At 46.9% G+C, this 57052-nt stretch carries 54 protein-coding genes, 12 tRNA genes and 6 rRNA genes (2 of these 72 running past the window's edge); 11 read left to right on the top strand and 61 right to left on the bottom strand.

The features are described from left to right. Positions 1-506, top strand: partial view of an HlyC/CorC family transporter gene (locus tag J4N45_RS02125; protein WP_042475840.1) — the 3' portion only. Its footprint begins 763 nt before the window's first position; only the last 506 of its 1269 coding nucleotides appear in the window; its start codon lies off the left edge, out of view; the stop codon is at positions 504-506. 63 nt (positions 507-569) lie between these two features. Here J4N45_RS02125 and metH read toward each other — a convergent pair whose 3' ends face one another. Continuing rightward, a complete protein-coding gene (gene metH, locus J4N45_RS02120; RefSeq protein WP_252013337.1) occupies positions 570-4277 on the bottom strand; it encodes a methionine synthase in 3708 nt (1235 codons plus the stop codon). 289 nt (positions 4278-4566) lie between these two features. On the opposite strand from metH, the gene J4N45_RS02115 reads away from it, so the two are divergent. Then, the gene (locus tag J4N45_RS02115; RefSeq protein ID WP_252013334.1) at positions 4567-5889 is read left to right on the top strand and encodes a cation:proton antiporter; all 1323 of its coding nucleotides are present in this window, start codon (positions 4567-4569) and stop codon (positions 5887-5889) included. Between the two features lie 243 nt (positions 5890-6132). On the opposite strand, the gene J4N45_RS02110 is transcribed toward J4N45_RS02115, so the two are convergent. The 7 genes from J4N45_RS02110 to mutY form a co-directional block, all read right to left on the bottom strand. Further along, positions 6133-6208, bottom strand: a tRNA-Asn gene (locus tag J4N45_RS02110). A gap of 52 nt (positions 6209-6260) precedes the next feature. After that, positions 6261-6336, bottom strand: a tRNA-Phe gene (locus J4N45_RS02105). 7 nt (positions 6337-6343) lie between these two features. After that, positions 6344-6419 (bottom strand) — tRNA-Thr (locus J4N45_RS02100). Between the two features lie 56 nt (positions 6420-6475). Continuing rightward, a tRNA-Phe gene (locus J4N45_RS02095) sits at positions 6476-6551 on the bottom strand. A 125-nt stretch (positions 6552-6676) separates the two neighbouring features. Further along, positions 6677-7813 (bottom strand): membrane-bound lytic murein transglycosylase MltC, encoded by a 1137-nt coding sequence (gene mltC / locus J4N45_RS02090; RefSeq protein WP_252013332.1) that lies wholly within the window; start codon positions 7811-7813, stop codon positions 6677-6679. A 56-nt stretch (positions 7814-7869) separates the two neighbouring features. Further along, positions 7870-8142: an oxidative damage protection protein gene (locus J4N45_RS02085; RefSeq protein ID WP_042475836.1), complete on the bottom strand. Its 273-nt coding sequence runs from the start codon at positions 8140-8142 to the stop codon at positions 7870-7872. Positions 8143-8156: 14 nt separating this feature from the next. Continuing rightward, a complete protein-coding gene (gene mutY, locus J4N45_RS02080) occupies positions 8157-9203 on the bottom strand; it encodes an A/G-specific adenine glycosylase (protein WP_234494585.1) in 1047 nt (348 codons plus the stop codon). A 153-nt stretch (positions 9204-9356) separates the two neighbouring features. Here mutY and trmB point away from each other — a divergent pair, with 153 nt between their 5' ends. Both trmB and glsB read left to right on the top strand, forming a co-directional pair. Next, positions 9357-10076: a tRNA (guanosine(46)-N7)-methyltransferase TrmB gene (trmB, locus tag J4N45_RS02075; RefSeq protein WP_042475833.1), complete on the top strand. Its 720-nt coding sequence runs from the start codon at positions 9357-9359 to the stop codon at positions 10074-10076. Positions 10077-10155: 79 nt separating this feature from the next. Beyond that, the gene (glsB, locus tag J4N45_RS02070) at positions 10156-11076 is read left to right on the top strand and encodes a glutaminase B (RefSeq protein WP_042475829.1); all 921 of its coding nucleotides are present in this window, start codon (positions 10156-10158) and stop codon (positions 11074-11076) included. A 68-nt stretch (positions 11077-11144) separates the two neighbouring features. On the opposite strand, the gene hemW is transcribed toward glsB, so the two are convergent. Genes hemW through J4N45_RS02035 form a run of 7 tightly spaced genes read right to left on the bottom strand, consistent with a single transcriptional unit; the run spans position 11145 to position 15835 of the window. Continuing rightward, entirely contained in the window at positions 11145-12314 is a 1170-nt protein-coding gene (gene hemW / locus J4N45_RS02065) for a radical SAM family heme chaperone HemW (RefSeq protein ID WP_252013323.1), read from the bottom strand. Positions 12315-12317: 3 nt separating this feature from the next. Continuing rightward, positions 12318-12920 carry an XTP/dITP diphosphatase gene (locus J4N45_RS02060; protein ID WP_252013321.1) on the bottom strand — a complete coding sequence of 201 codons (603 nt, stop codon included), beginning with the start codon at positions 12918-12920 and terminating at the stop codon, positions 12318-12320. A gap of 15 nt (positions 12921-12935) precedes the next feature. Beyond that, positions 12936-13367, bottom strand: coding sequence for a DUF4426 domain-containing protein (locus tag J4N45_RS02055; protein ID WP_252013319.1), 432 nt, complete (start codon positions 13365-13367; stop codon positions 12936-12938). 24 nt (positions 13368-13391) lie between these two features. Continuing rightward, entirely contained in the window at positions 13392-13679 is a 288-nt protein-coding gene (gene yggU, locus J4N45_RS02050; RefSeq protein WP_042475818.1) for a DUF167 family protein YggU, read from the bottom strand. After that, positions 13679-14236, bottom strand: a complete 558-nt coding sequence (locus J4N45_RS02045; protein WP_128650533.1) for a YggT family protein — start codon at positions 14234-14236, stop codon at positions 13679-13681. Before J4N45_RS02045 ends, yggU begins: the two co-directional genes overlap by 1 nt. 31 nt (positions 14237-14267) lie before the next feature. Continuing rightward, the gene (proC, locus tag J4N45_RS02040) at positions 14268-15086 is read right to left on the bottom strand and encodes a pyrroline-5-carboxylate reductase (protein ID WP_252013317.1); all 819 of its coding nucleotides are present in this window, start codon (positions 15084-15086) and stop codon (positions 14268-14270) included. A 38-nt stretch (positions 15087-15124) separates the two neighbouring features. Continuing rightward, positions 15125-15835 (bottom strand): YggS family pyridoxal phosphate-dependent enzyme, encoded by a 711-nt coding sequence (locus tag J4N45_RS02035; RefSeq protein ID WP_252013315.1) that lies wholly within the window; start codon positions 15833-15835, stop codon positions 15125-15127. Between the two features lie 25 nt (positions 15836-15860). Here J4N45_RS02035 and J4N45_RS02030 point away from each other — a divergent pair, with 25 nt between their 5' ends. Both J4N45_RS02030 and J4N45_RS02025 read left to right on the top strand, forming a co-directional pair. Then, positions 15861-16901, top strand: a complete 1041-nt coding sequence (locus J4N45_RS02030) for a type IV pilus twitching motility protein PilT (RefSeq protein ID WP_252013313.1) — start codon at positions 15861-15863, stop codon at positions 16899-16901. Positions 16902-16910: 9 nt separating this feature from the next. Further along, entirely contained in the window at positions 16911-18020 is a 1110-nt protein-coding gene (locus tag J4N45_RS02025) for a PilT/PilU family type 4a pilus ATPase (protein WP_252013311.1), read from the top strand. Positions 18021-18080: 60 nt separating this feature from the next. On the opposite strand, the gene J4N45_RS02020 is transcribed toward J4N45_RS02025, so the two are convergent. From J4N45_RS02020 to dusA, 21 genes are all read right to left on the bottom strand, one after another. Then, positions 18081-18156: transfer RNA gene (locus tag J4N45_RS02020), tRNA-Asn, on the bottom strand. 19 nt (positions 18157-18175) lie between these two features. Continuing rightward, positions 18176-18251, bottom strand: a tRNA-Thr gene (locus J4N45_RS02015). Positions 18252-18283: 32 nt separating this feature from the next. Continuing rightward, positions 18284-18359 (bottom strand) — tRNA-Asn (locus tag J4N45_RS02010). Positions 18360-18377: 18 nt separating this feature from the next. Further along, positions 18378-18453, bottom strand: a tRNA-Thr gene (locus J4N45_RS02005). A 56-nt stretch (positions 18454-18509) separates the two neighbouring features. Further along, a tRNA-Phe gene (locus J4N45_RS02000) sits at positions 18510-18585 on the bottom strand. A 231-nt stretch (positions 18586-18816) separates the two neighbouring features. Continuing rightward, entirely contained in the window at positions 18817-20439 is a 1623-nt protein-coding gene (locus J4N45_RS01995) for a methyl-accepting chemotaxis protein (protein ID WP_252013309.1), read from the bottom strand. Between the two features lie 504 nt (positions 20440-20943). Further along, positions 20944-21020, bottom strand: a tRNA-Asp gene (locus tag J4N45_RS01990). 42 nt (positions 21021-21062) lie between these two features. Then, positions 21063-21178, bottom strand: a 5S ribosomal RNA gene (rrf, locus tag J4N45_RS01985). A gap of 127 nt (positions 21179-21305) precedes the next feature. Next, positions 21306-24193 (bottom strand): 23S ribosomal RNA (locus J4N45_RS01980). Positions 24194-24520: 327 nt separating this feature from the next. Then, a tRNA-Ala gene (locus J4N45_RS01975) sits at positions 24521-24596 on the bottom strand. Between the two features lie 42 nt (positions 24597-24638). Next, positions 24639-24715, bottom strand: a tRNA-Ile gene (locus J4N45_RS01970). 66 nt (positions 24716-24781) lie between these two features. After that, a 16S ribosomal RNA gene (locus J4N45_RS01965) occupies positions 24782-26333 on the bottom strand. Between the two features lie 401 nt (positions 26334-26734). Further along, a 5S ribosomal RNA gene (rrf, locus tag J4N45_RS01960) occupies positions 26735-26850 on the bottom strand. A 127-nt stretch (positions 26851-26977) separates the two neighbouring features. After that, a 23S ribosomal RNA gene (locus tag J4N45_RS01955) occupies positions 26978-29865 on the bottom strand. Between the two features lie 371 nt (positions 29866-30236). Further along, positions 30237-31788, bottom strand: a 16S ribosomal RNA gene (locus tag J4N45_RS01950). Together the 16S, 23S and 5S rRNA genes with 3 tRNA genes alongside form the textbook arrangement of a ribosomal RNA operon. 597 nt (positions 31789-32385) lie before the next feature. Then, positions 32386-33219, bottom strand: a complete 834-nt coding sequence (locus tag J4N45_RS01945; protein ID WP_252013307.1) for a phosphoadenylyl-sulfate reductase — start codon at positions 33217-33219, stop codon at positions 32386-32388. Next, positions 33212-34960, bottom strand: coding sequence for an assimilatory sulfite reductase (NADPH) hemoprotein subunit (cysI, locus tag J4N45_RS01940; RefSeq protein WP_252013305.1), 1749 nt, complete (start codon positions 34958-34960; stop codon positions 33212-33214). The genes J4N45_RS01945 and cysI overlap by 8 nt, the downstream gene beginning before the upstream one ends. Further along, on the bottom strand, positions 34960-36834 hold the full coding sequence (locus J4N45_RS01935; protein WP_503055668.1) for an assimilatory sulfite reductase (NADPH) flavoprotein subunit: 1875 nt from the start codon (positions 36832-36834) through the stop codon (positions 34960-34962). The genes cysI and J4N45_RS01935 overlap by 1 nt, the downstream gene beginning before the upstream one ends. Positions 36835-36932: 98 nt before the next feature. Next, positions 36933-37163 (bottom strand): hypothetical protein, encoded by a 231-nt coding sequence (locus J4N45_RS01930; RefSeq protein WP_042478735.1) that lies wholly within the window; start codon positions 37161-37163, stop codon positions 36933-36935. 98 nt (positions 37164-37261) lie between these two features. Then, a complete protein-coding gene (locus J4N45_RS01925; protein ID WP_252013281.1) occupies positions 37262-37471 on the bottom strand; it encodes an envelope stress response protein PspG in 210 nt (69 codons plus the stop codon). A 169-nt stretch (positions 37472-37640) separates the two neighbouring features. Further along, entirely contained in the window at positions 37641-38645 is a 1005-nt protein-coding gene (gene dusA / locus J4N45_RS01920; RefSeq protein ID WP_252013278.1) for a tRNA dihydrouridine(20/20a) synthase DusA, read from the bottom strand. Between the two features lie 111 nt (positions 38646-38756). On the opposite strand from dusA, the gene J4N45_RS01915 reads away from it, so the two are divergent. Beyond that, positions 38757-39833 carry a tyrosine-type recombinase/integrase gene (locus J4N45_RS01915; RefSeq protein ID WP_252013276.1) on the top strand — a complete coding sequence of 359 codons (1077 nt, stop codon included), beginning with the start codon at positions 38757-38759 and terminating at the stop codon, positions 39831-39833. A gap of 406 nt (positions 39834-40239) precedes the next feature. Here J4N45_RS01915 and J4N45_RS01910 read toward each other — a convergent pair whose 3' ends face one another. From J4N45_RS01910 to J4N45_RS01820, 21 genes are all read right to left on the bottom strand, one after another. Then, positions 40240-40389, bottom strand: coding sequence for a hypothetical protein (locus J4N45_RS01910; protein ID WP_252013274.1), 150 nt, complete (start codon positions 40387-40389; stop codon positions 40240-40242). Continuing rightward, on the bottom strand, positions 40382-40582 hold the full coding sequence (locus J4N45_RS01905; protein WP_252013273.1) for a hypothetical protein: 201 nt from the start codon (positions 40580-40582) through the stop codon (positions 40382-40384). Before J4N45_RS01905 ends, J4N45_RS01910 begins: the two co-directional genes overlap by 8 nt. Before the next feature lie 97 nt (positions 40583-40679). Beyond that, the gene (locus J4N45_RS01900) at positions 40680-41120 is read right to left on the bottom strand and encodes a structural protein (RefSeq protein WP_252014636.1); all 441 of its coding nucleotides are present in this window, start codon (positions 41118-41120) and stop codon (positions 40680-40682) included. 44 nt (positions 41121-41164) lie between these two features. Beyond that, positions 41165-41896, bottom strand: coding sequence for a hypothetical protein (locus J4N45_RS01895; RefSeq protein WP_252013272.1), 732 nt, complete (start codon positions 41894-41896; stop codon positions 41165-41167). A 2-nt stretch (positions 41897-41898) separates the two neighbouring features. Further along, the gene (locus tag J4N45_RS01890; RefSeq protein WP_252013271.1) at positions 41899-42618 is read right to left on the bottom strand and encodes a hypothetical protein; all 720 of its coding nucleotides are present in this window, start codon (positions 42616-42618) and stop codon (positions 41899-41901) included. After that, positions 42615-43175 carry a chemotaxis protein gene (locus J4N45_RS01885; protein ID WP_252013270.1) on the bottom strand — a complete coding sequence of 187 codons (561 nt, stop codon included), beginning with the start codon at positions 43173-43175 and terminating at the stop codon, positions 42615-42617. The genes J4N45_RS01890 and J4N45_RS01885 overlap by 4 nt, the downstream gene beginning before the upstream one ends. Before the next feature lies 1 nt (position 43176). After that, positions 43177-43551, bottom strand: a complete 375-nt coding sequence (locus J4N45_RS01880; protein ID WP_252013269.1) for a DNAase — start codon at positions 43549-43551, stop codon at positions 43177-43179. Next, a complete protein-coding gene (locus J4N45_RS01875; protein ID WP_252013268.1) occupies positions 43548-43748 on the bottom strand; it encodes a hypothetical protein in 201 nt (66 codons plus the stop codon). The genes J4N45_RS01880 and J4N45_RS01875 overlap by 4 nt, the downstream gene beginning before the upstream one ends. Further along, positions 43749-43877, bottom strand: a complete 129-nt coding sequence (locus J4N45_RS27180; protein WP_286036895.1) for a hypothetical protein — start codon at positions 43875-43877, stop codon at positions 43749-43751. Continuing rightward, on the bottom strand, positions 43877-44209 hold the full coding sequence (locus J4N45_RS01870; RefSeq protein ID WP_252013266.1) for a hypothetical protein: 333 nt from the start codon (positions 44207-44209) through the stop codon (positions 43877-43879). Before J4N45_RS01870 ends, J4N45_RS27180 begins: the two co-directional genes overlap by 1 nt. Before the next feature lie 12 nt (positions 44210-44221). Then, positions 44222-45052 (bottom strand): major capsid protein P2, encoded by an 831-nt coding sequence (locus J4N45_RS01865; protein ID WP_252013263.1) that lies wholly within the window; start codon positions 45050-45052, stop codon positions 44222-44224. 3 nt (positions 45053-45055) lie between these two features. Next, a complete protein-coding gene (locus tag J4N45_RS27175) occupies positions 45056-45184 on the bottom strand; it encodes a hypothetical protein (protein WP_286036894.1) in 129 nt (42 codons plus the stop codon). Positions 45185-45310: 126 nt separating this feature from the next. Next, the gene (locus J4N45_RS01860) at positions 45311-46060 is read right to left on the bottom strand and encodes a hypothetical protein (RefSeq protein WP_252013261.1); all 750 of its coding nucleotides are present in this window, start codon (positions 46058-46060) and stop codon (positions 45311-45313) included. Further along, entirely contained in the window at positions 46035-46472 is a 438-nt protein-coding gene (locus J4N45_RS01855) for a hypothetical protein (protein WP_252013259.1), read from the bottom strand. The genes J4N45_RS01860 and J4N45_RS01855 overlap by 26 nt, the downstream gene beginning before the upstream one ends. After that, positions 46465-46983 (bottom strand): hypothetical protein, encoded by a 519-nt coding sequence (locus tag J4N45_RS01850; RefSeq protein ID WP_252013257.1) that lies wholly within the window; start codon positions 46981-46983, stop codon positions 46465-46467. The genes J4N45_RS01855 and J4N45_RS01850 overlap by 8 nt, the downstream gene beginning before the upstream one ends. Next, complete coding sequence (locus J4N45_RS01845) at positions 46976-47284, bottom strand: hypothetical protein (RefSeq protein ID WP_252013255.1); 309 nt, start codon at positions 47282-47284, stop codon at positions 46976-46978. Before J4N45_RS01845 ends, J4N45_RS01850 begins: the two co-directional genes overlap by 8 nt. A gap of 66 nt (positions 47285-47350) precedes the next feature. Then, positions 47351-49144: a replication endonuclease gene (locus tag J4N45_RS01840; protein ID WP_252013253.1), complete on the bottom strand. Its 1794-nt coding sequence runs from the start codon at positions 49142-49144 to the stop codon at positions 47351-47353. Next, positions 49141-49932, bottom strand: coding sequence for a hypothetical protein (locus J4N45_RS01835; RefSeq protein WP_252013251.1), 792 nt, complete (start codon positions 49930-49932; stop codon positions 49141-49143). Before J4N45_RS01835 ends, J4N45_RS01840 begins: the two co-directional genes overlap by 4 nt. A 2-nt stretch (positions 49933-49934) precedes the next feature. Further along, positions 49935-50126, bottom strand: coding sequence for a hypothetical protein (locus J4N45_RS01830; RefSeq protein WP_252013248.1), 192 nt, complete (start codon positions 50124-50126; stop codon positions 49935-49937). A gap of 2 nt (positions 50127-50128) precedes the next feature. After that, positions 50129-50311 (bottom strand): hypothetical protein, encoded by a 183-nt coding sequence (locus J4N45_RS01825; protein WP_252013246.1) that lies wholly within the window; start codon positions 50309-50311, stop codon positions 50129-50131. After that, positions 50308-50571, bottom strand: a complete 264-nt coding sequence (locus J4N45_RS01820; RefSeq protein ID WP_252013244.1) for a pyocin activator PrtN family protein — start codon at positions 50569-50571, stop codon at positions 50308-50310. The genes J4N45_RS01825 and J4N45_RS01820 overlap by 4 nt, the downstream gene beginning before the upstream one ends. A gap of 133 nt (positions 50572-50704) precedes the next feature. On the opposite strand from J4N45_RS01820, the gene J4N45_RS01815 reads away from it, so the two are divergent. Continuing rightward, positions 50705-51310: a S24 family peptidase gene (locus J4N45_RS01815; RefSeq protein ID WP_252013242.1), complete on the top strand. Its 606-nt coding sequence runs from the start codon at positions 50705-50707 to the stop codon at positions 51308-51310. Between the two features lie 395 nt (positions 51311-51705). Here J4N45_RS01815 and J4N45_RS01810 read toward each other — a convergent pair whose 3' ends face one another. Continuing rightward, positions 51706-52635, bottom strand: coding sequence for a hypothetical protein (locus tag J4N45_RS01810; protein WP_252013240.1), 930 nt, complete (start codon positions 52633-52635; stop codon positions 51706-51708). A gap of 574 nt (positions 52636-53209) precedes the next feature. Next, a complete protein-coding gene (locus J4N45_RS01805) occupies positions 53210-53785 on the bottom strand; it encodes an outer membrane beta-barrel protein (RefSeq protein WP_252013238.1) in 576 nt (191 codons plus the stop codon). A 216-nt stretch (positions 53786-54001) separates the two neighbouring features. Between J4N45_RS01805 and zur the strand changes: the two genes are divergently transcribed. Together zur and J4N45_RS01795 are read left to right on the top strand one after the other, a co-directional pair. Beyond that, positions 54002-54454 (top strand): zinc uptake transcriptional repressor Zur, encoded by a 453-nt coding sequence (gene zur, locus J4N45_RS01800; RefSeq protein ID WP_503055667.1) that lies wholly within the window; start codon positions 54002-54004, stop codon positions 54452-54454. 8 nt (positions 54455-54462) lie between these two features. Further along, complete coding sequence (locus tag J4N45_RS01795) at positions 54463-54924, top strand: chemotaxis protein CheX (protein ID WP_234494614.1); 462 nt, start codon at positions 54463-54465, stop codon at positions 54922-54924. 72 nt (positions 54925-54996) lie between these two features. Here the strand turns inward: J4N45_RS01795 and pmbA are convergent, their stop codons facing one another. Next, positions 54997-56340 carry a metalloprotease PmbA gene (pmbA, locus tag J4N45_RS01790; protein ID WP_252013236.1) on the bottom strand — a complete coding sequence of 448 codons (1344 nt, stop codon included), beginning with the start codon at positions 56338-56340 and terminating at the stop codon, positions 54997-54999. A 117-nt stretch (positions 56341-56457) separates the two neighbouring features. Between pmbA and yjgA the strand changes: the two genes are divergently transcribed. Continuing rightward, positions 56458-56985, top strand: coding sequence for a ribosome biogenesis factor YjgA (gene yjgA, locus J4N45_RS01785; RefSeq protein ID WP_042478731.1), 528 nt, complete (start codon positions 56458-56460; stop codon positions 56983-56985). Between the two features lie 60 nt (positions 56986-57045). On the opposite strand, the gene thiQ is transcribed toward yjgA, so the two are convergent. Next, positions 57046-57052, bottom strand: partial view of a thiamine ABC transporter ATP-binding protein gene (thiQ, locus tag J4N45_RS01780; protein WP_252013234.1) — the 3' portion only. 698 nt of this gene lie beyond the right edge of the window; 7 of the gene's 705 nt are visible here — the last part of the coding sequence; its start codon lies beyond the right edge, outside the window; it ends in the stop codon at positions 57046-57048.

Genomic DNA, 57052 nt, shown 5'->3' with positions numbered 1-57052 from the left:
GTGAATCATATCGTCTGATGCTTGAGAAAAACGAGTTCACAAAAGAGACCCTGCTGCGAAGTGCAGACGAAGTTTACTTCATCCCTGAAGGGACACCTCTCAACGTGCAGATGCTTAAGTTCCAACGCAATAAAGAGCGTATCGGTCTTATCGTTGATGAGTATGGTGATATCAATGGGCTCGTGACTCTCGAAGATATTCTGGAAGAGATCGTGGGCGAGTTTACCACCTCAATGGCGCCTACTCTGTCTGACGAAATTACGCCTCAAGGCGATGGCAGTTTCCTTATTGAGGGCAGTGCTAACATTCGAGACATCAATAAAGGGCTTAAGTGGACACTCCCAACTGACGGCCCGCGCACCTTAAACGGTTTGATTCTAGAGTACTTAGAAGACATCCCTGAAAGCCACCTAAGCGTGCAGGTCGCTGACCATCCGATGGAAATAGTAGAGCTTGAGGAAAACCGCATTAAGATGGTGAAGGTTTTCCCAAAGACAAAACGCTAATCAGAATTGAATACCCAAGAAAAAACGGCACCTTTCGGTGCCGTTTTGCGTTTTAATCTATGACTAGTTGATGTTAGGACCAAGCCACTTTTCTGCTTCTTCCATACTCCAACCTTTTCGGTCTGCGTAGCTATCAACTTGGTCTTGCTGAATCTGAGCGATAGCAAAGTAGCGAGAGTCTGGGTGCGAGAAGTACCAACCCGATACCGACGCGCCCGGCCACATCGCATAGCTAGTGGTCAGAGACATACCTATAGTCTCTTCGACATTAAGCATCTCCCATAGCGAGCCTTTCTCTGTGTGCTCTGGACACGCTGGATAGCCAGGTGCAGGGCGAATACCTTGGTATTTCTCACGGATAAGGTCGTCATTCGACAGCGCTTCATCCGCAGAGTAGCCCCAGATTTCTTTACGCACTTTCTCGTGCAGGTACTCAGCAAAAGCTTCAGCTAATCGGTCAGCTACCGCTTGGATCATGATGGCATTGTAATCATCACCTTGCGCCTTGTATTCATCGGCAAGTTCTCGTTCGCCAATGCCACCGGTTACCGCGAAGGCACCAATCCAATCTTGCTTGCCACTCTCCTTCGGTGCAATGTAGTCCGATAGACAGTAGTTAAAGCCTTTTGGTTTTTCAGTTTGCTGGCGAAGGTTATGAAGGACAGTGCGAACTTCACTGCGTGTTTCATCGGTATAAACTTCGATGTCGTCACCCACAGACGCTGCTGGGAACAATGCACACATGCCCGCGGCTTTTAGCAACCCTTTTCGTTCAACGCGATCGAGTAGGTCGTTAGCGTCTTTGTACAAACGCTTCGCCTCTTCACCTACTTCTTCGTGCTCTAGAATGGCTGGGTACTTGCCCACCAGCGACCACGTCATAAAGAATGGTGTCCAGTCGATGTAATTACGCAGTGTCGCAACATCGAAATCTTCAAACACGTGCACGCCTGGCTTAGCCGGTTTTGGCGGCGTGTAATTCTGCCAGTCGATATCGACCTTGTTTTCACGCGCTTTTTCCAATGTGACTGGCTTAGTGCGTGGTTTCTTGCGATTGTGCTGGTCACGAACGCGCTCGTAATCGATATCTAGCTTCTCAACAAACGCAGGTTTTAGTTCGTTGGAAAGTAGCGAAGTACACACACCCACTGCTCGTGATGCGTTGTTGACATAAACCACAGGCTCGCTGTAGTTCTGCTCAATCTTAACCGCAGTGTGTGCTTTTGATGTCGTCGCGCCACCAATTAGTAGCGGTAGGTCGAAGCCTTGACGCTCCATCTCTTTGGCGACGTGAACCATTTCATCGAGCGATGGAGTAATGAGACCAGACAAGCCAATGATGTCGACGTTTTCTTCTTTGGCAACTTTAAGGATTTTCTCACAAGGCACCATGACGCCAAGGTCGATGATCTCGTAGTTGTTACACTGCAAAACCACGCCAACGATGTTCTTGCCGATATCATGAACATCACCCTTAACGGTCGCAAGAAGGATCTTACCGTTGCTCGAACCTGCCTGCTTGGATGCATTAATATATGGCTCTAGATGCGCTACAGCCTGCTTCATTACACGTGCCGATTTTACTACCTGAGGAAGGAACATCTTACCTTCACCAAATAGGTCACCGACCACGTTCATACCATCCATTAGTGGGCCTTCAATTACCTCGAGAGGTTTTGAGGCATTGACGCGCGCTTCTTCGGTATCTTCAACGATGAACTCAGTGATACCTTTCACAAGCGCATGCTCTAGACGCTTCTCTACTGACCATGTACGCCACTCTAGCGCACTGGCATCATCTTCTTTGCCAACGCCTTTATTAGCGTATTCAGCGGCTATATCAAGTAGGCGCTCGGTACCATCATCACGACGGTTGAGTACCACATCCTCTACAGCCTCACGCAGCTTGTCTGGAACGTTATCGTAGATCTCAAGCTGACCGGCGTTAACGATACCCATGTCCATACCGTTCTTGAAACAGTGGTAAAGGAACACGGCATGAATCGCTTCACGAACATAGTTGTTACCACGGAACGAGAAGGAAACATTTGATACGCCACCAGAGATCATCGCATGTGGCAGGTCACGTTTAATGTCTGCTACTGCTTCAATAAAGTCGACTGCGTAGTTATTGTGCTCTTCAATACCCGTCGCTACCGCGAAGATATTCGGGTCAAAGATGATATCTTCTGGTGGGAAGCCAACTTCATCAACAAGAATACGATAGGCATTGGTACAGATTTCTAGCTTACGCTCGCGAGTTTCCGCCTGCCCCACTTCGTCAAACGCCATCACGATAACGGCTGCGCCATAACGGCGGATCAGTTTCGCTTGTTCAACGAATTTCTCTTTGCCTTCTTTGAGCGAGATTGAGTTAACAATGCCTTTGCCTTGGATACACTTAAGACCCGCCTCGATGACTTCCCACTTAGAAGAGTCAACCATGATTGGCACTTTGGAGATCTCAGGCTCAGAGGCACACAGATTTAGGAATCGAACCATACAGGCTTCGGCATCTAGCATGCCCTCATCCATGTTGATATCGATGATCTGCGCGCCATTTTCAACTTGCTGACGAGCCACTTCTAGCGCTTCATCATAAAGCTCTTCTTTGATAAGGCGCTTAAAGCGTGCAGAACCTGTCACGTTGGTACGCTCACCAACGTTAATGAATAGCGATTCTTTCTCAATAGTAAGAGGCTCTAGACCAGATAGCCTACAAGCGACAGGGAGCTCAGGCAGTGGACGAGGAGTCACACCCTCGACAGCCTGTGCCATCTGGCGAATGTGTTCAGGCGTAGTACCACAACAGCCACCCACTAGGTTTAGGAAGCCGCTTCGTGCCCATTCACCGATGTGCTCAGCCATTTCTTCAGGAGAAAGATCGTATTCACCAAAGGCATTCGGTAGACCGGCATTCGGGTGCGCAGAGACAAAACCTTCGGAGATGCGAGACATCTCTTCAACATATTGTCTTAACTCATCAGGTCCAAGAGCACAGTTGAGACCGAAAGAGATTGGCTTCACGTGGCGCAATGCGTTGTAGAAAGCTTCGGTAGTTTGCCCTGAAAGGGTACGACCAGACGCATCGGTAATGGTGCCTGAGATCATCACTGGAAGCTCGATACCTAGCTCTTCAAACACGGATTCAACCGCGAACGAACAAGCTTTGGCATTCAGCGTATCGAAAATGGTTTCAATAAGGATTAGGTCACTGCCGCCACGAATCAGCGCACGAGTGGATTCAGAGTATGCTTCCACCAGCTCATCAAAGCTAACATTACGGTAGCCCGGATCATTTACGTCTGGGGAGATAGAACACGTACGGTTGGTTGGACCAAGAACACCGGCAACATAGCGAGGTCGCTCTGGTGTTTTAGCTGTCCACTCATCGGCAGCAATTCTGGCAAGTCTAGCGGCTTCGTAGTTGATTTCCTCACTCAGTGATTCCATCTCGTAATCTGCCATAGCGATCGTGGTAGCGTTGAAGGTGTTAGTTTCAAGAATGTCCGCACCCGCTTCTAGGTAGGCACTATGGATCTCTTTAATCAGGTCTGGCTGAGTTAATACTAAAAGGTCATTGTTGCCTTTAAGATCACACTGCCAATCTGCAAAACGCTCGCCGCGATAGTCCTCTTCCTCAAGTTTGTATCCTTGGATCATGGTGCCCATACCACCATCGATCAAAAGAATACGCTGCTTGAGCTGATTTTCTATCTGAGTTTTTTTGCTAAGAGCTTTCTTGCCTTCAACGTACTTACTGCTTCCCACGATACTGCCTCATTCCTTGCTAATGCTGTCATCGTATCACAGATTTTTTAGAAATCTAGACGTCTAAAAAATCTTTACTGATTTGTTATCCCCTCAAATTATCGGACTCTCGGAACAGAAACAAGTTGTTCGTTGTCTACTCACTCGACTGAGTGAATAAAAAACAACAACATCGCGTAACTCGCCCTAATCTATAAGTGCGAAGAATAAATTCACAAATAGTGATTGATATTCACAGGTGAGAAGAACAAAATCCCATTAACATTTATTTACATATCTAGGTGAAGTGATGTCCGTCTATCAGACTTTATGCTTTTTGTCCGCAGCAGCCATGTTAATTGCTCTAATAAATAGCAAGATAGGTAAGATGCAAACCACCATTGCAATTACCGCCGGCGCTATGATGCTATCACTGCTCATCTTAATCGCAGGCCAAAATGATTGGTTTCAGTTAACCGAACTCGCGACCGAAACCGTCGCTGATATCGATTTTGAAGACTTCCTACTCCAAGGGATCCTCGGCTTCCTGCTGTTTGCCGGTGGTTTAGGTATCAAACTGCCCCACCTTAAAGATCAAAAATGGGAAATTACCGTCCTTGCTTTAGGCGCGACGCTATTCTCTACCTTCTTTATCGGGTTTGTGCTGTATGGCTTCTGTTTACTGATTGGCCTTCAATTTGATCTTATCTACTGCTTGCTATTCGGCGCCTTGATCTCCCCTACCGACCCTATCGCCGTTCTTGCGATCGTTAAAAAGTTGGATGCGCCACAACGTGTATCAACGCAAGTAGAAGGAGAATCCCTATTTAACGATGGTTTTGGTCTGGTTATCTTTGTCACCCTGTTTACGATTGCATTCGGCACAGAGGCACCAACGGTAGGCAGCGTGACTATGCTGTTCTTACAAGAAGCCATTGGCGGAATTGTTTATGGCTTTGTTCTAGGTCTGGTATTCCACTATCTGATTAGCTCGACAGACGATCACTCAATGGAGCTGCTACTAACGATAGGTATACCAACCGCAGGCTATGCGTTTGCAGAGTTCCTACATGTATCTGGACCATTATCTATGGTCGTTTCCGGCATTATGATTGGCAACTGGACACGTTACATTGGCTTTTCAAAACAGTCAGAGGAACACCTCGACCACTTCTGGGAGCTTGTAGACGAATTCTTAAATGGTGTGCTGTTCCTACTCATCGGTATGTCGATGCTGCTATTCCAATTCCATCAAGAAGACTGGATCATGATGGCCGTTTCAGTACCGCTTGTACTTTGTGCGCGTTATTTGAGTGTAGCGCTGGCCTACGTGGGCTTTAAGCGCTATCGCCGCTATAACCCTTGGTCGGTGCGTATTTTAACGTGGGGTGGCTTACGCGGCGGTCTTGCGCTGGCAATGGCACTCTCTATCCCGTCCGGTATCTGGGTGATTGAGGATAAGCTCATCGACGTTAAAGAGATCATCATGGTCATGACCTACTCGGTTGTGGTGTTCTCTATCTTGATTCAAGGCTCAACCATTACCCCTATGATTGAGAAAGCTAAGTTAGCAGAGAAAGAGATGCAGAAAGAAACGCAGCCTGATGGCGAGATAAAAGCTCAGCAGGATTAGCAGCAAAGTGACTCTAAATAGCCTCGCAGAATTTGCGGGGCTTTTTTATTGCTTTACAGAATGGACTAAAAGTTTGGGAAATTTAAAATGCAAAAAAGCCGCATCTTTCGATGCAGCTTTTTTTAAAGTGGCTCCCCCTTCGGGCCTCGTACGCGGGCGGCTAGCTCTGCGACATCAAGCTTGCAAAGCTTGGGAGCATCAAATGCAAAAAGGCCGTATCTTTCGATACGGCCTTTTTTAAAGTGGCTCCCCCTGCGGGACTCGAACCTGCGACATACGGATTAACAGTCCGCCGTTCTACCAACTGAACTAAGGGGGAATTATTTGTGTAAGCTAGGTCGTAAGACCATTATCAGCTTTACACTAAATAATGGTGCCTCGAGGCGGAGTCGAACCACCGACACGCGGATTTTCAATCCGCTGCTCTACCAACTGAGCTATCGAGGCAAATAAATGGTGCCGACTACCGGAATCGAACTGGTGACCTACTGATTACAAGTCAGTTGCTCTACCTACTGAGCTAAGTCGGCGACACTTTATTTGTTATTGCTCGTGTTTCTGTTAACAACACCAACAATCTAAATTGTGGTGCCCGGAGGCGGAATCGAACCACCGACACGAGGATTTTCAATCCTCTGCTCTACCGACTGAGCTATCCGGGCAACGGGGCGCTATTAAACGGATTTTCGGTCCTCCCGTCAACGCTTTTTTGAAAAAAACTTTAAAAAAGCGTTCAAGCGCTGCATTTTTCAGCGGATCGTATTTGTTTTAGGCAAATTTGGCAAAATTAGCCTTTTCCAGCATTAAAATCTTTTTTGAATTTAGTCACTTTCTCTAGATAACGACGAGCTTCAGCATTTGGGTGCTTTTTCGTCAGCGCCCAATAAACCTGATTAGGCTGGAGTGAATTGAGATCATTCATCGCCCGTTTTCGGTCGGTACGATGGAATGTATTCAATACGCCACCTGTGCCACCGTTGTACGCCGATATCATGCTGTATTCAAGCGACAGTGGGTGACGCACATCTCGAAGGTAACGGTTTTTTAGAATGTAAAAGTAAGCCGTGCCGGTATCGATGTTCTGCTCTGGATTAAACAAGTACTCTGGGGTTGGTTCGCCCGGTTTATTCTTCACGAGCTTAAACACATCTCGCCCTGCCGTCTTCGGCACCACCTGCATCAAACCATAGGCATTCGCCCAGCTCACCGCATACGGGTTAAAACTACTCTCGGTCTTAATGATGGCGTAAATCAGATCCTCTGGAATGTCGTAGCGCTGAGAGGCACGACGGACGATATCCGAATATTGATAACTTCGCTGTTTGAAGTGATCCGCCACCATAGGGATCTCAACGTAATACGCCTTCTTGTAATCTACATTCTTGGTTTTGAGCTTGTTGGCTATCAGGTAGTCCGCAAAACGATTTGCACGCCAAGTCCATTGAATCGGCTTCTTCTCTTGGTCGACAACCTGATTGTACAAAAATGGCTGACCTTCGAGCGTAATCCCTTTTGATGAGAACAAATCTACACTCGATGGATCATCTGGTGTAAGCAGCGTCGTCACGATCGCTGTTTTGAGGTGCTTTTCAGGCTCTGTCGGTGATACGGTCTCTATGGTAATCAAACCTTTGCTGAAGTTAACCTCAGCACGGCTCAAATAGTTATCTATGTATTTAACGTAGTTACTCTTGCCTGCAACCTTAATCTCGCGGCTACCCCAACGCTTCTCGATGTTGCCGTTAAAGCTGCTGATAAGCGCATCCAGTGCAGCAACATCTTTAACGTACTGGCCTGGCAGTTGAGCCAAATTCTTAGCAAAGCGGTTAGTTGGTTCGTAGTTCACATCATAGATCTTTTCGATGAACTCACGGCTACAACCGAGCAATAGCAGCGGCGTTAAAAAATAGATTAACTTCTTCATAGGTACCATTTAAAAACACCACCCGTGAGGTGGTGCTTGATTCATTCCTTGGTCAATTACTCAGATGGTGGCGTGTAGCCGTCGATAATGACGTCTTTTCCTTCAAACAAGAAGTTAACCATCTCAGCTTCAAGCAGCTTACGATGTTCAGGATCCATCATATTCAGCTTCTTTTCATTGATCAGCATCGTCTGCTTAGATTGCCACTCCGCCCACGCTTCTTTAGAAATATTATCGAAGATACGCTTACCCAGCTCTCCTGGGTACAGTTGAAAGTCTAGGCCTTCAGCATCTTTCTGTAGACGAGCACAAAAAACCATACGGCTCATAATGTTATCCTCAATTAATGTCGTTGTAAGGTGTCAATCAGCTGCTTCACTGGTGCAGCCAGCCCCACCTTTTCTGGTTGGGTAATGTTATACCAAAGACCTTTAGACTCTTCCATCATCATTGTCGGAAGCTGGTTCAGCGTCACGACGATTGGGGTGATATCCAAGTGATAATGGCTAAAGGTATGTCTAAACGCTATCTCAACGTCTTTTGAGGCTACCATGGCTTCACGAATGCCTAACCCCTCGAGTACTGGCTCAATATCCGCTGTTGGGCTTTCTGGAAAACAAAACAGCCCACCCCAAATCCCCGTCTGCGGGCGCTGAGCAAGCCACAGCTCTTGGTTGTGTTTAACAATCACAAACCAGGTCTCTTTCTCTGGCTTTTGTTTCTTAGGCTTTTTGCCCGGATAGTCGAGGGGATTTCCTTGCCTGTTCGCCGTACACAATGACTCAATAGGACACAGTGTGCACTTAGGTTTGCTCCGCGTGCAGACCATCGCCCCCATATCCATCATGGCCTGATTATACTTATCAGTATCAACTTTAGGCGTATGCTGCTCAGCAATCTCCCACAACTGGTTCTCTACTTTTTTCTGCCCAGGCCAGCCTTCCACTGCAAAACTGCGAGCCAAGGTGCGCTTGACGTTCCCATCAAGAATCGCATGTGGCAATTTATGAACCGAGGACAGCACTGCAGCGGCGGTTGAGCGACCAACACCCGGCAATGCATTCATCTCTTCTAAGGTTAATGGAAATTCACCCCCATATTGTTCTACGACCACTTTGGCGGCTTTATGAAGGTTGCGTGCTCTTGCGTAGTAGCCAAGGCCAGTCCAGAGGTGCAATACCTCATCTTGTGGCGCGTTCGCTAAGGATTCAACTGTTGGGAAATGTTCTAGAAAGCGCTCGTAGTACGGTATTACGGTCGCGACCTGGGTTTGCTGAAGCATGATCTCAGACAGCCACACCTTATAAGCGGTTTTGTCTTGCTGCCACGGCAACTGTTTACGACCAAATTTGTCGTACCAGTCTAATATTGAGCGTGCAAAAGGCGTCACAATGTTTCTCTTCTCTCTTATAATTTGCCGGAAATTGCACCACACTTAGTAACAGAAGTAAAACCGCGTGAATTTCTGATCCAATAATGCTTGCTTGATGGCAAATTCTTTGGATAATTCCCGCTCTGATTATTGAATGAACAGGCTAAACCAATGAGTGAAGTGACTACTAACGAATACACTGAAGATGGCAAACTGATTCGCAAAGTTCGCAGTTTTGTTCGTCGCGAAGGACGTCTAACAAAAGGCCAAGAGGCGGCGATGGAAGCGTGCTGGCCAACGATGGGTATTGATTATCAAGAGTCACTACTCGACTGGGAACAGGTGTTTGGCAACAACAACCCTGTTGTTCTAGAGATCGGTTTCGGTATGGGCGCTTCACTGGTTGAAATGGCAAAGAACGCACCAGAAAAGAACTTCATTGGTATTGAAGTACACAGCCCAGGCGTTGGTGCTTGTCTGTCTTCTGCACGTGATGCAGGTGTCACTAACCTACGTGTAATGTGTCACGATGCGGTTGAAGTGTTTGCCAACATGATCCCTGAAGGCAGCCTAAGCACGCTGCAACTGTTCTTCCCAGACCCATGGCACAAAAAGCGTCACCACAAGCGCCGTATTGTTCAGCTAGATTTTGCAGAAATGGTAAGAACTAAACTGATCCCTGAATCTGGTATTTTCCACATGGCAACAGACTGGGAGAACTACGCTGAACACATGGTAGAAGTCATGAACGAAGCACCTGGCTTTGAAAACATTGCTACCGATGGTGATTTCGTACCGCGCCCAGAAGAGCGTCCACTGACTAAGTTCGAAGCTCGTGGTCACCGTCTAGGTCACGGTGTTTGGGATATCAAGTACCGTCGTACTGCGTAAGCAAAACGCAAAAGTTTATTAATGAAAAGCCAACCCAACGTTGGCTTTTTTTAGCGCTAATGTTGGGAGAACAATAACCATGAAACCAACAAAACAGATCCTTTCTACCATTTTAAGCGAAGTAAAACCGCTGATTGGACAAGGCAAAGTCGCGGACTATATTCCTGCTCTTGCTAATGTGCCAAGCAACAAATTAGGTATCGCGGTCTACACCAACGAAGGTGAGGTCATCACCGCTGGCGATGCTGAAGAGAGCTTCTCTATTCAATCGATCTCGAAAGCCCTGAGCCTTACGCTTGCTATGATGCTGTATAAGCCAGAAGAAATCTGGCAACGCGTTGGCAAAGAACCATCAGGTCAAGCTTTTAACTCGCTAATCCAGCTTGAAATGGAACAAGGTATTCCTCGTAATCCATTCATCAATGCTGGCGCTATAGTGGTGGCGGATTTGCTGCAGAGCCGCCTGTCAGCCCCTAGACAGCGCTTATTGGAGTTTGTGCGCGTGTTATCTGGCGATAGCCATATTGTCTATGACAAGATTGTTGCAGCCTCTGAGATGATGCACAGCGACAGAAATGCCGCTATCGCTTATCTGATGCGCTCTTTTGGTAACTTCAATAACGATGTTATCCCAGTACTCAACAACTACTTCCATGCCTGCGCGCTTAAAATGAGCTGTGTCGATCTCGCTAAGACGTTTAGTTACCTTGCCAATCAAGGACAGTCGGTCAACACCAAAAAGCAGATCATCACACCGACTCAAACCAAGCAGCTCAATGCGCTGCTGGCGACTTGTGGATTGTATGATGGTGCAGGCGAGTTCGCGTATCGAGTAGGCATGCCCGGTAAGTCGGGTGTGGGCGGCGGTATCATCGCAATTGTTCCAGGGGAAATGACTATTGCAGTCTGGTCACCAGAACTCGATAAGTCAGGCAACTCACTAGCCGGTACTCGTGCTTTAGAGATGCTATCGGAAAGAATTGGTCGCTCGATTTTCTAAGTATTGAAATGAAAGAAGCTGGTATCCACCAGCTTCTTATTTTACCTACAGTAATGCGAACCTAACGACTACTCGAGTTCAAATTGCTCCAGCACATCATTTAGAAATAGCTTTCCTTTTTCCGTCACAATCCAGCTATGCTCCAAATCATCGATGTAGCCATTTTCGATGCAATAGTTCATTGGAGTTCGTATGGCATCTAAAGGCAAACCTGTGCGTTCTGTGAACTCAGATTTTGGACACGCTTCGAGTAGACGTAGTCGGTTGATAAAGAACTCAAACGGTCTTTCATCAGCTTCGACATGAGTTTCAGAATCCAAATACGGTTTCAGCATATTCAGATACCCTCGCGGATGCTTCACCTTGGTGGTACGAACAATTCGCCCATCTTCAAAGCTCAACTTACCGTGAGCACCGCAACCAATACCAAGGTAGTCACCAAATCGCCAGTAGTTAAGGTTATGCTGACACTGGTAATCAGGCTTACTGTAGCCCGACACCTCATATTGCTGATAACCCGCTTCCTCAAGCATCTTATGTCCTTGCTCATAGATATCCCAAAGATCATCATCATCAGGCAAGGTTGGCGGTTTTGAGTAGAACAGCGTATTTGGCTCGATAGTCAACTGATACCAAGACAGATGAGGTGGCGCTAGGTCAATAGCTTGCTGCAAGTCGCTCAGTGCATCACTGACAGACTGCTCAGGAAGTCCGTGCATCAAATCTAGGTTAAAGCTGTTTAAGCCAATGGTGTGCGCTAGCTTCGCAGCATTGATTGCCTCACTTTCACCGTGAATACGACCCAGCCGCTCGAGCTTTTGCTGCTGAAAACTCTGCACTCCAATTGAAATGCGAGTTACCCCACCAGTTTGATAACGCTTGAACCTCGCAGCTTCGATTGTCCCAGGGTTCGCTTCCATGGTGATTTCGATATCATCACGAAATGGAATGCGCTGCCTTACTCCATCTAGCAGTTCCTGAATCAACTCGGGAGCAATGAGGCTTGGCGTTCCACCACCAATAAAGATCGAGTGCAGTGGACGCTCATCATCAACCAGTTCATAGCGGGCAATATCAGCGTCTAAGTCTTCTAAAAGCGCAGTAATGTATGCCTGCTGTGGTATCTCACCCTTTTGCGCATGAGAGTTAAAATCACAGTAAGGGCACTTCTGCACACACCATGGTATATGAATGTAGAGACTAAGCGGTGGCGGCGTTATCGCAGAGAGAGTGGACATGAGTTATAGACCTTGCGCCTTGATAGTAGCGAACAACTCCTTCAACGCCTTACCACGGTGAGACAGCTGCTTTTTGCGCACTGGTTCAAGCTCTGCAGATGCACAGTTTTCTTCAGGGACAAAAAAGATTGGATCATAACCAAAGCCATTCTCACCACTCGCCTCGGTTAAGATGCGCCCTTCCCACTTTCCATGACAAACAATCGGAGTAGGATCGGCGGCGTGTCGCATCAATACCAACACGCAATGGAAACGTGCTGTTCTTTGTTCTTCAGGGACGCCTTGCATCTCGCTCAGTACTTTCTCTAGGTTGAGCTTATCTGTCGCCCCTTCACCATAGTAACGAGCAGAGTAAATACCAGGAGCACCTTTTAGGTAATCAATCTCTAGACCAGAATCGTCTGCAATGGCTGCAAGACCCGTTTCCTGAGCAGCATGGCGCGCCTTAATAATGGCGTTTTCGATAAACGTAGTACCCGTTTCTTCAACGTCAGAAACCTGATACTCACTTTGAGCGTGAACCTCAAAACCAAAATCAGACAGCAAGTCTGCCATCTCTTTTACTTTGCCTTGGTTTCCTGTCGCTAGGACGATTTTTTTGTTCATGGGGATGTCTCGAGATTATTGTTCAACATAGAGTTTCTGGCTAAAGGAAATAGGACCACGCCCTTTGTTTCCTGCGTCAATATCAATCGTGAACTTGTAGGTATCTTCGTTTACGATAGGAAATTGAGCGAGGTAGTATATCGCATCTCCCTCTTTAATTTCCTTAAACTCGAGCGTTCTCGTTTGACCGATGAGGTTTTTTGCAGAACCTTCAATCCCAACCGCCATTGCAGGTTTACCGGTACTTGCTCTATCTAACACACTCACATTCACCGTAGCGGTAAATTCATTTCGCTTGAGACCATAGCTGCGAGCAATTTGCGGCGTCATGAAAGTTGAGTTAAACACCACATAGTGCACCTCAGCATCTTTGATGGTTTTAAACTGTCCAGCTTGTGCTAGACCACTCGCGAGTATTGCAAAGATGAATAACAACGATTTTTTCATCCTATCTCTCCTTGTAAAAAGCCCTCATAAGAGGGCTTGGAATTCGTTGGGGATCTGAGTTGGCGCGACAATCCGCAATTGCTTATGCCGTCCCAATTCCCCCTTCTCTATCACTACCTGACCTTTAGCTACCTTAAACTGCTTCGCCAAGTATTTGCTCAGGTGGGCATTCGCCTTGCCATCGACAGGAGGAGCTGTAATTGCAACTTTAAACTCATCGCCATGCTCCCCCACCAATTTGTCTCGGCTTGCTTTAGGCTGTACGTAGATACGCAGGATAAGATCGTCACCGACCCTAACAACCGCTGGCATTATAGTCGGTACCAGATTGGACCAATCAAATCACCCATCAGGAAGTTAGCAAACTGCAGTAAGATAAACAGTACTAACACACTGAGGTCAAATCCGCCCATCGCTGGAATAATGCGGCGAATTGGTGCCAACATAGGCTCAGTTAGTTGATGAAACACATACTCGATTGGGCTACGACCTTGGCTAACCCAGCTCAGGATAGCGCGGATCAAAAGCACCCAGAACAATAGACCGCCAGCAGCTTTTAGTAACGACAAGCCACCCCAAATAAAGAAGCCTGCATCTAGGCTAATGTTGCCACCCGACGAAACCAGAACCAACGCGACAAACTTACCCACGCTGAGTAGATAAGCAAATAGAACCGTTGCCATATCGATACTGCCGATCGACGGAATAACACGACGCAGCGGCGCTACCACTGGCTGGGTCGCTTTGACGATAAATTGAGAGAATGGGTTGTAAAAATCAGCGCGAGCGGCTTGCAGCCAGATACGCAAAATAACGACCATGATATAGAGATCAAACAAGGTCGAGACTAAAAAACTCATTGAATTCATATAAAGCCCTTACGAATTATCATTATTGGGATTAGAACAGTTTTTCCATTTCTTCTGCACGCGTTACTGCCGCCTGCATCGCTTTGGCTACAATGCCACGGATATCACTTTCTTCAAAGGTGCGCACGGCTTCTGCTGTGGTCCCACCTTTAGAGGTAACCTGCTGACGAAGCGTCGCAAGATCCGTTTCAGGGTTCTCAACAACCATAGTGGCGGCACCCAACGCCGTTTGCTGAACCAGCATACGAGCAGTCTCGGAATCAAAACCACTCTCTATCGCTTGCTGTTGAATCGCTTCCATAAACAAGAAGAAGTAAGCTGGTGCACTGCCTGCTGCTGCTATCACATCGTTAATACCGGATTCTTGTTCGACCCAGCATACCTCGCCAACAGCTTGCATTAAATCACCTGCAAACTGTTTATCGGTTTTTGGTGTTACTGAAGAAGCAAAAAGACCACTCATGCCCTTACCAACCAGCGATGGCGTGTTTGGCATCACTCGAATCAGATTTAGCTCGCAGCCAAACATCTGCTGCATCCTTGCTACGTTGATGCCCGCAGCAATAGAGATCACTAACTTACCACTAAAATCGATGCCTTGAAGCGGTTTTGCGACCTCTTCCATCAACTGAGGCTTCACTGCCATAACGATAACGTCAGCCTGCTCCGCAGCGGCAACATTATCTGTGGTTACCTGCACACCAAAGTCTTGCTGCATTGCAATGAGCTTTGCTTCGCTGCGATTGGTCGCAGTAATAGAACTAGGCTCGTAGCCACTTGCGACGAGTCCAGCCACAATTGAGCGCGTCATATTACCCGCGCCAATAAACGCGACTTTTCTTTGTTCCATGAATCTGTTCCTAAATGAAAGCTTGTGAGCGGAGCTAACTAAGCTTTGTTACTGTAATCTCTTGCGCCAAATATAGCGGTACCAATACGAACTATGGTACTTCCCGCTTCAATCGCAGCTTCCATGTCGCCACTCATGCCCATCGACAGAGTATCAACACTTGGGTATTTCTGTGCCAATTTCGCTTTAACTTCAGCAAGTCCCTTAAACGCAGCTAACTGTGACTCGTAGTCGCTAACATTTTCCGGAATTGACATCACTCCTCTTAACGTGAGGTTTGGCAGCTCAGATATCAACTGCGCAAGTTCAAAGACTTGCTCATCATTGACTCCAGACTTACTGGTTTCACCACTTGTGTTCACCTGAATGAGCACTTGTATCGGCGACATATTTTCCGGTCTTTGATCACTTAAGCGCTGAGCAATTTTAGCTCTATCAATGGTATGAACCCAGTCAAAATGCTCCGCAACAGGGCGGGTTTTATTGGATTGAATCGGACCGATAAAGTGCCATTCGATATCGAGATCAGAGTGTTGTTCTCTGAACAGCGCTACCTTAGACACACCTTCTTGCACATAGTTTTCACCAAACATACGCTGCCCAGATTGGCACGCTTCTAAGATGGCTTCCACAGGCTTGGTTTTGCTTACCGCGAGCAATTGCACCCCACCTTGCACTCTCCCGCATTTTTGCTCCGTAGCCGCAATTTGCGAGTTGATAATTTGTATATTGTTCTGAATGCTAGTCATAGATATAAAGTCAAAAGGAAAATGAATGGATATCACCGAGTTACTAGACTTCAGTGTAAAGCATAATGCATCAGATCTACACCTTTCTGCTGGGGTTTCCCCCATGGTTAGAATTGATGGCGAAGTCAGAAAACTGGAGATACCATCACTCGAACATTCTGATGTGCACCGGCTCATCTTTGACATCATGAATGACAAGCAGCGCAGTGAATATGAAGAACATCTAGAAATCGACTTCTCCTTTGAACTCCCGAACATTGGTCGCTTTCGCGTTAATGCATTTAATCAATCCCGCGGTTGTGCTGCCGTGTTTCGAAATATACCCACATCCCCTCCAACACTCGAAGAGATTGACGCCCCAAGAAAGTTTGCCGAATTAGCGAACCTCGAAAATGGATTAGTGCTTGTGACAGGTCCTACGGGCTCAGGAAAATCCACCACGCTTGCAGCAATGGTAAATCACATCAACGAGTTTCAAAACAAGCACATCCTTACTATTGAAGACCCCATTGAGTTTGTGCATCGCAATAAGAAATGCCTAGTCAATCAACGAGAAGTACACCGAGATACCCATAGCTTTAAAGCAGCTCTCAGATCGGCGCTTAGAGAAGATCCTGACATCATCCTAGTGGGTGAATTAAGAGACCATGAAACCATCAGTCTCGCCCTGACCGCGGCCGAGACAGGGCACTTAGTGTTCGGCACGATGCACACGAATTCCGCTGCAAAGTCTATTGACCGAATCATTGACGTTTTCCCGGCACAGGAGAAAGGTATGGTCAGATCTATGCTGTCTGAATCATTAAGAGCGGTGATTGCCCAAACACTGCTAAAACGCCTCGGTGGTGGCCGGGTAGCATGTCACGAGATTATGATGGGAACCCCTGCGATCCGGAATCTAATACGTGAAGACAAGGTAGCTCAAATGTTTTCGGTCATTCAAACTGGCGCTGCGCACGGCATGCAAACGATGGAGCAGAATGCTCAGCAACTCTTATCACAAGGGTTGGTCGATGTTGAGGAGATAAATAAAAGAGTCTTCATACAACAACCGATGCCTATGTAGGTCATATCTATGGATACGATGGATAATATTTTGAAGCAGATGCTCGTGTGTAGAGCGTCCGATCTTTATTTAACCGCGGATGCCCCCGTCTTATTTAGAGTGGATGGAGATCTAAAGCCGCACGGCTCAGCCCTGCATCACCACGATGTTCACTCACTGCTACAAGAGGTAATGGATAGTTCGAGTTATCAAGAATACCAGGCAAGTAAAGAAGCAAATTTTGCCATTGTTAAGACTTATGGGCGTTTTCGAGTTAGTGCGTTCTTTCAAAGAGAGCTGCCAGGTGCGGTCATAAGGCGTATCGAAACTCACATTCCCAGTTTTGAAGAACTCGCACTTCCTGATGTAGTACAAGATCTTGCTATCGCCAAGCGTGGGCTAGTGCTGATCGTTGGAGGAACTGGCTCTGGTAAGTCTACAACTATGGCGGCAATGACAGGTTACAGGAACCGCCACCGCAGTGGACATATACTGACGGTGGAGGACCCTATCGAGTTCGTCCACCAACATCAAAAATGCATTGTTACCCAGAGGGAAGTAGGGCTAGACACTGAAAGCTACGACATCGCACTCAAAAACTCTCTTCGACAAGCACCAGATATGATCGTCATTGGCGAGATTCGTAACCGTTCAACCATGGAGTACGCAATGGCTTTTGCCGAAACGGGTCACCTATGTATGGCAACACTACATGCGAACAACGCGAATCAAGCCTTAGAGAGGATACTTCACTTAGTGCCAAAAGAGCGTAAGGAGCAGTTCCTGTTTGATCTCTCTGCGAACCTCAGAGGCATTGTCGCTCAGCAGCTTATTAGAGATAAACATGCACAAGGTAGGCATGGGGTTTTTGAGGTTATGTTGAGCAGTCCAAGAATCTCAGACCTTATCCGCAAAGGCGCCCTGCACGAGCTCAAAGCAGCAATGACGAAAAGTAATGATGTTGGAATGCAAACATTTGATCAGGCGCTATATCAATTGGTTAGGGCAGGAAAGATCAATCAAGAAGACGCTTTGCACAGTGCAGACTCTCAAAATGATCTCAGGCTAATGCTAAAGATTCAAGAAAGTGAATCTCAAGAGAAAAATCCGCTTAGGGGGATTAAGATTGATATGAGTTAGTGTCAGCGTTGCGATTTCAGATGCAAAAAAGCCGCATCTTTCGATGCGGCTTTTTTAAAGTGGCTCCCCCTGCGGGACTCGAACCTGCGACATACGGATTAACAGTCCGCCGTTCTACCAACTGAACTAAGGGGGAATTGCTTTTAGCAATAAAGTGGTGCCGACTACCGGAATCGAACTGGTGACCTACTGATTACAAGTCAGTTGCTCTACCTACTGAGCTAAGTCGGCACTTAAAGCAAGCTTTCGCTTACTTTTGAAAGTGGCTCCCCCTGCGGGACTCGAACCTGCGACATACGGATTAACAGTCCGCCGTTCTACCAACTGAACTAAGGGGGAATTACTTTAAGTAATAAATGGTGCCGACTACCGGAATCGAACTGGTGACCTACTGATTACAAGTCAGTTGCTCTACCTACTGAGCTAAGTCGGCGACACTTTATTTGTTATTGCTCGTACTAATTGTCTTAGCACCAACAATTTAAATTGTGGTGCCCGGAGGCGGAATCGAACCACCGACACGAGGATTTTCAATCCTCTGCTCTACCGACTGAGCTATCCGGGCGACGAGGTGTATTAAACGGTTTTTCGGTCTTTAGGTCAACACTAAATTGCAAAAAAAATATCGTTTGTTGCTTTTATATACTCAGCGTTCTATTTTTATTCGTTTGGTGCTCAAAAACAAGCCCTAGCAGTGTGTCAGCCATTTGTAGACCACGTTATTGCTAGGCTCGAGATAGTTCTTAAGCACCAAAAAAGTATCTATTTTAACGCCTACAACTCGCTGTGTTTTGCATTATGCCACCTCAAAACGGGCTACTTTCGAACTTAAGTCTTCAGAAAGCTGGTTCAGAGTTTGTGTTGAACGCTTGGTTTCGTCCACAACGCTTCTTAACTCACTACCACTATGCTCAATCATATTGATACGCTGAGAGATATCATCACTAACCTCGGTCTGCTCTGCCGCAGCTGTCGCTATCTGTTGGCTCTTTTCTGTAATAGCCTCAAGACTCAACACAACCTCCTGTAACGCTTGTGAAGCTGTTTGTGACTCCGATACGGTTGCTTGGCTTGTCTCTGCACATAGTAAGATGCTTTGGATGGCATTCTGAGAGCCTGACTGCAGGTTTCCAATCATCTCCTGAATCTCTTTGGTACTTTGCTGCGTGCGACCCGCTAGGTTTCGAACCTCATCGGCTACTACCGCAAACCCTCTTCCCTGCTCTCCTGCTCGCGCTGCCTCTATCGCAGCATTCAGCGCTAACAAGTTGGTTTGTTCTGCAATATCGCCTATCACATCGAGAACACGCGCAATGTTATGCACGTCGCTATCTAGGTCGGAGACTGCTGCGCTAGCGCCCTCTAACTGAGTAGCCAGGCCTTCGATATTAGAAACGGTTGCAAGAATGAGTTCACTCACCTGTTGGCTCTGCTTATCAGCCTCATCAGTACTAAGTGCTGCATCTGTTGCCGACTGAGCAACGTGAGAAGCCGAAGACGCCATTTCGGTCATCGCTGTGGCTATCATTTCGGTACTTTGCTGCTGAGTCGATGTAAGAGATGCAATTACCGATGAGCGAGAGTCTGCGTCGGATAATTGTGTTGTGATCGAAGCTGTTACCTTTTCGATGCTAGAGAGCAGTGCAGCGAGCGATAAGTTCATCGATTGCACCGAGTGAAAGATACTGCCCTCTATCGCCTTATGCTCAAAGCGAGTCTTTAGCTTGCCATCTGCGACATCTCTTACAGCCTTAAGCACATCAGAAGGCTCTCCACCAAGAATAGAAGTCATTCGACTTAGAGAAATCAATAATAGACCAACGATGGCGACTATGATGGCCAAACAAAATGAAAGCTGCCATTTAGCGGTTGACCAAAAACGTTCGTTCACCTCATTAAATCCAATCCCAGTACCAACAACCCAGTTCCAATGTGGCGTTCGCTCAGCAATTGAAAGTTTGTCCTCCACAGATCCGTCAGGAAGAGCTTGAGACCAATGATATTCAATCAGAGCTCCTGTGGTGTTACCAAGCTTACTTAGGATGATATCCGCAACGCTGCGACCGGTGCTGTCTTTGAAATCGTGGAAGCTAGTACCATGTAGTTGAGGATCTAAGGGAGCAGCAATAAAAATCATCTGCTCATCGGCAACATACACATACTCATTGTCTTTATACACATTGTTTCTGAGTATACGGGTAGCGATTGCTTTTGCTTCTGACTCAGAGAGTGTGCCGTCCTGAGCAAGCTTTTCTAGCTCAACGACCGTTGAGTAAGTGCTGGTAAAGATCTCAGTTACCCTGGCCTTGTTATCGCTATTACTGGCGACACGCAGGGACCAAAGCCCCGAAATAGCAACTGCTACTACGGCTATTAGGATAATTAGCGATAATAAATATGTCTGATTTTTTAACTTCATTTTCTAGCTCAGATACCGTTAACGTACGAAATATTGCATTTTGATGAAGAATACATGACGGCGATATCTTTAAAAGCAGAGCTAACTAAAATTATGACGACGGTTAAATTTGCGAGAAAAATTAAGTTCAAATCTAAAGAATCGATGCAAACGGTCGGGTACTAAATTAGAAATAGAAGTGTGCTAAACAAGTATGAGAGCAACTGGGGCAACAGAATACTAGAGACGGGACACTTTTAATGAGGAAGTAAAGGAGGCTTTGAGACAGTTTGGAACCTTACAAAACGTAAAAAAGCCCTAGTCATTCGAAGGGGACGCTTAGACTAGGGTTTAGGGTTTAGTATTTTGCAGATAGCAAAATACCTCGTCTTTCGACGAGGCTTCTTAATAAGTGACGGAATGGCGGAGGTTGCCATCAACCGGGACTCGACTCCCTTGAAAAGGAAGCAACCAAATCTTAGATAATAAAAAACCCGACGCTTTCGCATCGGGTTCTCTAATAAGTGGCGGAGTGGACGGGACTCGAACCCGCGACCCCCGGCGTGACAGGCCGGTATTCTAACCAACTGAACTACCACTCCGCAGTGGCAAACACGTTTTACAACGTGGTTCCTTAATTTAAAGCCTGGCGATGTCCTACTCTCACATGGGGAAGCCCCACACTACCATCGGCGCTATTGCGTTTCACTTCTGAGTTCGGCATGGAGTCAGGTGGGTCCACAACGCTATGGTCGCCAAGCAAATTCTGTTTTGCCTTCAGATTTTCTGAAAATCTGAAGGCAATAAATCTGGAAAACTGATTTTAAAAGTCTAAATACACATTCAAAGTTCTTACTTTGAGTCCATCAAAACCCTTTGGGTGTTGTATGGTTAAGCCTCACGGGCAATTAGTACAGGTTAGCTCAACGCCTCACAACGCTTACACACCCTGCCTATCAACGTTCTAGTCTCGAACAACCCTTTAGGACGCTTAAAGCGCCAGGGAAGACTCATCTCAGGGCTCGCTTCCCGCTTAGATGCTTTCAGCGGTTATCGATTCCGAACTTAGCTACCGGGCAATGCGTCTGGCGACACAACCCGAACACCAGAGGTTCGTCCACTCCGGTCCTCTCGTACTAGGAGCAGCCCCCTTCAATCTTCCAACGCCCACGGCAGATAGGGACCGAACTGTCTCACGACGTTCTAAACCCAGCTCGCGTACCACTTTAAATGGCGAACAGCCATACCCTTGGGACCGACTTCAGCCCCAGGATGTGATGAGCCGACATCGAGGTGCCAAACACCGCCGTCGATATGAACTCTTGGGCGGTATCAGCCTGTTATCCCCGGAGTACCTTTTATCCGTTGAGCGATGGCCCTTCCATTCAGAACCACCGGATCACTATGACCTGCTTTCGCACCTGCTCGAATTGTCATTCTCGCAGTCAAGCGGGCTTATGCCATTGCACTAACCTCACGATGTCCAACCGTGATTAGCCCACCTTCGTGCTCCTCCGTTACTCTTTGGGAGGAGACCGCCCCAGTCAAACTACCCACCAGGCACTGTCCGCAGCCCCGATAAGGGGCCGACGTTAGAACATCAACACTACAAGGGTGGTATTTCAAGGACGGCTCCACTAATACTGGCGTACTAGTTTCAAAGCCTCCCACCTATCCTACACATGTAGGGTCAATGTTCAGTGCCAAGCTGTAGTAAAGGTTCACGGGGTCTTTCCGTCTAGCCGCGGGTACACTGCATCTTCACAGCGATTTCAATTTCACTGAGTCTCGGGTGGAGACAGCGTGGCCATCATTACGCCATTCGTGCAGGTCGGAACTTACCCGACAAGGAATTTCGCTACCTTAGGACCGTTATAGTTACGGCCGCCGTTTACCGGGGCTTCGATCAAGAGCTTCGACCGAAGTCTAACCCCATCAATTAACCTTCCGGCACCGGGCAGGCGTCACACCGTATACGTCATCTTACGATTTTGCACAGTGCTGTGTTTTTAATAAACAGTTGCAGCCACCTGGTATCTGCGACTCCCCATAGCTCCATCCGCAAGGGACTTCACCGCGAGGAGCGTACCTTCTCCCGAAGTTACGGTACCATTTTGCCTAGTTCCTTCACCCGAGTTCTCTCAAGCGCCTTGGTATTCTCTACCCGACCACCTGTGTCGGTTTGGGGTACGATTCCTTACAATCTGAAGCTTAGAGGCTTTTCCTGGAAGCATGGCATCAATGACTTCACTACCGTAGTAGCTCGACATCGTGTCTCAGCCTTAAAAAGAGCCGGATTTACCTAACTCTTAAGCCTACGCACTTGAACCTGGACAACCGTCGCCAGGCCCACCTAGCCTTCTCCGTCCCCCCATCGCAATTGTAAGAAGTACGGGAATATTAACCCGTTTCCCATCGACTACGCCTTTCGGCCTCGCCTTAGGGGTCGACTCACCCTGCCCCGATTAACGTTGGACAGGAACCCTTGGTCTTCCGGCGAGGAGGTTTTTCACCCCCTTTATCGTTACTCATGTCAGCATTCGCACTTCTGATACCTCCAGCAGACCTTACAATCCACCTTCAACGGCTTACAGAACGCTCCCCTACCCAATATACAAAGTATATTGCCGCAGCTTCGGTTTATAGCTTAGCCCCGTTACATCTTCCGCGCAGGCCGACTCGACTAGTGAGCTATTACGCTTTCTTTAAATGATGGCTGCTTCTAAGCCAACATCCTAGCTGTCTAAGCCTTCCCACATCGTTTCCCACTTAGCTATAATTTGGGACCTTAGCTGGCGGTCTGGGTTGTTTCCCTCTCCACGACGGACGTTAGCACCCGCCGTGTGTCTCCCGGATAGTACTTACTGGTATTCGGAGTTTGCAAAGGGTTGGTAAGTCGGGATGACCCCCTAGCCTTAACAGTGCTCTACCCCCAGTAGTATTCGTCCGAGGCTCTACCTAAATAGATTTCGGGGAGAACCAGCTATCTCCAGGTTTGATTGGCCTTTCACCCCTAGCCACAAGTCATCCGCTAATTTTTCAACATTAGTCGGTTCGGTCCTCCAGTTGATGTTACTCAACCTTCAACCTGCCCATGGCTAGATCACCTGGTTTCGGGTCTATATCCAGAGACTGAACGCCCAGTTAAGACTCGGTTTCCCTACGGCTCCCCTAAACGGTTAACCTTGCCACTGAATATAAGTCGCTGACCCATTATACAAAAGGTACGCAGTCACACCACGAAGGTGCTCCTACTGCTTGTACGTACACGGTTTCAGGTTCTATTTCACTCCCCTCACAGGGGTTCTTTTCGCCTTTCCCTCACGGTACTGGTTCACTATCGGTCAGTCAGTAGTATTTAGCCTTGGAGGATGGTCCCCCCATATTCAGACAGGATATCACGTGTCCCGCCCTACTCGATTTCACTGATGATGAGATGTCGGTTACGGGGCTATCACCCTGTATCGCGGCACTTTCCAGAGCCTTCACCTGTCTCATTAAAAGCTTAAGGGCTAATCCAATTTCGCTCGCCGCTACTTTCGGAATCTCGGTTGATTTCTCTTCCTCGGGGTACTTAGATGTTTCAGTTCCCCCGGTTCGCCTCGCTGAGCTATGTATTCACTCAGCGATACCTACTTATGTAGGTGGGTTTCCCCATTCAGGAATCCCAGACTCACAGGTTATTACTACCTAATCTGGGCTTATCGCAAGTTATTACGCCTTTCATCGCCTCTGACTGCCAAGGCATCCACCGTGTACGCTTAGTCACTTAACCATACAACCCCAAAGGGTCTTTCTATTTGTCTTCACTTTTAAAAAGTGAAAGCAAACGGTCAAACAACCAAAGTTGTCTGCATTTTTATACATGTGCAGACTCGATTTTGCCGGACTCAAATATGAATCACTTTCGTGATTCCCAAGAACACTTGAATGTGTGTTGGTACCTAAATGATTAAATCATCTAGGATTTGAGAACTTTTAATTGAATAAGAATAATCAATTCTTATTCGTCAGCTTTCCAAATTTTTAAAGAACGAGATTTGCTTTCTATTTAAAGAAAGAAACCATTTTTAAATATTCTCAAAGAGAAAACACTTAAAGATGGTGGAGCTATGCGGGATCGAACCGCAGACCTCCTGCGTGCAAGGCAGGCGCTCTCCCAGCTGAGCTATAGCCCCATCAGTGTTTGATGCTTACCGCCAATCATCTGGGAGGAAGATTGGTGGGTCTGAGTGGACTTGAACCACCGACCTCTCGCTTATCAGGCGAACGCTCTAACCACCTGAGCTACAGACCCAAGCATCGTCTTTAATTCATAAACCGTATCAATCTGTGTGAACACTCATCGCAATAATCTTTCGTATAAGGAGGTGATCCAGCCCCAGGTTCCCCTAGGGCTACCTTGTTACGACTTCACCCCAGTCATGAACCACAAAGTGGTGAGCGTCCTCCCGAAGGTTAAACTACCCACTTCTTTTGCAGCCCACTCCCATGGTGTGACGGGCGGTGTGTACAAGGCCCGGGAACGTATTCACCGTGGCATTCTGATCCACGATTACTAGCGATTCCGACTTCATGGAGTCGAGTTGCAGACTCCAATCCGGACTACGACGCACTTTTTGGGATTCGCTCACTTTCGCAAGTTGGCTGCCCTCTGTATGCGCCATTGTAGCACGTGTGTAGCCCTACTCGTAAGGGCCATGATGACTTGACGTCGTCCCCACCTTCCTCCGGTTTATCACCGGCAGTCTCCCTGGAGTTCCCACCCGAAGTGCTGGCAAACAAGGATAAGGGTTGCGCTCGTTGCGGGACTTAACCCAACATTTCACAACACGAGCTGACGACAGCCATGCAGCACCTGTCTCAGAGTTCCCGAAGGCACCAAAGCATCTCTGCTAAGTTCTCTGGATGTCAAGAGTAGGTAAGGTTCTTCGCGTTGCATCGAATTAAACCACATGCTCCACCGCTTGTGCGGGCCCCCGTCAATTCATTTGAGTTTTAATCTTGCGACCGTACTCCCCAGGCGGTCTACTTAACGCGTTAGCTCCGAAAGCCACGGCTCAAGGCCACAACCTCCAAGTAGACATCGTTTACGGCGTGGACTACCAGGGTATCTAATCCTGTTTGCTCCCCACGCTTTCGCATCTGAGTGTCAGTATCTGTCCAGGGGGCCGCCTTCGCCACCGGTATTCCTTCAGATCTCTACGCATTTCACCGCTACACCTGAAATTCTACCCCCCTCTACAGTACTCTAGTCAGCCAGTTTCAAATGCAGTTCCGAGGTTGAGCCCCGGGCTTTCACATCTGACTTAACTAACCACCTGCATGCGCTTTACGCCCAGTAATTCCGATTAACGCTCGCACCCTCCGTATTACCGCGGCTGCTGGCACGGAGTTAGCCGGTGCTTCTTCTGTCGCTAACGTCAAACGATGCAGCTATTAACTACACCGCCTTCCTCACGACTGAAAGTGCTTTACAACCCGAAGGCCTTCTTCACACACGCGGCATGGCTGCATCAGGCTTGCGCCCATTGTGCAATATTCCCCACTGCTGCCTCCCGTAGGAGTCTGGACCGTGTCTCAGTTCCAGTGTGGCTGATCATCCTCTCAGACCAGCTAGGGATCGTCGCCTTGGTGAGCCATTACCTCACCAACTAGCTAATCCCACCTGGGCATATCCTGACGCGAGAGGCCCGAAGGTCCCCCTCTTTGAGCCGAAGCTATTATGCGGTATTAGCCATCGTTTCCAATGGTTATCCCCCACATCAGGGCAATTTCCCAGGCATTACTCACCCGTCCGCCGCTCGACGCCGTTAACGTTCCCCGAAGGTTCAGTTAACTCGTTTCCGCTCGACTTGCATGTGTTAGGCCTGCCGCCAGCGTTCAATCTGAGCCATGATCAAACTCTTCAATTTAAGATTTTGTCGGCTCAATGAATACTGACTTTAAACTACCTTAGTAATCTAAAGCTATTATCGTTCCAACAGAACGATAATGAATTGACTGTGCCAAGTCTTTCGACTTGATTGGTCACTCAGTTCATTGAAAACCTAATTTGAAGCCTAAGCTTCTAATTTGATTATCATCAACGAGTGCCCACACAGATTGATAGGTTTATATTGTTAAAGAGCAATTCTCTAAAAAGAGAGAGCTTTCAGTGCCTTAGCACTTAAGCAGGACGCGTATAATACGCTTTCTACTTTGAAAGTCAACATAAAACTCTAAACTTTTTTCATTAGATTTTAGAAAAATCTAAAAGCAAAAATGCTTAAAACTTTATGGTGACCCGTCTACTTAAAGACAAGTCGAAATTAAAGCCTGGCGATGTCCTACTCTCACATGGGGAAGCCCCACACTACCATCGGCGCTATTGCGTTTCACTTCTGAGTTCGGCATGGAGTCAGGTGGGTCCACAACGCTATGGTCGCCAAGCAAATTCTGTTTTGCCTTCAGATTTTCTGAAAATCTGAAAACAATAAATTCGGAAAGCTGTTAATGTGTTCTCATACACATTCAATTTGTTCTTGCTTTGAGTCCATCAAAACCCTTTGGGTGTTGTATGGTTAAGCCTCACGGGCAATTAGTACAGGTTAGCTCAACGCCTCACAACGCTTACACACCCTGCCTATCAACGTTCTAGTCTCGAACAACCCTTTAGGACACTTAAAGTGCCAGGGAAGACTCATCTCAGGGCTCGCTTCCCGCTTAGATGCTTTCAGCGGTTATCGATTCCGAACTTAGCTACCGGGCAATGCCATTGGCATGACAACCCGAACACCAGAGGTTCGTCCACTCCGGTCCTCTCGTACTAGGAGCAGCCCCCTTCAATCTTCCAACGCCCACGGCAGATAGGGACCGAACTGTCTCACGACGTTCTAAACCCAGCTCGCGTACCACTTTAAATGGCGAACAGCCATACCCTTGGGACCGACTTCAGCCCCAGGATGTGATGAGCCGACATCGAGGTGCCAAACACCGCCGTCGATATGAACTCTTGGGCGGTATCAGCCTGTTATCCCCGGAGTACCTTTTATCCGTTGAGCGATGGCCCTTCCATTCAGAACCACCGGATCACTATGACCTGCTTTCGCACCTGCTCGAATTGTCATTCTCGCAGTCAAGCGGGCTTATGCCATTGCACTAACCTCACGATGTCCAACCGTGATTAGCCCACCTTCGTGCTCCTCCGTTACTCTTTGGGAGGAGACCGCCCCAGTCAAACTACCCACCAGGCACTGTCCGCAGCCCCGATAAGGGGCCGACGTTAGAACATCAACACTACAAGGGTGGTATTTCAAGGACGGCTCCACTAATACTGGCGTACTAGTTTCAAAGCCTCCCACCTATCCTACACATGTAGGGTCAATGTTCAGTGCCAAGCTGTAGTAAAGGTTCACGGGGTCTTTCCGTCTAGCCGCGGGTACACTGCATCTTCACAGCGATTTCAATTTCACTGAGTCTCGGGTGGAGACAGCGTGGCCATCATTACGCCATTCGTGCAGGTCGGAACTTACCCGACAAGGAATTTCGCTACCTTAGGACCGTTATAGTTACGGCCGCCGTTTACCGGGGCTTCGATCAAGAGCTTCGACCGAAGTCTAACCCCATCAATTAACCTTCCGGCACCGGGCAGGCGTCACACCGTATACGTCATCTTACGATTTTGCACAGTGCTGTGTTTTTAATAAACAGTTGCAGCCACCTGGTATCTGCGACTCCCCATAGCTCCATCCGCAAGGGACTTCACCGCGAGGAGCGTACCTTCTCCCGAAGTTACGGTACCATTTTGCCTAGTTCCTTCACCCGAGTTCTCTCAAGCGCCTTGGTATTCTCTACCCGACCACCTGTGTCGGTTTGGGGTACGATTCCTTACAATCTGAAGCTTAGAGGCTTTTCCTGGAAGCATGGCATCAATGACTTCACTACCGTAGTAGCTCGACATCGTGTCTCAGCCTTAAAGAGAGCCGGATTTACCTAACTCTCAAGCCTACGCACTTGAACCTGGACAACCGTCGCCAGGCCCACCTAGCCTTCTCCGTCCCCCCATCGCAATTGTAAGAAGTACGGGAATATTAACCCGTTTCCCATCGACTACGCCTTTCGGCCTCGCCTTAGGGGTCGACTCACCCTGCCCCGATTAACGTTGGACAGGAACCCTTGGTCTTCCGGCGAGGAGGTTTTTCACCCCCTTTATCGTTACTCATGTCAGCATTCGCACTTCTGATACCTCCAGCAGACCTTACAGTCCACCTTCAACGGCTTACAGAACGCTCCCCTACCCAATATACAAAGTATATTGCCGCAGCTTCGGTTTATAGCTTAGCCCCGTTACATCTTCCGCGCAGGCCGACTCGACTAGTGAGCTATTACGCTTTCTTTAAATGATGGCTGCTTCTAAGCCAACATCCTAGCTGTCTAAGCCTTCCCACATCGTTTCCCACTTAGCTATAATTTGGGACCTTAGCTGGCGGTCTGGGTTGTTTCCCTCTCCACGACGGACGTTAGCACCCGCCGTGTGTCTCCCGGATAGTACTTACTGGTATTCGGAGTTTGCAAAGGGTTGGTAAGTCGGGATGACCCCCTAGCCTTAACAGTGCTCTACCCCCAGTAGTATTCGTCCGAGGCTCTACCTAAATAGATTTCGGGGAGAACCAGCTATCTCCAGGTTTGATTGGCCTTTCACCCCTAGCCACAAGTCATCCGCTAATTTTTCAACATTAGTCGGTTCGGTCCTCCAGTTGATGTTACTCAACCTTCAACCTGCCCATGGCTAGATCACCTGGTTTCGGGTCTATATCCAGAGACTGAACGCCCAGTTAAGACTCGGTTTCCCTACGGCTCCCCTAAACGGTTAACCTTGCCACTGAATATAAGTCGCTGACCCATTATACAAAAGGTACGCAGTCACACCACGAAGGTGCTCCTACTGCTTGTACGTACACGGTTTCAGGTTCTATTTCACTCCCCTCACAGGGGTTCTTTTCGCCTTTCCCTCACGGTACTGGTTCACTATCGGTCAGTCAGTAGTATTTAGCCTTGGAGGATGGTCCCCCCATATTCAGACAGGATATCACGTGTCCCGCCCTACTCGATTTCACTGATGATGAGATGTCGGTTACGGGGCTATCACCCTGTATCGCGGCACTTTCCAGAGCCTTCACCTGTCTCATTAAAAGCTTAAGGGCTAATCCAATTTCGCTCGCCGCTACTTTCGGAATCTCGGTTGATTTCTCTTCCTCGGGGTACTTAGATGTTTCAGTTCCCCCGGTTCGCCTCGCTGAGCTATGTATTCACTCAGCGATACCTACTTATGCAGGTGGGTTTCCCCATTCAGGGATCTCAGACTCACAGGTTATTACTACCTAATCTGAGCTTATCGCAAGTTATTACGCCTTTCATCGCCTCTGACTGCCAAGGCATCCACCGTGTACGCTTAGTCACTTAACCATACAACCCCAAAGGGTCTTTCTATTTGTCTTCACTTTTAAAAAGTGAAAGCAAACGGTCAAACAACCAAAGTTGTCTGCATTTTTATACATGATGCAGACTCGATTTTGCCGGACTCAAATATGAATCACTTTCGTGATTCCCAAGAACACTTGAATGTGTGTTGGTACCTAAATGATTAAATCATCTAGGATTTGAGAACTTTTAATTGAATAAGAATAATCAATTCTTATTCGTCAGCTTTCCAAATTGTTAAAGAGCTTAAAGCAAAAAGCTTTAATCAATGACTAAACATTAATTAAAGCTCTTTCGTCTTTATTAATAAAAACCAATCAATCTGTGTGAACACTCATCGCAATAATCTATTCGTATAAGGAGGTGATCCAGCCCCAGGTTCCCCTAGGGCTACCTTGTTACGACTTCACCCCAGTCATGAACCACAAAGTGGTGAGCGTCCTCCCGAAGGTTAAACTACCCACTTCTTTTGCAGCCCACTCCCATGGTGTGACGGGCGGTGTGTACAAGGCCCGGGAACGTATTCACCGTGGCATTCTGATCCACGATTACTAGCGATTCCGACTTCATGGAGTCGAGTTGCAGACTCCAATCCGGACTACGACGCACTTTTTGGGATTCGCTCACTTTCGCAAGTTGGCCGCCCTCTGTATGCGCCATTGTAGCACGTGTGTAGCCCTACTCGTAAGGGCCATGATGACTTGACGTCGTCCCCACCTTCCTCCGGTTTATCACCGGCAGTCTCCCTGGAGTTCCCACCCGAAGTGCTGGCAAACAAGGATAAGGGTTGCGCTCGTTGCGGGACTTAACCCAACATTTCACAACACGAGCTGACGACAGCCATGCAGCACCTGTCTCAGAGTTCCCGAAGGCACCAAAGCATCTCTGCTAAGTTCTCTGGATGTCAAGAGTAGGTAAGGTTCTTCGCGTTGCATCGAATTAAACCACATGCTCCACCGCTTGTGCGGGCCCCCGTCAATTCATTTGAGTTTTAATCTTGCGACCGTACTCCCCAGGCGGTCTACTTAACGCGTTAGCTCCGAAAGCCACGGCTCAAGGCCACAACCTCCAAGTAGACATCGTTTACGGCGTGGACTACCAGGGTATCTAATCCTGTTTGCTCCCCACGCTTTCGCATCTGAGTGTCAGTATCTGTCCAGGGGGCCGCCTTCGCCACCGGTATTCCTTCAGATCTCTACGCATTTCACCGCTACACCTGAAATTCTACCCCCCTCTACAGTACTCTAGTCAGCCAGTTTCAAATGCAGTTCCGAGGTTGAGCCCCGGGCTTTCACATCTGACTTAACTAACCACCTGCATGCGCTTTACGCCCAGTAATTCCGATTAACGCTCGCACCCTCCGTATTACCGCGGCTGCTGGCACGGAGTTAGCCGGTGCTTCTTCTGTCGCTAACGTCAAACGATGCAGCTATTAACTACACCGCCTTCCTCACGACTGAAAGTGCTTTACAACCCGAAGGCCTTCTTCACACACGCGGCATGGCTGCATCAGGCTTGCGCCCATTGTGCAATATTCCCCACTGCTGCCTCCCGTAGGAGTCTGGACCGTGTCTCAGTTCCAGTGTGGCTGATCATCCTCTCAGACCAGCTAGGGATCGTCGCCTTGGTGAGCCATTACCTCACCAACTAGCTAATCCCACCTGGGCATATCCTGACGCGAGAGGCCCGAAGGTCCCCCTCTTTGAGCCGAAGCTATTATGCGGTATTAGCCATCGTTTCCAATGGTTATCCCCCACATCAGGGCAATTTCCCAGGCATTACTCACCCGTCCGCCGCTCGACGCCGTTAACGTTCCCCGAAGGTTCAGTTAACTCGTTTCCGCTCGACTTGCATGTGTTAGGCCTGCCGCCAGCGTTCAATCTGAGCCATGATCAAACTCTTCAATTTAAGATTTTGTCGGCTCAATGAATACTGACTTTAAACTACCTTAGTAATCTAAAGCTATTATCGTTCCAACAGAACGATAATGAATTGACTGTGCCAAGTCTTTCGACTTGATTGGTCACTCAGTTCATTGAAAACCTAATTTGATACCGAGGTATCTAATTTGATTATCATCAACGAGTGCCCACACAGATTGATAGGTCTATATTTTTAAAGAACATCTCTTCAACTGCTCGCTGCTGCGTTTCGTTTGAAGAGGCGGCTATTCTAGCGAGATGATTCTCAGTGTCAAACACTTTTTTCTAATTATTTTTGATTTTTTCAAATCTAACTAGAAGACCATCTTGTAAGCTGAATGCCTTACTGACTATCGCCTCGAACCCTTGTGGGCTCTGCCGTGTCAGTGGAAGCGCATTATAGAGAGCCTCATCACATTAGCAAGCCTTTTTTTAGAAAAAATACAAAAATAACGCCTAACCGCGTCTTTTTCATTCAAAGCCTTATTTATTCAACTTTATCCTAGCAATGACTACAAGTTATCCACAGAGTTATTAAAAAAGGAGGGCAAAGCCCTCCTTTTTGTAATGATGTGAATAGCGGTTAAATACCAGAACCGTCTGCCTCACCGTCGTCTTCGTGTAAACCACACTCACGTTTTAGACCATTAAAGCGAGTTTCCTCTTCTTTCATACCTGGTTCCCACTTCACTGTAGAGTGAGTATCACCTAAAGATAGGTAACCCGCTTCTTTAAGAGGGTGGTAACTCAAACCATGCTCTTCTATATAGCTATCAACTTGTTCGTTGTTCCAATCGATGATTGGCAAGAACTTAAAACGGCCATTTTGAATCGCCAGTACCGGCAAGTTAGCTCGACTCTCTGACTGCTCACGTCTTAGGCCAGAAAACCAAGTGTGAACATCCAACTCTTCGAGTGCCCTTTTCATTGGCTCTACTTTATTAAGCTGGTTGTATTGTTTAAGTCCATCGAGCCCTTTTTCCCATAACTTACCGTAGCGAGCCTCTTGCCAAGCTGGCGAGATGTTCGCTTTATAGATATGTAGGTTCAGATCTAACTGTTTCTGAAGCTCATCTATAAACTGATAAGTTTCCGGAAATAGATACCCAGTATCGGTAAGCACTACCGGAACGTCCGCTTTTACACTTGTCACTAAGTGAAGCATAACCGCCGCCTGAACTCCGAAGCTTGAACTTAGGATATGCCCACCTGGCAAATTCTCTAGCGCCCACTCAACTCTCTGCTTCGCACTCAATAGCTCAAGCTGACCATTTAGCTCTGCTAGCTTTAAAATCTGCTCGGTTTTAGTCAGTGACAACAGTTCTTGAAGCTCTAGCGCTTTTGTCTGACCTTGCACGCTTTCGCTAACTGAGCCTTGTTTAGCTGCTTGTTTCTGGGAAATAACGTCTCTAGGCATAGAAGTCCCTTTTCGATACTTTGACCTCTTCTATAATCCCAGCGCGGATAACGAAGTCACCAAATGCTTCACCTTCATTACGCTGCTCCGCCCATTGACCTACTAAAGCATCAATCTCTTCTAGGATTTGCGTATCCGTAATGTTCTCTTTGTACATCTTAGGTACACGTGTACCTGCTTTGTTGCCGCCTAAGTGCAGGTTGTATCGACCTGGTGCTTTACCAACCAAACCAATTTCAGCCAACATCGCTCGACCACAACCATTTGGACAGCCGGTGATCCTCAAGATGATGCTCTCATCACTTGGGATCTGGTGTTTATCCAAAATACTCTCTACATCAGTAACAAAGCTTGGTAGGAAACGTTCCGCTTCTGCCATTGCAAGAGGACAAGTTGGGAAAGCCACACAAGCCATCGAGTTTTTGCGCTGCTCAGATACCGCATCGTCCATCAGACCATGTTCACGAGCGATCTTCTCAATCTTCGCCTTATTTGACTTAGATACCTTAGCGACAATCAGGTTTTGGTTTGCCGTCATCCTGAAGTCGCCTTTGTGGATCTTAGCGATCTCAGCAACACCGGTTTTAAGAGGCTTACCTGGGAAGTCAAGCAGTCGACCATTCTCAATGAATAGCGCTAAGTGGTATTTACCATCGATACCCTCAACCCAACCAATTCTGTCGCCACGCTCAGTAAACTCGTAAGGACGGCTTTGCTCGAAGCTAATGCCCGCACGTTTTTCAACTTCTGCTTTAAATACATCAATACCAACGCGGTCTAATGTGTACTTAGTCTTGGCATTCTTACGATTTGAACGGTTACCCCAGTCACGCTGAGTTGTCACAACCGCTGCTGCTACATCTAGTGTTTTCTCCAGAGGAACAAAACCAAAGTCATCGGCACGTCTTGGGTACGTAGACGTATCACCGTGAGTCATTGCAAGGCCGCCACCAACAAGAACGTTGAAACCCACCAGCTTGCCGTTATCAGCGATCGCTACGAAGTTCAGATCATTGGCGTGCACGTCTACATCATTTTGTGGTGGGATCACGACTGTCGTTTTGAACTTACGTGGTAAGTAGTTTTTACCCAGAATAGGTTCGTCTTCTTCCTTACCTTCTGATGCAGTAGATTCTACTTTCTCACCATCAAGCCAAATCTCTGCATACGCTTTGGTTTTCGGAAGCAAATGCTCACTGATCTTTTTCGCCCACTCATAGGCTTCTTGATGTAGCTCTGATTCCACAGGGTTAGTCGTACATAGCACGTTACGGTTCACGTCACCGGCTGTCGCAATAGAATCAATACCGATAGAGTTCAGCGTTTGGTGCATTAGCTTGATGTTTGGCTTCAGCACACCATGAAACTGGAACGTTTGACGCGTCGTTAAACGAATACTTCCATACAACGAATGATCAGTCGCAAACTTGTCGATAGCTAACCATTGCTTAGGCGTGATAATACCGCCCGGCATACGCGCGCGAAGCATTACGTTGTGTAGAGGTTCTAGTTTTTGCTTAGCTCGCTCGTTACGGATATCACGGTCATCTTGCTGATACATACCGTGGAAACGAATGAGCTGGAAGTTATCAGCGGTAAATCCACCTGTTATGCGATCTTGCAGATCGTTCTCAATGGTTCCGCGCAGTAGGTTACTCTGCCCTTTTAGACGCTCGTTATCAGACAACGGCCCCAACTCTTCACCCAACACTTCTTGAATAGTGGCTGATTGCTTGCTCATTAGTACACATCCTTCTGATAACGTTTTGCTTTTCTTAGTTCGTTGACAAATTCTTCTGCCTGGTCAGCTTCTTTTCCACCATGCACCTTAACGATCTCAATCAGGGCATTGTGAACATCTTTGGCCATATGGTTGGCATCTCCACATACATAAATGTGGGCACCTTCCTGTAACCATTGCCATACCTGCTCACCTTGCTCTAGCAATCGATGCTGAACATACACCTTCTCGTGTTGGTCACGACTAAAGGCCACATCCAACCGGTTTAGCACACCTGACTTCAGGTACTTTTGCCATTCCACTTGATATAGGAAATCTTGAGTAAACGTGCGGTCGCCAAAGAACAACCAGTTTTTGCCAGTGTCGCCCTGGTTATCACGCTCTTGAATGAAGCTTCTAAATGGCGCAATACCCGTACCTGGGCCCACCATAATCACTGGCGTGTCACCATTTTCTGGTAGCTTGAAGTTACTGTTATGCTCAATGAACACTTTGACTTCACCACCTTCTTCTAATCCACGCGATAGGAAGTAAGATGCACCTCCAAATCGGCTTTCCTCGCCCGCTTGATATTCAACAAGCCCAACCGTTAGATGAACCTCTTCATCTACTTCTTCTTGGCTCGATGCAATTGAATAGAGACGCGGGGTTAAACGGCGTAGCAGACCCAGCAGTTGCTCGGCCTCTAGTTTTGCTTTCTTCTCTTTAAAGACATCAATCACTTGGGTATTCGAAGCATACTCGCGAAGTTTGTCTTTATCAGCTGCCAGCTTCTCAAGCTTTTTGCTTCCAGAAATCTCCGCGTATTGCGCTACTTGCTGAGGGTTTGCCGCAGTGATCTCATAGTGCTTAATCAGCGCAGAGCGTAAAGATAGGCTCTGCCCATCGACATCCACACTTTCAATACCTGATAGACCAACCTGAGCAAGAAGTGCATCCACCAGCTCACTGCTGTTCTCGAACCACACACCCAACGCATCGCCTGGCTTGTAAGTGAGGCCAGAGCCTTCAAGATCAATCTCGATATGGCGAACGTCTTTACCAGAATCACGACCCGTGATCTTTTGGCTAGTCAGTAGTGTTGCGGTATATGGATTTTTCTTGGTGTAGTTAACCGTGGCAGCGGCTGCGGCAACAGGCAGTGTCACAACATCTGCCGCTTGAGAGGCAAGATCTTCTTTAATGACCTCTAGAGCTTTCGCTCGCCACTCACCTGCTGGCGCATCGTAATCAACGTCACAGTCGATACGATCTATAAATGAGGTGGCCCCTAACTTACCTAAGTACTCATCAAAATCTTTACCGGTTTGGCAGAAAAACTCATAGCTAGAATCGCCTAAGCCAATAACACCATACTTAAGGTTCGGAAGTTTTGGCGCTTTCTTAGATTGAAGGAACTCATGCAGCTCAATCGCGTTGTCAGGCGCTTCGCCCTCACCGTTTGTAGAAGCAACAACGATGACGTGTGTCTCTTTCGCTAGGTTCTTACCCTTGTAGTCACTTGCATCAAATAGCTCAACATCGATACCAAGCGCAGAAGCTTCTTCTTTTAGCTCCTCAGCAACCCCTTTGGCGTTACCTGTTTGAGAAGCAAAGATAATGGTCAGCTTGCCTGCTGGTACGGCTGCCGCTGCTGTACTTACTGCGCTGGCAACTGGAGTAAGCGCTGATGGTGCACCCGCCTGGCTCAATCCCCAAAAATACCCGCTTACCCATGCAAGCTGGTTTGAAGAAAGGTTCGTTGATGCTTGTTGTAGTTGTGATAGCTGCTGATCGTTAAGTGGAGCAGCTAGGCTTGGTAATTCTTGAGAATTGTTATTACCGTTCGGCGACTGTTTTACGTTTGAAGACATTGTCACGACATCCCTAATCATTGCGTGACGATAGATTAACCAACCACCTTAATAACAAGAAAGAATAGATATGAATGTTTTATAACTTTTTGGAAGAAGAGGTTCGTTTGGTAGGGAGGCTATTTAGCCTCAATACGAACCTCAGTGAAGCCGACGGCTAGCGCGGATTTAGACGCTTTGTCGAGATCATTGTACTGACACTCAGCGCCGTGAATATCCGTCAGCATAACGAAACCGCCTTGCTTGTGGCGAAACTCAACGATCCAACCGCCTTCGGATTCAGCGGGTTCAATGATCGCTTCTGCCAGTAAATCTTGATGGAATAAATACTTCAATTCCGTAATTGTCATGGCTCCCTCCAGAAATCCTATAATGACCGACGCCCTTGGTCATATAGATAACTATAGCAATTGTGCTTATCCCTGTAGGGTTATTTGTGATCAGTTTGTTAATTTGTGGGCGCCATTACCTTTTTATAGATCCAAATCGCTATAAAGAAGGCAATAATGTAAGGCAAGAGATTTAAAACAACCCCAACCATGCCCAACAGAAACATCACCGCGAACGACACCACAATCGCCATTGTCACAGTGACAAACGTAACGCCTGTCATGACAAGAGTTGCAAGAAATACCAAAACGAAAATTAGTTCAAACATAACCTCTCCCATTTCGTTGCTAGTTTAAGTCTTTTGAATTACTCAAATAGATTGCAGGAAGTGTTCCAACTTTTAGATTCTTTAAAAATCATATAGATAGCTAGAAACAAAAACTCCGACTTGCTTTCGCACAGTCGGAGTTGGTATTTATCGCCAAATGATTGGTAAATTACACATCCAGTTCAGATGGGATTTTTGCTAGTGCTGTTTCAAGCACTTCAATGCCAGCACCTTTCTTATGTGCATTTTCACTGATATAACGACGCCATTGCCTTGCGCCTGGCATTGCTTGGAATAAGCCAATCATATGACGAGAGATATGACCAAGGTACGAGCCGTTAGAAAGCTGACGCTCAATGTACGGGTACATCTCTTCAACGACTTGCTTACGCTTTTTCACTGGAGTGTCTAAGCCAAAGATAAGCTGGTCAACCTGGGCGAGGATGTATGGATTCTGATAAGCCTCACGACCAATCATTACGCCATCAAGGTGCTGCAAGTGCTCTAGAGATTCTTCTAGAGTTTTTACGCCGCCATTTACTGCCACATTCAGATGTGGGAAATCTTTCTTAATTTGGTATGCGCGAGGGTAATCCAATGGTGGGATCTCACGGTTCTCTTTAGGGCTCAAGCCACTCAGCCAAGCTTTACGTGCGTGAATGGTAAACTGATCTACACCGCCCTTTTCAGATACCGTAGAGACAAACTTAGTCAAAAACTCATAAGAATCTTGATCGTCGATACCAATACGAGTTTTTACCGTCACTGGAATATCAGCCACTTCACGCATCGCTGCCACGCACTCAGCTACTAAATCTGGTTCAGCCATTAAGCATGCACCGAAGCGGCCATTCTGTACGCGATCTGATGGGCAGCCTACATTCAGGTTTACTTCATCATAACCACGCTCAGCAGCAAGCTTTGCACAGGTTGCCAAGTCAGCAGGGTTTGAACCACCTAGCTGAAGTGCTACAGGGTGCTCTTCTTCGTTGTACGCGAGGAAGTCCCCTTTACCGTGAATGATCGCACCTGTTGTTACCATCTCGGTGTACAGCAGAGTTTGTGACGACAGGAGACGATGGAAGTAGCGGCAGTGTCTATCTGTCCAATCGAGCATCGGTGCCACGGATAAGCGGTTTGATTGGAAATTGCTTGTGTTATCTGGCTTGGTCATTGTTTTACCTAATAATTTTACCCATCAAATCCGCTTTGAATATCGTGGAATTTTCCCAAATTTCGTCCTATAGTACCCCTTACAGTACCCCTCAAAGAGTAGGACGACGGAATGGCTTCACTCTCAATCGAAAAGCGGCAACTTAAAAACGGTGAATTCCGCTATAAAGCAACAATCATCGTCAAGAAAAAGCAGGCAATCATACACAGAGAGTCAAAGACTTTCAAAAAGAAAGAGCACGCTCGTACCTATGGCAAGAAACGCCTATCCGACATCGAATTAAACGGCATAAATAGTACCAAAACAGTCCCCCTCTCGGTACTCCTCGATAAGTTCATGGCAGATAAGGATTTATGGAACAACACAGGGCGAACCAAGCGCTACGTTATAGAAATGCTCAGAGATTGCGATATAGCGCAAATAGACACCAATGAGCTAAAAACTAGCGACCTCATCCAACACTGCAAAAATCGCCGTGGCGCAGGAGCGAAGCCAGCAACTATTTATCATGATATTGCTTATCTTCGCTCTGTGATGAAAAAAGCAAATCCCGTGTTCGACATAGAAGCCAACTATAAGATCTTTGATGAAGCTGTACCGGTATTAACAGATATGCAGCTTATCGGGAAAAGTGAGAAACGAACCCGCCGCCCTACTGGTGACGAACTCGAAGCGCTAAAGCAAGGTTTGATTGAGCGTCAAAACGCCAGAGCCAATGGTCAAGCTCGCATCCCGTTTGTCGATATCCTTGAGTTTAGTATTTTGACCTGCATGAGAATTGGTGAGGTTTGCTCTCTGCGTTGGGAAGATATCAACGAAGAACACAGAACGGTGATTGTGCGTGACCGTAAAGACCCACGCAAGAAACAGGGGAACCATATGATAGTTCCTTTGTTGGCTGAGTCTTTTGATATTGCTATGCGCCAGCCAAAAGAGAGTGAGCTTATTTTTCCTTTTAACTCTCGAAGCGTTACTGCTGGGTTTCAAAGGGTTCGAAATAAGCTTGGCATTGAAGATTTACGCTATCATGACCTAAGGCGAGAGGGAGCTAGTCGACTGTTTGAGAAAGGTTACTCTATCGAAGAAGTAGCTCAAGTAACCGGACACAGAAATCTAAATATTCTTTGGCAAGTTTATACTCAACTTTACCCTCACACGCTTCACTCAAAAAGCATAAAAGCTGAATGAGACAGCAAACTACCTCCCCTTATCATGAATATCAGTATCGTTTACAAATTAAATACTTGGTGATATTTTTAAAGTAAGTCAAACCTAAAAAAGGGAGGGAGTATGCTTTTCGAAGCGTTTTTCAACATCCCTAACTCCGCAGTCAGGGCTATTGGCTGATAAGCATGCATAGGGGATGGCTTTTTGGAGAATAGATAGAAGTCGTGAATTTTTGATGCGTGATGCTGAAAAATGCCACAGCCTTTTTATATAGCCCGTATTTAGGTTCTATCATGGCAGTGCCTTGATAGTAAATATCGAAAAGCGCTGGAGCGTGCTCTGTTGTGGACTATCCCCAAAAATGATTGGTCAAGGTAGTCAAATCAACCTCCGGAGATGCCAGCGCCTTTCTCTATTACATCCGGTTTTATTTGTTTTCCAACCTAGTCAAACGCTCATCCATTTTTTCCATCATTAGCCTTAGCCATTTGATATCTGTCTTTAGGGCAACCCCAACTCCAACTCCACTAAATAACGCACTCACTGCAGCAACAATAATAGTCTGATACTCAGCCATTAAATTCATCCCGTATTGCTTCCCACAAACCAACCAAAATCGGTGCAGCCACACCAATCAAGCCACCCACTTGCACGCCTTCATGTGTCACACTTGCCGTCAATAGTTCAGGGTGCCCCGTTGCTAGCGCCAAACCTGCGCCAATGAGCGCAAGCCCCTTCTTAGTCGATGCCTGTTTCAAATCTATTTTCATTGCTGTTACTCCTAGCCGTTAATGCGCTTCCAGATATAAGCGCTGATTAAAGCGGTCAGGATGCCAACCGCTAGACGTTGCATTACTTCTTTTTGGGTCATGCCAGTGCTACCCCTTGCGCTGCATCTTCTAATGAGTAGTAACGCCCGACTTCCATAATCGACATGGAATGTACTAGGCGAGTCATAAACTCATCATCAAAAAGATTAAGCGGGGTACTGGCGCCCACGTTGAGGCGACCCGCCACGAACTGCACGTAGTTGTCCGTGTCGTTGTTGTCACTCTTTGGCGCAAAGCGGCTGATAATTCCTTGAAGGGTGTTCAGCCCATAAAGGTTTTGGTAGTTGCGAATGAGCTTGGTTGCCGCTCGAAAGCCATATTTCGAGTGCGAGAAGGTTTCAAACGCTTTATCTTTGGAGGGCGTTACTTTGCCTGTCCAAGCATTGTTACTTATGCGAATGTTGAGCGGGTTGTTGTTACGAATCCCGCGATTGAGTTGTGATTTCACGATGTTTACCCCTTTGGGTGCGCCAATCATCAGCGCACCAACTATCAGAACAAAGATGATTAGACGCATGGTGATTACTCTGGCATTGGTGGTGGCGCAATGATTTCAGACCCGACTAGTCGCAACGTTCCTGAATCTTCAAACAAGATATTCGCAGCGTTGAACTTGGTATCTGCTCCATCCAAATCACCGTGCATTTTGATGCCGATTTCAATTGGAAAGCCCTCGGAATATCGGTCGAATATTTCCACGATGTCACGGACAAAAACCGTCGCGACACACTCGCCTAGAAAAGAGAAAAAGCTTTGACCTGTTGAACCTTCTCCAGTCCTAACTAGATGGATTTTTTCATCAAAGATATACGTCTCTGCTCCCATGATGTAAGAGCTCATCGAACCACGCACAAAGCGACTGAGTGACACCTTTTCCGCATCGGTTAAATCGGTTCCGCCGTTTGCCCAATCTATGCGAAATGGAATATTCAGGCAGAACGTGAGTGCAACCATAGCGTTAGGGTCTTCATCCTTAAACGGCTCAACCAATCCATTCACCATCACCTTTGTTACTGGGTCGTTCTGATACTGGTAAAACGCTTTGTCACCCGCTGTATTGGTACTCGGCATGAGTTTTTTTAACGCAAATTTTTTCTCGTCAAAGCCTGCGCTCATTGTCGTGCTAGGAACTGGAGTAACCATGGTTTGTATTAACTCGCTGCTACCGCCGCCACCCAAGCTACTAAGCAAGTCATAAAGAAACTCAATTTTGTTGCGGCTGCTACCCGTTGGTAATGCTGGAAGGTTAGACATGATTAATACTCCAATACCTGCGCTTTATCGGGCGCGGCTCCTGTTAGTGTGAATGTGGCGGCAGTTGGAACCGTGAGCTTTTCGCCTGCCGTAAGCTCAAAGCCGTTAAGACTGATTAGCCCTGCGTTGGTACTGCTGGCTTTGATGATGACGCCATTGCGTGCAGGGTTAGCGGGCACCTCTAGCGGCATTTCTCCGCTCAGTGATGAAAGCGCGCTACCAGAGAGCACCTTGATTGTTTGCCCTGCTGCCAGTTCAACGCTTGGCATGGTGCCAACATTCACCGACTGACCGCTTTTGAGTTGAACGTCAGGCAGGGTTTTAACTTCGACTTGCTGACCATCTTCAATCTGCACTTTTGGCAGAGAGGACACGCCCACGCTTTGCCCTGCTTTAATTTCGACTTTGGGTAACTCAGTCACCCCTACCGTTTGACCAGGCAAGAAACTCACTGACGGCATGGTTTGAATATCGAGCTTTTGACCTTCTACTGGTGGGGTGAAATCCCCCACACCATGCTCAAGAGACAGTGCCCCTTCACCAGATAGAAGGATTCGGCCTAATGGCTTGCCATAGCGAAACACCGAGCGATTGGGTAGCGAGAAGCTTTCCCCTGTCGCGTCAATGTGCACCGATAACTTGCCCGAAATCGACTCAACAAAGAGCCATGTAGAATCAATAGTCAGGGGAATGGTTTGCCCCTTAGTGAGATTTAGGTTCATTTGCCTACCGCCTTAACCAGCACAAAGCCCAGTACAAACACAATCACTGCCATGAGTATCAATTGCTGCTTGTTGAGTGCGCTTTGCCCGTTGTCTTGTTTGAACTTGGCAAGCTCGGTGAGCTTGGCGAGATTTTCCGTATTTTGAGCCGCTTGGTTACCCGCAAGCCCTGCCATCATCTGCAAGTTTTCGCTGTTGGTGGTGCTGAACTCGTTGAGTGCACCCGCCGCGAACTTGAGACTGTTATCGGTGTTGCGTTCAACCAAGCCAAGCGTTTCACTCATGGCGCCACTGGCGAACTCATAAGATTCGTCCAGCGCATCACCCGCAAAAGCAAATGACTCGTCTACCGTGTCACTGGCAAACGCTAGGGTTTCTTTGCCGAACTCAAAGGATTTATCCACGGCGCCGTGGTCAGTGGCAGTAATATTGAGCGTGGAATCGCTCACCCCGCTGACTGCTACGCCTAAGTTGTCTCCATCAATGGCATTCTGACCACTGACGTTTTTGGTATTCGTTGTTGTATTGCTTGAGGAGCTACCGCCACCACCGCCCATGCTACAACCTCCACTTTAGATATTTGGCGTCACCGTGCGCTGTCTCCGTCACACCACCTAACCTTTTAAGTAGCCTCACCACCAAAGGGAAATAAGAGTGGCAAGCCATTGCGGTCAATTGGTTCTTTTTGACGAACTCAGAAAGTACACGGGTCGCCTTGAGCGCATTGGTGCCCACTGCCGCCCAAATGAAATAGGTTTGACCGCGCACCTCTCCCGCCAGCAAGCAATCTACCCCTTCGCCTTGAATGCGATAAATGCTTACTCGCCCCGCTTCAATCTCATGCTTCATCACATCAAAGTCATTCGGACAGGCACGAAAAGCAGGCTTGAGAGTGTTTATGGATGCTTGGTCTTGGGTTACGACACGAATCATTTTTTGCGCATCCAGACAATAAGCACGGCAACCACACCTGCGACAATCAACCAAGTCGGCACACCGCCGCCCATATTGATACCGCCTACGCTTTGCCCTGAACGGGTCGAGCCATGAGAAGATGATGGACCAGCCGCGCCGCCACCTGCATTGATAGGCATTGAGCCGCTATTCGTTAGAGAATCAAAACCAATCATTTACCACCTCAACTTGAACCAGATAACCACCGCAATCACAGCTAGAATCATCCACTTTGCTTTGTTGATTTCCTTGGCGGTGAGGTAACCCAAGGTCACCCCCGCCAAGCCTAAATAAGCTAACGGCATCACTTGCCCCCTTTGAGCGCAAACGCAAAGCCGCCTAGCACCAACACAGCCAATAGCGCGATGATTGCCACGCTCTGCCACTGCATACCACCAGAAGTGGTGTGCACTGGTTGCCCGTTAGGTTGCTGGTAATCATTATTGTTAGCTCGATTCTCGTCTGGACTGGCAGACTTAGCGCGGTCTAACTCGTTATCCATCTTGATACCAAGCCAATCCTCACCAAAGCCGCCGACCACATCCACCGCGCCGCCAACAATCTCACCTGCACCCTCTAGGATGCTGTCAAACCAACCACCACTTGAGGAGGTTTGAGCCACACTAGGGTTTTCCATTGGTCACCCCCTTTATTTCGCTGCGATAACGCCCACTTGCTCAATTGCTTCAATCAACACTGGCACACTGCCGTTCTGTGACTTATCAAGTTCGAATTGAAGCTGTTTTAGTGCGTTGGTAGGCAAGCGCCCCTCAACACCAAAGCCCGTTCGAACAAAATCAAGACTGAACCAACCTGCGTTTTGCTCTAGACCTGAAATCGCCAAGTCAAAAGCGTTATCCGCTTTGGTGACGTTGATTTCTTCCACGCTGTCACGCATGACACGAACACGGTCAATAGATGTGTCTTTGAAGTGAACACGCTTGAGTGAAAATGCTGGCGAACGCTCAGGAAAATCAAACGGCGTGCGACCTGTCGCGCTGGCGAACCAAGTCAGTGAGTAGATACGAGGTAAGTAAATACGCTGAGATTGTGCCGCAGTCGTATGTGAGCGAGCGCGAATACTTGGCGCAGGCGTACCACCCGCTTTTGAGGCAAGCTGGATATACACAAACCAGATTTCACCTTGCAGCGTGACCAGTTCACCAGTACGAACACCACCCTTAGTGCGAAGGGTTAAATCCGCAAATGGGATAACGTAGCGACCATCTTGAGTAAACTGCTTACGATGTTCTTGAAGGTCTACCAAGTCTTGACCAGTTAGGTTGTATACTTCCTTACCGTTCAGCGTGATACGAACACGCTCAACATCGGCAGGGTCAGTAATATCGGTGACCAACTCAATAGATTGATATGTAGGACCACTTACCAAGCGCAATGTGGCTTGGTTGCCCCAATTCACACCCTCTACAGGGTCTAAATCAAGTGGGCGCGGGTTAAATGGTGTGCTTAGTAGTTCCATAGCTTAAAACCACCCTGAGTTACCATTGATTTGCTCTTTGATAGGCTTGAGCGCGCCTACGTTGTTAATGACTGCCAATGCAATCAGCATGACCACGATGGTCATCAGCATTGTTTTATGACTAGCTTTCATATGTTTCCCCTGCTTCACAGCGTTGGAAAGGTTTAAAGGAGTCATTATCAAATCAGGTGGCGGGCAGTTCGTCACTAAAGTTCAACCTATAGGTATAACTTTTAACCTATAGGTTGAAATGAGACGTTAACGGTAGTTTCGAGAGAGCCTTTTGCCCGTTTCGCAGTTCAGTGCACCGCGCTCTAGGTTGCCAATGCCGTCACGAATAATCAGGTATTCGGCAATCGCTTTGCCGATACACTGCTTATTGACCTTGGCACTTTTAAGATCGGCAACCTCGTTAGAATGAACCCCTTTTTGCTTGGCAACCCAATCGGCATCCACGCCAGAGTTGACCGCACCAAGCCACCACACGCTTGATTGGTTGGTCACGGTTTTGGGCACCTCCTGACCTCGCTGAAAGATGGTGTGAACCACATGACCGAACTGGCGACCACCACGAAGCAATTCACCTGTTTTGCCCTCAAGCTTTCCTGATGTTTCCGCGCAGCTTGCCAGCTCCTCAATCACAACATGCAATTTGGGTTTATGACCATCGCCGAGCGCCCAAGCAATCGCGCTGAACGTTTCAAGCTCAGACATACACGCGCCCTTTGGGGGAATGTAGGCGAGCTTGAACGAACACCCCGAACGGCGCCCTTGCACTGCAGCCTTGATAAACTTGGCAGGGTCAGTAAAGCCGTGGCACATTTGCCCGTGAAACTTTTGCCCTGCGTAGTTGCGGTACGGGTCAAAGAACAAAGCTTGTGACTTCTTGGGTACTAGCCCCATGTATTTCACTGCACTGGTTTTGCCGCTACCCGTGCCACCAAGGTACACAGTGTGCTCGGCGTCGTGGGATGGGTTGGAGTTAATCGGGTTTACGATGAGAGTCACGCTCTGCCTCCTGCTGCTTTTTCAGTTCAAGGGCAGTGATTTGCTTTTTCGACGCCCACCACAACCCAAGGATTGCCAAGGCAAGGGTCATGACATTCATGTAATCGCCACATTGGTCGAGCAGTGCCCCACCGTATTGCTTGGCAACAGGGCGAGCCGCATTCACCACGCTTTGCTTGGCGCGCTCATCAAACTCAAAATCAATGTCTTTGAGAATCGATACGGCTTGCTCAACCACTACAAGCCCAGTAGTCACCAACGCATCAAACGCCTCACTGGTATCCACCTCTGGTTCAATACCTGCAGAGGCTAACGCGCCCTCTTGTGCTGACGGCTCATTGTTGAGATTTGCAATGTAAGCGTCCAACTCATCAAGGTTGTCAGCACTCGTTTCAACAGTTGGGTTACTCATGGCTATCACCCTCCTCACTCGGTTGTGGTTTAGCCAACATTCGCTTGATGGCAAAGAGCAGCACGACAATGACGCCAAGACAGGCGGTAACCTTGATAACTTTCGGTTTCAGGCTTGTCTTTGGCGGTGTTGACTCCGTGGTTTCAGTGGTACTTGGCTCGGTTGGTGGCAGCACATCAGCGGGAGGGGTTACCGTAGGCGAAAAACTCTCAACGCTTTCAACCGTTGATTCAACCGACTCTTCAACCGTTGGCTCAACCTTGTCAGATAAGGCTTGGAGCGCTTCCTTGGTTTCGGTCATGTTGTCAGTGCAATAGCCACTCACGGTTTTGCTCATTGAACTGTTGCCGCAGCTAGGGCACTTGTAATAGAGCAAGCCAAGGTTGCGACCGTTCTTGACCGTTTCCCCGCTATCTATCAAGCGACCTTCACCCACCATGTGAACGGTGGCAGTGCTGCTACAAACGGGGCACGGCACATAGCCGCGCACTGGATTTGGCGTTTTACTCATCGGTGGTCGCCTCCTCAATCACTGCATTCAACTGCTTTTCAAGCGCCTGTTTGCGCTGCTCTCGAATGGCTCGATTTGATTTAGCGACTAGCTTTGCTTTGTCGATAAGCTTTGGATCTAAGCCAAGGACAGAAAGTGGGTCAACACCGCCCATAATCACTTTAGGCGCTAGTGACAAAAGCTCACTCGGTGAAAAGTCTTTGACGGTGTCGAACGCCGCCTCTAATTCAGTTTCTAGCGCATCAATTGTGTTAAGGCGCACAAGCTCCGCTTGGCACTCATCTTTGGTCATGGTTTTCATGGATTACCCCTGTTTCACAACGTTGGTGTAGTTCTGGAAGTATTTGGCCTACCATAGGCCAAATACTCAGTAGACGATTAATCGGTTCTGTTTGAGTCGTATTTTGCTGTACTGGTCGATCGTGATCGTTGCCCCTCTAGACAGCGGAACAAGTAAGCATTGAACTCCCTTAACGCTCCATCCGGTCACGTCTCGAAGAGCCTGAATTAATTGGGAGTTACAGTTATTCTCAGTGCTCCAAGGTACGGCACTCCGTGCCTTTTGAAGACGTTTCACGTCTTTCTTTTTCACGATGCTATAGCACTCGCTTGCAGTTTGGATTAGTTGCCCCAACCATGAAAAGCCAATCACTTTTTTGTTGGTTTCACCGTATTGGTTTTGCTTGGATTCATAAGCAACTTTGGCACCCTTGGCGAGTTGGCAGAATAGCGACCACTTTGAAGAATCTGCTGCTTGTCGTAACTCCTCTAGCTTCGGGTCTATTTTTGTCTGCTCTGGAGTAGTTCGACGTAGGTTGCGCCACAAAGAAACGGGCTCACCACCAAACTGTTGAAATTGCCTAATGCGGTGGGTAGAAGCCCAAGCTCGAGCCCGATAAGCGTACTCTTCGGATTCAGATTCTGGCATGTGCTTACCATTGATGTTCTTAGACACGTACTTGGCGATATAGGCAGTTGCACCGCCCTTCTTTGGGTCTGCCTCTTTAACATCAAATCGAGGAGAGATATCGTTTCCTAGCTCTTGCCTGTCTTCGTTGATCGCACACCCTTTGAGAATGCTAATAACGGTCTGTTTGTCCTTCGGCGCGCAAAACAAAAAGTAGTGAGAGTGGCTTGTGGCATCTTTGTGCGGCTCAGCGACACGAAACCCGAAATACTCCACATCTTCTTTCGCTATCAACGCACGTCCAACAGCCCACTTGTGCATTAGAGCCTTATGCCCCTCTTTTACAGATGAACCATTCCACTTTCTGGATATCCTGTGGTACTTGCTCGGTAGCGTCCAAGTAATGAAAAGTGCCGTGAAGCCCAAATCTTGCGCTAACTCTTCAAAGCCTCGCGAACGCACCATCATTTCGATACGTCGATTTTCTGGGTTTGCAGTCGTCCTCTTGATCACTTCCTCTAAGTCAAAAGCTTCACCCGTCTCGTTATTCATCACTGCCATAGCCTCGACATACTGCTTAGCTTCGCGTTGCTTCTGCTTCCAGTTGGCAAAAGATATGGCACTGATAACAGGAGCTTGATGGTTACTCTCTCCGACTCGTTCGAGAGCGATTTGGGAGTACTCAATATATTGCGCTCGAAGGTGTAGTAGTCGCCCTTCAATCCATGTCTCTGATTGCATTTTAAGAGCAGCTACTTCCAAATCTTGCTCTAGCTCTTCAGGCTTACTTTGCTCCTTTTTAAAATTGATTCGCGGTGCATTCACATGGATTTCTTGCAGCGTCAAAGCTTGGAGTTCATAAACATGCTTGAGAGCTTCAAGATAACTACTGAAAGTCTCTGGCAACTTCTCGTCACTCAACATTTCCGCGCAGCTATCGGCATAGCTTTTCGCCAACTTACTTACTGCATCATCACGCATCAAAATATCGTGGTTCAAAGGCTCAGCCTTGGCTTTGGTTCGGCTATCAACAAATGAGAACTTATCCTCAATAAAGCTCGCTCTTTTTAAGCCAAACTTAACCGCATCTTCAGCAGCCTTGATTAGGTTATCTTGCGAAGGGTTCTTACGCTCCATTCGCTTTGCAACTTTCATCTTGACGTCAGCTTTCACTAATTGGGGCAGTCTTGGAAAGAAGCGGCGAGTAAATGCAGATAACTTAAGAACCTCTGCTGGTTCAATCGAAGTAATCATGTAAAACACATCCCTGAATCACAGAAGTTTGAAAACATGTCGATTTGTCCATCAGAAAACACGACTTCATCAATAGGCTTACCAGATTTGTGAAGCCACAAATGCGGGTAGTCCTTTTGAAGTTCACGTTCAAAAAGGACAGCCTTACTAAAATCGTTAGGAGCATTCTGCTTCATGTCTGCCCATTCCAAGTCATGTCGATTTGGACACATCCAACAAGCTGAACGAGGAGGGGTCGGTAAGCCCGCTTTTTCAACAACCCTGATAGCATCAGCTCGACTAAGACGTAGCTCGATTAGAGGATATCGGTTTTGCCATTTACCAATCGTGGCTTTGACTCTTCGTATCTCATCAGTAGTAATACCAAGCCACATATCAAACTGGCTCTTCGGAAAGCGCTCATTACAAACTCGCCTCACAACCTCTTTCTTCCATTTATCACTGCAATAGCCCGGCTGCTTACCACACAAACCGTTGGTGTCTCTCCCGTTCCATTCAGTAAAAACGGGAGGAAGAACGTTATTACCCTTGAAATCAGTAATATCGTGATTCGTATAATCACTCTTTTGAACGATGAGGTACTCAAGACCAATGCGACGACATAGCGGTTCGATATGTTCTTTTTGATATGTGAAGACGTCGGTCATTTCTCTCTCGGTATCCGACATTACAACCAAGTCAGGCTTTGGGAGTACTCCTTGGCTTATCAACACAATCATCGCGTTAGACTGTGTCCCTCCACCACTGGAGAACACATTAATTCGTTCCGAATTGAATTTGAAAGCCATCACTACCCCCTGCATTGAACCGAGGTGCACACATAACTTAGCGGCTTACTTTTTCGTTTCTTACGAACGCCAATTCCATGTTTTTCTCTAAGCTTTTGGAGCAAGTAAATAGAACGCTGACGCTTTTCTGGATCTGGGTTTGCCATACCCGCCATATCGGGGCATGGCATGTGGATAGGATTCGTTACCTGCATGGTTACGCCTCCACACTTTCCATTAACTCAATTGCTTCCTCAAGCTGAATCAAAACACCAGATAGGTAGTTATCTTCATCCACATCATTACAAGGGCACATATGGTTCTCGATGACCTTGTGTAACAGTTTTGCTTCCGTTGAGTGAGAAAAGTCTAGGCTGATACCGTGTAGTGGATAACTCATAACGTACCTCCGTTTACTGACTGCCAATCACTCGTTGCTTCAGCATGGCGTTGGTCTATGTACGCTGCGAGATCTTCAATTTTGATTAATGATGGGCTGCGCTCAGAATCACGCAACTTGAAGGTAGGGACGGGAAAGTCACAAGCCTTAGCTCGCTGCTCTGCCGTTTTTGGAGTGATGCCGAAAAACTCTTGGCATACCTGCTTTAGTTCAACTGTAGGGCTTTCAAATCGCGCCAATAGTGCAAAATTTGTGTTCATATTTCCTCCATGTTGTACACTTGAGGTAACTAAAGTTAATTCGCAACTCCTCAAGTTTCCTCAAAAATGATTTGAGTTAATTATGAGGAATTATTTCTACATTTCAACCCACTTTTGAAGAATTGAGATAATTATGAGTGATTTTGAGTTAAGTTTGAGGAAGCTTAAAGAAGTTACGAATACCTCCACAAATGCAGAGCTGGCAAAGGTTTTAGAGATATCACCGAAGACAATTTACACGTGGCGAGAGCGCCAAAACATACCAGAAAAAATCTTTCTTAAAGCTAGACAGTTGTCACAGAAAGCAACCACTTTGCCTATGGGTTACCTAGAGCTAAAGTTCTTTGACATTGAGGTAAGTGCTGGACACGGGGCGCTCGTCGAGAAAGAGGAAGAATCAACTGCTATGGTATTTAGCGAAAAATTCTTAAGACAAGACTTAGGCTATAACCCTGCAAACGTGTTCTTGATGCCTGTTCGTGGTGACAGCATGAGCCCTACGTTGAAGAATCAAAGCATTGTAATGGTCAACCGCGTTGATGGCTTCTCTACCGATGGTATTTACGTCTTTAGATATGACGGTCGTTTGATGGTTAAGCGGCTACAGTTCTTACCTAATGGTATTAAGGTTGTAAGTGACAACACCGCTTATGAGCCTTGGGAACTGGAGAAAAAAGATATCAAGAGCGCTGATTTTGAGATCATTGGTGAAGTAGTCTGGTCGGGACAAAGAATGTAAATCGGGAAGCCTTCTAACTTATTGGGAGGCTTTTTTTATATACTCATTAGCTTTGTAAACACCTGCCATCCAAATAGAGGACAACACGAACAAGCAGATTTGGATAACACCACCGGTCAAGTTTGTGTTAAGTGTTACGTAAACGTAGGCTCCCAAACAAAGTAACAACAGGATCAGTGTTAAGCCGAAGAATACTGTTAAGCCATATCTGTTGATATGCTTGCTGCCAAGATTATCAGATATAACTAGATTTATACTTTGAGCGAATATCATAAAGCTAGCCACAGACCAGTCCGTTGAAGTCAAGATATCAAAAGGCTTTGAGATAATAGCCTTTGTAATCATCAAGACCACAAACGGTACTAGGATAAAAATGTAGCTAGATAGAAACTTTCTCATTCAAAAAGGTTTGCCTGTTGTGTATCAGATAGTAGATTGCTCTCTTTCACTCGATGCACTTTAGTGATTTCAGCGTTCACATTCCGAACTGAGCCATTCTGCCCCTTCACGATACTGCATTTTAAGTTAACTTCGATTAAGTTATTTGCTCTTACAGCGGGCATCTTGCCTGATTGGTAGTCAATCAACCATTCACTATCTGTGATTTTCGCATAGTATTTTCGTTCGGTGACGACACTCTGTACATACCACGATGAGTCTCCTACATTGCATGGACGAAGAGCAATAACAGTATCATCACCATCATACGGTTCTGGTTTAAGCTTTTTTAACTCACTTATAGAAACTGAAGAACGAAAAGATCTATTAAACTGAAGTACCTGAGCAGATTTCTTGTTCTTCTCTGAATTGATAACCTCAAAGTGCTCTTTTGGCATAAGTAACGTACCTGCATCAGATATATCATTCATAACTTCCGCAAGGGTTACTCTGTCGAAATAGGGCTCACGCCTTTCAATCTCTGTTTGCTCACCTTTGGATGAGCGACTCTCAATAAAATCAGCTGTATCCTTTTCGAGCTCTCTAGCTTTACTTTCGATATTGTCGTCAGAAGCGTCATTAAGCAGCAGCTTTGCTAACTGTAATCCAATGAAGCTTAGCACACCCGGTTTATAACCCACCTTATTCTTGAGTTTTACCGAACCTTCAGTTACGCGCTCTAATTGGAAAACTGAAAACTCATCCGGTTCTAGTTCTTGACCAACTAACTCAATGAACTTCCTATAAGCTTTCGTGTAGCCATATAAGGAAAGTAACATCTCTTCTGGACGATCACGGTTTTTGAGGTGCTCTAGTCTCAGTGTTACATCAAATAACTGGGCAGGTTGTTTAAGTTTGGGTGTGTGATTTTTATTTTGAGTAGCCATAAGACGATTTTTTTGTCGTAAACCTATGAGAGATATAACACAAATATCAATCTTTAGACAATTGGCAATCCGTTTATTCCTTTTAAGCGGTACCCCTATAGTACCCCTCAAATATCACAAAGCTTTATATACAAGGAATAGCAATCCAATCGAGCATCGGTGCCACGGATAAGCGGTTTGATTGGAAATTGCTTGTGTTATCTGGCTTGGTCATTGTTTTACCTAATAATTTTACCCATCAAATCCGCTTTGAGTATTACTCAATCCATTGCTTCCAAGAACAACAGTGATTGCATTGGAAGCGCTACCGAAACTCGCTAGCGGCATGGAAGTACATTAACTTCAAAGCAATCTGGTCTAAATAGAGGCAGGCATAATACACACAGAGCAAGATAGTTTCAAAAAGAAACCACCATCTAGAACATTCATAACTAGGCTAGCAAGCCTCTACTGCAACAATAGCAACTCTAGGTTTATAACTAACCTGTTGATTATCAGGATTGATGGAGGAAAGCAGAGGAGTTCAGTTGGTATAATGCTCTACCTCTGAATGACGAAGGTAGAGCATTTGAAGTTAGAATCGGTAATAGATACCTGCGTTTAAACCAGAGATTGTCGAGTTGAGGTCGACACCATCTTCTTCGAAGTCAATATAAACACCGCGATAGCCTACAGTGAAAGCAAAGCCGTTTTCTGCCTCGTAACCGAAATCTACGCCATATTGCCAACCAAGATCGGTCGAATCACTTGTCTCTCTATTCGCTGTAAATAGCTCCGTGGCTGTCGTTTTGTATTGTCCAATACCACCTACAAGACCAACGTAGATTGGTAGATCTTTGATGTAGAACTTAGGCTTTAGATTCAAAGACACGCCTTGCCCTTCAAGCTTCAACACATTTTGGAAGTTAGCATCGCTTAAGTTTCTGTACTCCAACTCAAAGCCAAGACCAACATTATCTGCCACCGCCATCTCATAACCAGCAAACAAAGCAAATGGCACTCCGTCTACATCTTCATTCAAGCTTATACCATTCATTTCAAGCTCTACTTTATTGAATAGACCAACTTGCCCGCCAACATAAGGTGCATTTTGAGCGCCTGCGAAAGCTAAAGAAGGGGCTAATAGTGAGACTAATAAAAGTTTTTTCATTCTAATACCTATTTAATTATTATATGCAACTGCGGGCATTAAATAGAAATAACGAATGCAAATCAACCACCTAGAATAAGAAACAGTCCTCATATCACATTCATTACACCGACATTTGGTTAAAAGATCATCTGGTGTCTCTTTGAACAATGAAACTAACGACCTATTGCTGGATTTAGTATAAAATGGGCGGAATTCGCTAAGATAGGTGGACATGTGGATCAGAAGCTAATCAAACAACTAGAAGATATTTGCTCGGTACGAGGAGTTCGTTTAACACCTCAGCGAAAGCGTGTGTATGAACTCATTTGTGAAAGTAACAAGGCGTCTAGTGCTTATGAATTACTTGACCTGTTAAAAGTGAGTGAACCACAAGCGAAACCGCCAACAGTCTATCGCGCTTTAGACTTCCTTTTAGAACAAGGATTTATCCACCGAGTTGAATCTACCAACAGTTTTGTCTCTTGCTGTTCATTTGGTGAGCATAAACACTACTCGCATCTGCTGATTTGTGACAAGTGCGGTAATGTCGTTGAACTACAAGATGATATTCTGATAGCCTTGCTAAATAGCAACGTTGAAAAACATGGCTTCCAATTGTCAAACCACGTTATAGAAACTCATGGCACATGCCAGACGTGTTTATCATTGGAAGAGCAGAATAAATAGAAGAAGTTATGCGCGCTGAATTTGTAAATCCGTTTTTAGCCTCACTGATGAACGTGCTAAAAACGATGGCTTCAATGGAGATCAAGCCACTTAAGCCAAGAATTAAAAAAGACGAAATCGCTCGTGGCGACGTCTCTGGTCTAATAGGTATGGTAGGGAATCAAACCCGCGGCTCAATGTCGATTACCTTTGAAGAGGGATTAGCCCTCGAGATCATGCAAAACATGTTAGGGGAAAAACCCCACGGCTTAAACGAAGAAGTCACCGATATGGTGGGTGAAATTACCAACATGGTAACAGGCGGAGCGAAGCGTATCCTCGCGGAAAATGGCTTTGACTTTGATATGGCAACACCCGTAGTTGTTTCGGGCAAAGGACACACCATTCGTCACAAATGCGATGGCGCGATTATCCTCATGCCATTTACCTCTGAATGGGGTAATGCCTTTATTGAGATCTGCTTTGAGTAGTGCATAATATCGGAATGATAAAAAGGGCGTCATTGCAAAATGACGCCCTTTTTCTATCTGGTCATCGAGTGGTTATTCACCTGCGACTTTCAATGACTCAAGCAAAATAGAACCGGTTTGGATCTGTGAGCGAGTTTCGACATCATTGCCTACCGCTACGATCTGTTTGAACATCTGAGCAAGGTTTCCGGCTACGGTAATTTCAGATACTGGGTACTGGATTTCACCATTCTCAACCCAGAAGCCTGCCGCTCCACGAGAGTAATCACCGGTGACGATGTTCACACCCTGCCCCATTACTTCCGTGACCAATAGACCAGTACCAAGCTGCTTGAGCATGGCATCAAAATCTTGCCCTGTCGATTTCACAAACCAGTTGTGAATACCGCCCGCGTGACCGGTTGGTGTCATCTTCATCTTACGCGCTGCATAGCTTGTTAGCAGGTAGGTCGCTAATTTGCCATCGGTAATGATATCCATGTCCTTAGTGGCAACGCCTTCGTTATCAAACGGGCTTGAAGCCAAACCGCGCAGTAGGTGCGGTTTTTCTTGCACTGAGAACCAATCTGGCAGAATCTGTTCGCCCAGTTTATCTAGCAAGAAGGATGACTTACGGTAAAGGTTACCGCCACTGATGCTCATCACTAGGTGACCAATCAAACCAGTTGCCACATCGTTGGCAAACAGCACTGGGTATTGACCCGTTTTGACCTTTCTTGGGTCTAGACGCTCAACGGTTTTCTTGGCTGCCTTCTCACCAACAGATTCTGGAGTCCAAAGATCATCACGGTGGCGAGCTAACGTGTAGCTGTAATCACGCTCCATATCACCGTTTTCGCCCTGACCGATCACGCTACAGCTGATGCTGTGACGGCTGGAGGCATAACCCGCTAGCAAGCCGTGCGAGTTACCGTAAACTTTTACACCATAGTGGCTGTCATAGCTGGCACCATCGCTTTGTTTGATCTTATCGCTATATGCCAACGCGGCTTTCTCAGCGGCAATGGCTTTTTGTGCCGCGGTATCCGGGTTAGGCTCATCAGGATGGAACAAATCGAGATCTGGTATATCCGTTACCATGAGTTCTTTCGGCGCAGGACCTGCGAAAGGGTCTTCTGAGGTGTATTGGGCGATATCCAATGCCGCCGCAACGGTCTGCGCTATCGCTTTCTCACTCAAATCGGAAGTAGAGGCACTGCCTTTTTTCTGTCCGCGATATACGGTAATGCCAAGTGCACCGTCACTGTTGAACTCCACGTTTTCAACCTCGCACATGCGAGTAGATACGCTAAGACCTGTGCTCTTGGTGATCGCAACCTCTGCAGCATCTGCACTTACTGAAGCCATATCTAACGCTTTCGCAACTGCTGCTTCTAGCTCAGCTTTTTGCTGAGCGACTTGCTCTCTTACGTCCATATTTATCTAATTCTTTGCCAATAACTTTGTCTAGAATAACAAGGTTTTCGCATTCTCCCCAGATTTCTTGCTAAAATAGCGGATATTCGTAATGAGATAGTGATATAGGCAGACATCATGGCCCGCAAAAATCAGAAAGCGCCTTGGGAAGAGGAAGAAGAGATCATTTGGGTAAGTAGAACCGAAATGAAAAACGACATGGAAGAGTTACAAAAACTCGGCGAAGAGTTGGTTGATCTAAAACCTGCTGTGTTGGATAAATTCCCACTAAGCGAAGATCTGAGAGAAGCGATCGCAGATGCGCAGCGCTTTAAGAACGAAGCTAAGCGTCGTCAGTTGCAATACATTGGTAAGCTAATGCGCACCGAAGATCCTGAGCCAATTCAAGCCGCTCTTGATCGTGTACGTAACAAGCACTCTCAATCTACTGCAGCTTTGCACAAGCTTGAGCAATTGCGCGACCGCATCATTGCAGAGGGTGATGAGGCAATTGCAGCAGCAATGGAGCTTTACCCTGAGCTTGACCGTCAGCGCTTGCGTCAACTTGCTCGTCAAGCAAACAAAGAGAAAAAAGCCGGGAAGCCAGCAAAAGCATTCCGTGAAATCTTCCAGATGCTGAAGCATGAAGAAGAGCAAGAGTTCTAAACGTTAGGCTCATCGTGATATCAAAAAGGCAACGGAGTAATTCGTTGCCTTTTTGTTTGCCTAATGC

Origin of the sequence: Vibrio sp. SCSIO 43140, assembly GCF_023716585.1 — a bacterium.
In the GTDB taxonomy this organism is placed as follows: domain Bacteria; phylum Pseudomonadota; class Gammaproteobacteria; order Enterobacterales; family Vibrionaceae; genus Vibrio; species Vibrio maritimus_B.
This window is presented reverse-complemented; position numbering and strand designations above follow the sequence as displayed.

Bases quoted from the DNA above. Each gene is read 5' to 3' on its own strand.
- J4N45_RS01880 (WP_252013269.1), bottom strand. From the start codon at position 43,551: ATGATTCGTGTCGTAACCCAAGACCAAGCATCCATAAACACTCTCAAG.
- J4N45_RS01910 (WP_252013274.1), bottom strand. From the start codon at position 40,389: ATGGCTGAGTATCAGACTATTATTGTTGCTGCAGTGAGTGCGTTATTT.
- J4N45_RS01865 (WP_252013263.1), bottom strand. From the start codon at position 45,052: ATGGAACTACTAAGCACACCATTTAACCCGCGCCCACTTGATTTAGAC.
- J4N45_RS01875 (WP_252013268.1), bottom strand. From the start codon at position 43,748: ATGATTGGTTTTGATTCTCTAACGAATAGCGGCTCAATGCCTATCAAT.
- J4N45_RS02030 (WP_252013313.1), top strand. From the start codon at position 15,861: ATGGATATCACCGAGTTACTAGACTTCAGTGTAAAGCATAATGCATCA.
- J4N45_RS01830 (WP_252013248.1), bottom strand. From the start codon at position 50,126: ATGCAGGTAACGAATCCTATCCACATGCCATGCCCCGATATGGCGGGT.
- J4N45_RS02025 (WP_252013311.1), top strand. From the start codon at position 16,911: ATGGATACGATGGATAATATTTTGAAGCAGATGCTCGTGTGTAGAGCG.
- hemW (WP_252013323.1), bottom strand. From the start codon at position 12,314: ATGTCCACTCTCTCTGCGATAACGCCGCCACCGCTTAGTCTCTACATT.
- J4N45_RS01905 (WP_252013273.1), bottom strand. From the start codon at position 40,582: ATGAAAATAGATTTGAAACAGGCATCGACTAAGAAGGGGCTTGCGCTC.
- pmbA (WP_252013236.1), bottom strand. From the start codon at position 56,340: ATGGACGTAAGAGAGCAAGTCGCTCAGCAAAAAGCTGAGCTAGAAGCA.
- glsB (WP_042475829.1), top strand. From the start codon at position 10,156: ATGAAACCAACAAAACAGATCCTTTCTACCATTTTAAGCGAAGTAAAA.
- J4N45_RS01805 (WP_252013238.1), bottom strand. From the start codon at position 53,785: ATGAAAAAACTTTTATTAGTCTCACTATTAGCCCCTTCTTTAGCTTTC.
- J4N45_RS01930 (WP_042478735.1), bottom strand. From the start codon at position 37,163: ATGACAATTACGGAATTGAAGTATTTATTCCATCAAGATTTACTGGCA.
- J4N45_RS02115 (WP_252013334.1), top strand. From the start codon at position 4,567: ATGTCCGTCTATCAGACTTTATGCTTTTTGTCCGCAGCAGCCATGTTA.
- yggU (WP_042475818.1), bottom strand. From the start codon at position 13,679: ATGCCAGCGGTTGTTAGGGTCGGTGACGATCTTATCCTGCGTATCTAC.
- J4N45_RS01795 (WP_234494614.1), top strand. From the start codon at position 54,463: ATGCGCGCTGAATTTGTAAATCCGTTTTTAGCCTCACTGATGAACGTG.
- J4N45_RS01995 (WP_252013309.1), bottom strand. From the start codon at position 20,439: ATGAAGTTAAAAAATCAGACATATTTATTATCGCTAATTATCCTAATA.
- J4N45_RS01890 (WP_252013271.1), bottom strand. From the start codon at position 42,618: ATGAACCTAAATCTCACTAAGGGGCAAACCATTCCCCTGACTATTGAT.
- J4N45_RS01935 (WP_503055668.1), bottom strand. From the start codon at position 36,834: ATGATTAGGGATGTCGTGACAATGTCTTCAAACGTAAAACAGTCGCCG.
- cysI (WP_252013305.1), bottom strand. From the start codon at position 34,960: ATGAGCAAGCAATCAGCCACTATTCAAGAAGTGTTGGGTGAAGAGTTG.
- J4N45_RS02060 (WP_252013321.1), bottom strand. From the start codon at position 12,920: ATGAACAAAAAAATCGTCCTAGCGACAGGAAACCAAGGCAAAGTAAAA.
- J4N45_RS01825 (WP_252013246.1), bottom strand. From the start codon at position 50,311: ATGAGTTATCCACTACACGGTATCAGCCTAGACTTTTCTCACTCAACG.
- J4N45_RS01810 (WP_252013240.1), bottom strand. From the start codon at position 52,635: ATGGCTACTCAAAATAAAAATCACACACCCAAACTTAAACAACCTGCC.
- J4N45_RS01840 (WP_252013253.1), bottom strand. From the start codon at position 49,144: ATGATTACTTCGATTGAACCAGCAGAGGTTCTTAAGTTATCTGCATTT.
- J4N45_RS27175 (WP_286036894.1), bottom strand. From the start codon at position 45,184: ATGAAAGCTAGTCATAAAACAATGCTGATGACCATCGTGGTCATGCTG.
- J4N45_RS01820 (WP_252013244.1), bottom strand. From the start codon at position 50,571: ATGAACACAAATTTTGCACTATTGGCGCGATTTGAAAGCCCTACAGTT.
- mltC (WP_252013332.1), bottom strand. From the start codon at position 7,813: ATGAAGAAGTTAATCTATTTTTTAACGCCGCTGCTATTGCTCGGTTGT.
- J4N45_RS27180 (WP_286036895.1), bottom strand. From the start codon at position 43,877: ATGCCGTTAGCTTATTTAGGCTTGGCGGGGGTGACCTTGGGTTACCTC.
- trmB (WP_042475833.1), top strand. From the start codon at position 9,357: ATGAGTGAAGTGACTACTAACGAATACACTGAAGATGGCAAACTGATT.
- J4N45_RS01845 (WP_252013255.1), bottom strand. From the start codon at position 47,284: ATGAAAACCATGACCAAAGATGAGTGCCAAGCGGAGCTTGTGCGCCTT.
- J4N45_RS01925 (WP_252013281.1), bottom strand. From the start codon at position 37,471: ATGTTTGAACTAATTTTCGTTTTGGTATTTCTTGCAACTCTTGTCATG.
- J4N45_RS02085 (WP_042475836.1), bottom strand. From the start codon at position 8,142: ATGAGCCGTATGGTTTTTTGTGCTCGTCTACAGAAAGATGCTGAAGGC.
- J4N45_RS01870 (WP_252013266.1), bottom strand. From the start codon at position 44,209: ATGGAAAACCCTAGTGTGGCTCAAACCTCCTCAAGTGGTGGTTGGTTT.
- J4N45_RS01815 (WP_252013242.1), top strand. From the start codon at position 50,705: ATGAGTGATTTTGAGTTAAGTTTGAGGAAGCTTAAAGAAGTTACGAAT.
- J4N45_RS01895 (WP_252013272.1), bottom strand. From the start codon at position 41,896: ATGTCTAACCTTCCAGCATTACCAACGGGTAGCAGCCGCAACAAAATT.
- J4N45_RS01855 (WP_252013259.1), bottom strand. From the start codon at position 46,472: ATGAGTAACCCAACTGTTGAAACGAGTGCTGACAACCTTGATGAGTTG.
- J4N45_RS02045 (WP_128650533.1), bottom strand. From the start codon at position 14,236: ATGAATTCAATGAGTTTTTTAGTCTCGACCTTGTTTGATCTCTATATC.
- J4N45_RS01900 (WP_252014636.1), bottom strand. From the start codon at position 41,120: ATGATTGGCGCACCCAAAGGGGTAAACATCGTGAAATCACAACTCAAT.
- J4N45_RS01945 (WP_252013307.1), bottom strand. From the start codon at position 33,219: ATGCCTAGAGACGTTATTTCCCAGAAACAAGCAGCTAAACAAGGCTCA.
- J4N45_RS01850 (WP_252013257.1), bottom strand. From the start codon at position 46,983: ATGAGTAAAACGCCAAATCCAGTGCGCGGCTATGTGCCGTGCCCCGTT.
- J4N45_RS02055 (WP_252013319.1), bottom strand. From the start codon at position 13,367: ATGAAAAAATCGTTGTTATTCATCTTTGCAATACTCGCGAGTGGTCTA.
- dusA (WP_252013278.1), bottom strand. From the start codon at position 38,645: ATGACCAAGCCAGATAACACAAGCAATTTCCAATCAAACCGCTTATCC.
- J4N45_RS01915 (WP_252013276.1), top strand. From the start codon at position 38,757: ATGGCTTCACTCTCAATCGAAAAGCGGCAACTTAAAAACGGTGAATTC.
- J4N45_RS01885 (WP_252013270.1), bottom strand. From the start codon at position 43,175: ATGGGCGGTGGTGGCGGTAGCTCCTCAAGCAATACAACAACGAATACC.
- J4N45_RS02035 (WP_252013315.1), bottom strand. From the start codon at position 15,835: ATGACTAGCATTCAGAACAATATACAAATTATCAACTCGCAAATTGCG.
- yjgA (WP_042478731.1), top strand. From the start codon at position 56,458: ATGGCCCGCAAAAATCAGAAAGCGCCTTGGGAAGAGGAAGAAGAGATC.
- J4N45_RS01835 (WP_252013251.1), bottom strand. From the start codon at position 49,932: ATGGCTTTCAAATTCAATTCGGAACGAATTAATGTGTTCTCCAGTGGT.
- proC (WP_252013317.1), bottom strand. From the start codon at position 15,086: ATGGAACAAAGAAAAGTCGCGTTTATTGGCGCGGGTAATATGACGCGC.